The sequence below is a fragment of the Pseudomaricurvus sp. genome, from assembly GCF_965662505.1.
In the GTDB taxonomy this organism is placed as follows: Bacteria; Pseudomonadota; Gammaproteobacteria; order Pseudomonadales; family Cellvibrionaceae; genus Pseudomaricurvus.
Genome location: NZ_CBFIHX010000008.1, coordinates 1 through 56,773, shown reverse-complemented (window position 1 = coordinate 56,773; position 56,773 = coordinate 1). Strand labels below are relative to the sequence as shown.

Annotated in this window: 47 protein-coding genes; 32 read left to right on the top strand and 15 right to left on the bottom strand. The window is 52.8% G+C overall.

Annotated elements, in window-relative coordinates:
• Nucleotides 1-78: 78 nt before the first annotated feature.
• On the bottom strand, nt 79-960 hold the full coding sequence (locus ACTG33_RS02140; RefSeq protein WP_439133529.1) for an FHA domain-containing protein: 882 nt from the start codon (nt 958-960) through the stop codon (nt 79-81).
• A 389-nt stretch (nt 961-1,349) separates the two neighbouring features.
• On the opposite strand from ACTG33_RS02140, the gene ACTG33_RS02135 reads away from it, so the two are divergent.
• Nucleotides 1,350-3,953: an efflux RND transporter permease subunit gene (locus tag ACTG33_RS02135; protein WP_439133528.1), complete on the top strand. Its 2,604-nt coding sequence runs from the start codon at nt 1,350-1,352 to the stop codon at nt 3,951-3,953.
• Here ACTG33_RS02135 and ACTG33_RS02130 read toward each other — a convergent pair.
• On the bottom strand, nt 3,950-6,361 hold the full coding sequence (locus ACTG33_RS02130; RefSeq protein WP_439133527.1) for a TIM-barrel domain-containing protein: 2,412 nt from the start codon (nt 6,359-6,361) through the stop codon (nt 3,950-3,952). The two genes, ACTG33_RS02135 and ACTG33_RS02130, sit on opposite strands and share 4 nt — an antisense overlap.
• Nucleotides 6,288-6,683 carry a hypothetical protein gene (locus ACTG33_RS02125; protein WP_439133526.1) on the bottom strand — a complete coding sequence of 132 codons (396 nt, stop codon included), beginning with the start codon at nt 6,681-6,683 and terminating at the stop codon, nt 6,288-6,290. The genes ACTG33_RS02130 and ACTG33_RS02125 overlap by 74 nt, the downstream gene beginning before the upstream one ends.
• Here ACTG33_RS02125 and ggt point away from each other — a divergent pair.
• Entirely contained in the window at nt 6,658-8,322 is a 1,665-nt protein-coding gene (gene ggt, locus ACTG33_RS02120; protein ID WP_439133525.1) for a gamma-glutamyltransferase, read from the top strand. The two genes, ACTG33_RS02125 and ggt, sit on opposite strands and share 26 nt — an antisense overlap.
• Nucleotides 8,323-8,391: 69 nt before the next feature.
• Here the strand turns inward: ggt and argF are convergent, their stop codons facing one another.
• Nucleotides 8,392-9,303, bottom strand: coding sequence for an ornithine carbamoyltransferase (gene argF, locus ACTG33_RS02115; RefSeq protein ID WP_439133524.1), 912 nt, complete (start codon nt 9,301-9,303; stop codon nt 8,392-8,394).
• A gap of 29 nt (nt 9,304-9,332) precedes the next feature.
• A complete protein-coding gene (locus ACTG33_RS02110; protein ID WP_439133523.1) occupies nt 9,333-10,502 on the bottom strand; it encodes an aspartate aminotransferase family protein in 1,170 nt (389 codons plus the stop codon).
• Nucleotides 10,503-10,895: 393 nt separating this feature from the next.
• Between ACTG33_RS02110 and grxD the strand changes: the two genes are divergently transcribed.
• The 17 genes from grxD (at nt 10,896) to lipA (ending at nt 28,471) form a co-directional block, all read left to right on the top strand.
• Nucleotides 10,896-11,219 carry a Grx4 family monothiol glutaredoxin gene (gene grxD / locus ACTG33_RS02105; RefSeq protein WP_439133522.1) on the top strand — a complete coding sequence of 108 codons (324 nt, stop codon included), beginning with the start codon at nt 10,896-10,898 and terminating at the stop codon, nt 11,217-11,219.
• 274 nt (nt 11,220-11,493) lie between these two features.
• Nucleotides 11,494-12,711: a porin gene (locus ACTG33_RS02100; RefSeq protein WP_439133521.1), complete on the top strand. Its 1,218-nt coding sequence runs from the start codon at nt 11,494-11,496 to the stop codon at nt 12,709-12,711.
• Nucleotides 12,712-12,782: 71 nt separating this feature from the next.
• On the top strand, nt 12,783-13,385 hold the full coding sequence (locus ACTG33_RS02095; RefSeq protein ID WP_439133520.1) for an FMN-binding protein: 603 nt from the start codon (nt 12,783-12,785) through the stop codon (nt 13,383-13,385).
• Entirely contained in the window at nt 13,351-14,136 is a 786-nt protein-coding gene (locus ACTG33_RS02090; RefSeq protein WP_439133519.1) for a PepSY-associated TM helix domain-containing protein, read from the top strand. Before ACTG33_RS02095 ends, ACTG33_RS02090 begins: the two co-directional genes overlap by 35 nt.
• Before the next feature lie 159 nt (nt 14,137-14,295).
• The gene (locus ACTG33_RS02085) at nt 14,296-16,452 is read left to right on the top strand and encodes a serine/threonine-protein kinase (protein WP_439133518.1); all 2,157 of its coding nucleotides are present in this window, start codon (nt 14,296-14,298) and stop codon (nt 16,450-16,452) included.
• A 169-nt stretch (nt 16,453-16,621) separates the two neighbouring features.
• Nucleotides 16,622-17,875, top strand: coding sequence for a glutamate-5-semialdehyde dehydrogenase (locus ACTG33_RS02080; RefSeq protein WP_439133517.1), 1,254 nt, complete (start codon nt 16,622-16,624; stop codon nt 17,873-17,875).
• A 2-nt stretch (nt 17,876-17,877) separates the two neighbouring features.
• Nucleotides 17,878-18,534, top strand: coding sequence for a nicotinate-nucleotide adenylyltransferase (gene nadD, locus ACTG33_RS02075; protein WP_439133516.1), 657 nt, complete (start codon nt 17,878-17,880; stop codon nt 18,532-18,534).
• An 86-nt stretch (nt 18,535-18,620) separates the two neighbouring features.
• Nucleotides 18,621-18,968: a ribosome silencing factor gene (gene rsfS, locus ACTG33_RS02070; protein WP_439133515.1), complete on the top strand. Its 348-nt coding sequence runs from the start codon at nt 18,621-18,623 to the stop codon at nt 18,966-18,968.
• 26 nt (nt 18,969-18,994) lie between these two features.
• On the top strand, nt 18,995-19,465 hold the full coding sequence (gene rlmH, locus ACTG33_RS02065) for a 23S rRNA (pseudouridine(1915)-N(3))-methyltransferase RlmH (RefSeq protein WP_439133514.1): 471 nt from the start codon (nt 18,995-18,997) through the stop codon (nt 19,463-19,465).
• Between the two features lie 157 nt (nt 19,466-19,622).
• Nucleotides 19,623-21,527 (top strand): penicillin-binding protein 2, encoded by a 1,905-nt coding sequence (gene mrdA, locus ACTG33_RS02060; protein WP_439133513.1) that lies wholly within the window; start codon nt 19,623-19,625, stop codon nt 21,525-21,527.
• A 6-nt stretch (nt 21,528-21,533) separates the two neighbouring features.
• Nucleotides 21,534-22,685: a rod shape-determining protein RodA gene (rodA, locus tag ACTG33_RS02055; RefSeq protein ID WP_439133512.1), complete on the top strand. Its 1,152-nt coding sequence runs from the start codon at nt 21,534-21,536 to the stop codon at nt 22,683-22,685.
• Between the two features lie 142 nt (nt 22,686-22,827).
• Nucleotides 22,828-23,787: a lytic murein transglycosylase B gene (gene mltB / locus ACTG33_RS02050; RefSeq protein ID WP_439133530.1), complete on the top strand. Its 960-nt coding sequence runs from the start codon at nt 22,828-22,830 to the stop codon at nt 23,785-23,787.
• Nucleotides 23,788-23,961: 174 nt separating this feature from the next.
• Nucleotides 23,962-24,924, top strand: a complete 963-nt coding sequence (locus tag ACTG33_RS02045; protein ID WP_439133511.1) for a septal ring lytic transglycosylase RlpA family protein — start codon at nt 23,962-23,964, stop codon at nt 24,922-24,924.
• A gap of 232 nt (nt 24,925-25,156) precedes the next feature.
• Nucleotides 25,157-26,326 (top strand): D-alanyl-D-alanine carboxypeptidase family protein, encoded by a 1,170-nt coding sequence (locus tag ACTG33_RS02040; RefSeq protein ID WP_439133510.1) that lies wholly within the window; start codon nt 25,157-25,159, stop codon nt 26,324-26,326.
• Between the two features lie 173 nt (nt 26,327-26,499).
• A complete protein-coding gene (locus ACTG33_RS02035) occupies nt 26,500-26,790 on the top strand; it encodes a YbeD family protein (protein ID WP_439133509.1) in 291 nt (96 codons plus the stop codon).
• Complete coding sequence (gene lipB, locus ACTG33_RS02030; protein ID WP_439133508.1) at nt 26,790-27,491, top strand: lipoyl(octanoyl) transferase LipB; 702 nt, start codon at nt 26,790-26,792, stop codon at nt 27,489-27,491. The genes ACTG33_RS02035 and lipB overlap by 1 nt, the downstream gene beginning before the upstream one ends.
• A 14-nt stretch (nt 27,492-27,505) precedes the next feature.
• The gene (lipA, locus tag ACTG33_RS02025) at nt 27,506-28,471 is read left to right on the top strand and encodes a lipoyl synthase (protein WP_439133507.1); all 966 of its coding nucleotides are present in this window, start codon (nt 27,506-27,508) and stop codon (nt 28,469-28,471) included.
• Nucleotides 28,472-28,546: 75 nt separating this feature from the next.
• On the opposite strand, the gene ACTG33_RS02020 is transcribed toward lipA, so the two are convergent.
• The gene (locus ACTG33_RS02020) at nt 28,547-29,239 is read right to left on the bottom strand and encodes an SDR family oxidoreductase (RefSeq protein WP_439133506.1); all 693 of its coding nucleotides are present in this window, start codon (nt 29,237-29,239) and stop codon (nt 28,547-28,549) included.
• A 224-nt stretch (nt 29,240-29,463) separates the two neighbouring features.
• On the opposite strand from ACTG33_RS02020, the gene ACTG33_RS02015 reads away from it, so the two are divergent.
• Nucleotides 29,464-31,512 (top strand): thioredoxin domain-containing protein, encoded by a 2,049-nt coding sequence (locus ACTG33_RS02015; RefSeq protein ID WP_439133505.1) that lies wholly within the window; start codon nt 29,464-29,466, stop codon nt 31,510-31,512.
• Nucleotides 31,513-31,528: 16 nt separating this feature from the next.
• On the opposite strand, the gene ACTG33_RS02010 is transcribed toward ACTG33_RS02015, so the two are convergent.
• Both ACTG33_RS02010 and ACTG33_RS02005 read right to left on the bottom strand, forming a co-directional pair.
• Complete coding sequence (locus ACTG33_RS02010) at nt 31,529-32,254, bottom strand: glycerophosphodiester phosphodiesterase (RefSeq protein ID WP_439133504.1); 726 nt, start codon at nt 32,252-32,254, stop codon at nt 31,529-31,531.
• Nucleotides 32,255-32,313: 59 nt separating this feature from the next.
• Nucleotides 32,314-33,243, bottom strand: coding sequence for a fructosamine kinase family protein (locus ACTG33_RS02005; protein WP_439133503.1), 930 nt, complete (start codon nt 33,241-33,243; stop codon nt 32,314-32,316).
• 236 nt (nt 33,244-33,479) lie between these two features.
• Here ACTG33_RS02005 and can point away from each other — a divergent pair, with 236 nt between their 5' ends.
• Nucleotides 33,480-34,088 (top strand): carbonate dehydratase, encoded by a 609-nt coding sequence (can, locus tag ACTG33_RS02000; RefSeq protein WP_439133502.1) that lies wholly within the window; start codon nt 33,480-33,482, stop codon nt 34,086-34,088.
• A 43-nt stretch (nt 34,089-34,131) separates the two neighbouring features.
• Here can and ACTG33_RS01995 read toward each other — a convergent pair whose 3' ends face one another.
• Nucleotides 34,132-34,836 (bottom strand): TetR/AcrR family transcriptional regulator, encoded by a 705-nt coding sequence (locus ACTG33_RS01995; RefSeq protein ID WP_439133501.1) that lies wholly within the window; start codon nt 34,834-34,836, stop codon nt 34,132-34,134.
• A gap of 108 nt (nt 34,837-34,944) precedes the next feature.
• On the opposite strand from ACTG33_RS01995, the gene ACTG33_RS01990 reads away from it, so the two are divergent.
• The 5 genes from ACTG33_RS01990 to rhlB all read left to right on the top strand — a co-directional run bounded on the left by ACTG33_RS01990 (nt 34,945) and on the right by rhlB (nt 42,479).
• The gene (locus ACTG33_RS01990) at nt 34,945-36,462 is read left to right on the top strand and encodes a sodium:solute symporter family transporter (protein WP_439133500.1); all 1,518 of its coding nucleotides are present in this window, start codon (nt 34,945-34,947) and stop codon (nt 36,460-36,462) included.
• A gap of 124 nt (nt 36,463-36,586) precedes the next feature.
• Nucleotides 36,587-38,830 carry a TonB-dependent receptor gene (locus tag ACTG33_RS01985; RefSeq protein WP_439133499.1) on the top strand — a complete coding sequence of 748 codons (2,244 nt, stop codon included), beginning with the start codon at nt 36,587-36,589 and terminating at the stop codon, nt 38,828-38,830.
• Between the two features lie 85 nt (nt 38,831-38,915).
• Entirely contained in the window at nt 38,916-39,797 is an 882-nt protein-coding gene (locus ACTG33_RS01980; RefSeq protein ID WP_439133498.1) for an alpha/beta fold hydrolase, read from the top strand.
• An 83-nt stretch (nt 39,798-39,880) separates the two neighbouring features.
• Entirely contained in the window at nt 39,881-40,663 is a 783-nt protein-coding gene (locus tag ACTG33_RS01975; protein WP_439133497.1) for a 3-hydroxybutyrate dehydrogenase, read from the top strand.
• Nucleotides 40,664-40,820: 157 nt separating this feature from the next.
• Nucleotides 40,821-42,479 carry an ATP-dependent RNA helicase RhlB gene (gene rhlB / locus ACTG33_RS01970; RefSeq protein WP_439133496.1) on the top strand — a complete coding sequence of 553 codons (1,659 nt, stop codon included), beginning with the start codon at nt 40,821-40,823 and terminating at the stop codon, nt 42,477-42,479.
• Nucleotides 42,480-42,578: 99 nt separating this feature from the next.
• Here rhlB and ACTG33_RS01965 read toward each other — a convergent pair whose 3' ends face one another.
• The gene (locus tag ACTG33_RS01965; RefSeq protein ID WP_439133495.1) at nt 42,579-44,516 is read right to left on the bottom strand and encodes an acyl-CoA synthetase; all 1,938 of its coding nucleotides are present in this window, start codon (nt 44,514-44,516) and stop codon (nt 42,579-42,581) included.
• Between the two features lie 392 nt (nt 44,517-44,908).
• Between ACTG33_RS01965 and ACTG33_RS01960 the strand changes: the two genes are divergently transcribed.
• The 6 genes from ACTG33_RS01960 (at nt 44,909) to ACTG33_RS01935 (ending at nt 52,861) form a co-directional block, all read left to right on the top strand.
• The gene (locus ACTG33_RS01960) at nt 44,909-46,909 is read left to right on the top strand and encodes a methyl-accepting chemotaxis protein (RefSeq protein WP_439133494.1); all 2,001 of its coding nucleotides are present in this window, start codon (nt 44,909-44,911) and stop codon (nt 46,907-46,909) included.
• Between the two features lie 149 nt (nt 46,910-47,058).
• Nucleotides 47,059-48,324 carry an ABC transporter substrate-binding protein gene (locus tag ACTG33_RS01955; RefSeq protein ID WP_439133493.1) on the top strand — a complete coding sequence of 422 codons (1,266 nt, stop codon included), beginning with the start codon at nt 47,059-47,061 and terminating at the stop codon, nt 48,322-48,324.
• The gene (locus ACTG33_RS01950; protein WP_439133492.1) at nt 48,308-49,246 is read left to right on the top strand and encodes a carbohydrate ABC transporter permease; all 939 of its coding nucleotides are present in this window, start codon (nt 48,308-48,310) and stop codon (nt 49,244-49,246) included. Before ACTG33_RS01955 ends, ACTG33_RS01950 begins: the two co-directional genes overlap by 17 nt.
• Nucleotide 49,247: 1 nt before the next feature.
• A complete protein-coding gene (locus ACTG33_RS01945) occupies nt 49,248-50,090 on the top strand; it encodes a carbohydrate ABC transporter permease (RefSeq protein WP_439133491.1) in 843 nt (280 codons plus the stop codon).
• Between the two features lie 45 nt (nt 50,091-50,135).
• A complete protein-coding gene (locus tag ACTG33_RS01940) occupies nt 50,136-51,215 on the top strand; it encodes an ABC transporter ATP-binding protein (protein WP_439133490.1) in 1,080 nt (359 codons plus the stop codon).
• 176 nt (nt 51,216-51,391) lie between these two features.
• Nucleotides 51,392-52,861: a carbon starvation CstA family protein gene (locus ACTG33_RS01935; protein WP_439133489.1), complete on the top strand. Its 1,470-nt coding sequence runs from the start codon at nt 51,392-51,394 to the stop codon at nt 52,859-52,861.
• Between the two features lie 24 nt (nt 52,862-52,885).
• Here the strand turns inward: ACTG33_RS01935 and ACTG33_RS01930 are convergent, their stop codons facing one another.
• The 5 genes from ACTG33_RS01930 to ACTG33_RS01910 form a co-directional block, all read right to left on the bottom strand.
• Nucleotides 52,886-53,959, bottom strand: coding sequence for a zinc-binding metallopeptidase family protein (locus ACTG33_RS01930; RefSeq protein ID WP_439133488.1), 1,074 nt, complete (start codon nt 53,957-53,959; stop codon nt 52,886-52,888).
• Between the two features lie 34 nt (nt 53,960-53,993).
• A complete protein-coding gene (locus tag ACTG33_RS01925) occupies nt 53,994-55,022 on the bottom strand; it encodes an AI-2E family transporter (RefSeq protein WP_439133487.1) in 1,029 nt (342 codons plus the stop codon).
• Nucleotides 55,023-55,144: 122 nt separating this feature from the next.
• A complete protein-coding gene (locus ACTG33_RS01920; protein ID WP_439133486.1) occupies nt 55,145-55,414 on the bottom strand; it encodes a hypothetical protein in 270 nt (89 codons plus the stop codon).
• Nucleotides 55,389-55,880 (bottom strand): hypothetical protein, encoded by a 492-nt coding sequence (locus ACTG33_RS01915; RefSeq protein ID WP_439133485.1) that lies wholly within the window; start codon nt 55,878-55,880, stop codon nt 55,389-55,391. The genes ACTG33_RS01920 and ACTG33_RS01915 overlap by 26 nt, the downstream gene beginning before the upstream one ends.
• A gap of 86 nt (nt 55,881-55,966) precedes the next feature.
• Nucleotides 55,967-56,251, bottom strand: coding sequence for a hypothetical protein (locus tag ACTG33_RS01910; protein ID WP_439133484.1), 285 nt, complete (start codon nt 56,249-56,251; stop codon nt 55,967-55,969).
• Nucleotides 56,252-56,773 lie beyond the last annotated feature (522 nt).

Here is a 56,773-nt window from a genome sequence, read left to right as displayed (position 1 = left end):
TTGAACGAGTAGCCGACACGTTCGTTGGCCGGTTTACGCTGGTCGAATTGCAGTGCTCGACTTACATTGCTCAACGTACTAGGCGGTAAATGAGCGAAGCAGGTAAATGAGCATGCCGGCGAGTGCGCCGCACAGCAGCAGAGTCAACAGCCAAGGGACCGGATTACGCCCACGGGATTCAGGTTCAATACGGTTGCCAGGTGAGGTGGGTTTGGTTATCCATTGTTTGGCACTGGTATCAATGGGCTTTTTTTCAACCCGTTGCGGAGAGGGAGGTGTTCGGCGTTTTCTTTCTCCGGTGTCCGGACCGATTGCCTGAAAACGGTACACATCCAGCCGGATCTTGTCGCCCGACTGAATGATTCCTTCCTGGACGCGTTCATCGTTGAGATAGACTCCGCTGCTGGAACCCAGATCACGAATCCACAACTGATTTTCCTGAAGAGTGAACTCGGCGTGCTGGCGTGCGAGCTGGGACGCGGGGATGCTAATGTCACAATCACTACCGCGACCTATCGTACAGCTCTGAGACCTGATCGGGAATTCCTGTCCAAAGAGCGTGCCGCTATCGGCAATCAATAGCCAGCGCCGGTCTTCGGAGGCACTTTGATCAGGGTCGTTGTGATATGGGGCTTTGTGATCAGAATCGCTGTCAGAGGTGTAGGAATGGCTGCCTTCGTGAGGGTCAAGAATGTCGAATTCAACATTGCCCAGACGAATAGTATCTCCGGGCAGGAGTTCTTTCTCTGTGATGCGTTGTCCGTTGACGTAACAGCCTTGATGACTGTTGTTGTCTTTTAGGTAGAGGCTGTTCTTGACGGTCAATAAGCGCGCGTGGAGTGCATCGAGGCTGTCATCATCGACACAGAGATGGTTGTCCCCGGCAGTACCAATGGTATAGCGCTTTTCGATGACCCAGATAGGCGGTTGCCGCTGGTCTTTAAAATGAATTTTCAGCATAGCAAGTCTACGAGCGCCTAAATGAAGTAAGGCAGAAACGAACAGGTTGAATGGCCGTGAGCCAAGCCTGTGTCGTTCATGTGTCGTCCATGTGACATTGAATTCCAGCGCCAGAAATGGCCGCCAATCGGTTCATTATACAAACAAACTGACTTCCCTCACCAGTTTGGCTCAAGACCGCAGGCTGAGAGGGGTTTCTTGCGAGAGGTGGTGCTGTACAAAAACTGAACGGACTTGGGCCAATTAGCTCAAATCGACAGAAATTGTTTCAGCAACTCAAGTATTTGAAGGTCTTCACGGTTTCCCTTTTGCGAGGGATTTACTCATAATACGCAGGTTTTATGCGGGGCTGTCAGGATGACGGCTCAAGATCGATTCAAGGCGAAAATATGTTTCAGAAACTGGTCAGTTTGTACCGCTCAATCGTCATTGAGCGCCCCAAGTTAGCGTTGTTGTTGGTTTGTTTGCTGACTGTCGGTATGGCATGCGGGTTACCGAATTTTAAACTGGATGCTTCATCCGATTCTCTGACGTTGGAGCATGACGCGGATCTGGATTACTTTCGGAAAATGAATCAGCGCTACCAGAGCGGTGATTTTCTGATCGTCACATTTCGTCCTCAGCAAGACCTGTTTTCTGACTCATCTATACAGTTAATGCAGGAGCTATCTGCAGAGCTGTCCCAGGTGCCGGGTGTTGTCAGCACCCTGTCTATGCTGGATGCGCCCTTGCTGTACAGCCCCAAGGTGTCTCTGGGAGATATCAGCGAGCCTCGCACGCTGTTAACACCCGGTGTCGACAAGCAAGCTGCCAAGCAAGAGTATCTGACCAGCCCGATATACAAGGACATGCTACTCGGCCCGGATGGTCAAACGACCGCCATTATGCTGAGTCTGGCCGTTAACAACCGTTATATTGAAATGGTTCGTCATCGCGACACCCTGCGCCTCAAACGCGATCGTGAGGGTTTGAGTCCAGCGGAAGAAGCTGAACTGGAACAGGTGACTCAGGAGTTTCGCGAATACCGTACTCAGGTAACGGCAGAAGATCATCAGCGTGTAGAGCAAGTGCGCCAGATTGTTGCAGGCTATCAAGATCGAGCCGAGATCTTTGTGGGCGGTGCCACGATGATTACCGCCGATATGATCGACTTCATCCGCAGTGACCTGAAAACCTTTGGGGTGGGCGTGTTGTTGCTGATGATCGTGGTGATGGCGGTCATTTTCCGTCAAAAGCGGTTTGTGATTTTGCCCTTGTTGAGTGCTGCAGCCGCGGTCGTGATGATGTTGGGCTTTCTCAGTTGGATTGACTGGCGCTTGACGGTCATCTCATCAAACTTCGTCGCATTGCAATTGATTATCTCTCTGGCGATTACCATCCACCTGCTGGTGCGTTATCGCGAATACCACGCCGAAGAACCGGATACTCCCCAGGCAGAGCTGGTGATGGAAACGGTTGTTTTTATGGCCCGCCCCTGTCTTTACGCAACACTGACCACCATGGTGGCGTTCATCTCGCTGGTGGTGAGCAACATTCGTCCGGTGATCGATTTCGGCTGGATGATGACGGTGGGGCTGGCGGTCTCGCTCATCTTGTCGTTTGTGGTCATCCCGGCGGGGTTGATGATCCTGCCGAAAGGCGAACCCAAGGGAAAAGCCAGAGACGCCGCGCGGGGAAAAGGCGCTTTTACCCTGGTTTTTTCCCGATTTACCGAGCGCTACAGTGGCACTGTTTTATGGTTGAGCGTGGTGCTGGCAGTGGTCAGTGGTTACGGAGTTAGTCGCCTGGAAGTGGAAAACCGGTTTATCGATTACTTCCACAAGAGCACAGAAATCTACAAGGGTATGTCCGTTATCGATAAAAACCTGGGCGGTACCATTACCCTGGATGTCGTACTGGATGCGCCGAAAGCAGATGAGACTTCTCTGAGTTTTGGTGGCGAAGATGATCCATTTGCCGAGGTCGGGTCTGAAAATTCCGATCCTTTTGCCATGCCTGAAAGCGATGATCCGTTTGCCGAAGTGGATCCTTTTTCAGAGCAAAACGAGGCGTCCGCCAGAGCGAACAATCACTGGTTTACGGTTGCCGGGCTGGAAGAAATCAAGAGTGTTCACGACTACCTGGAGTCTCTGCCGGAGGTGGGGAAAGTTCAGTCTCTGGCTACGGCCTATCAGGTTGCCAATGATGTTAATGGTTCGGCCCTGAATGATTTTGAGCTGGCTTTACTGCAGCAATCATTACCACAGGATATCAGTGATATTCTGATCGAACCCTATCTGGCAGAAGATATCAATCAGACCCGCATTACGCTTCGAGTGATGGAAACTTATCCTGAGCTGAGCCGCAGCGAGCTGCTGAAAAAAGTGCGTCATCATATTACCCATGAACTGGGTTTTGCTCCAGAAAACGTGCACTTATCCGGCTTGATGGTGCTCTATAACAACATGCTGCAAAGCCTCTACAGTTCGCAGATTGTGACGCTGGGTGCGGTGTTTGTCGGCATTATGCTGATGTTTATGGTGTTGTTCCGTTCATTGTTGTTGGCAACACTGGCGATTATTCCGAACTTGTTGGCGGCTTCTGTTGTATTGGGCGGGATGGGGCTTGCGGGTATTCCACTGGACATGATGACCATTACCGTGGCGGCGATTACCGTGGGGATCGGTGTGGACGATACCATTCATTACATCCACCGGTTTAAAGAAGAATTTGCGATCGATGGCGATTACGTGGCGGCTATGCACCGGTCACACGCGTCTATCGGTCGGGCGATGTTCTACACCTCGGTGATTATTGTGACAGGCTTTTCGGTGATGGGATTGTCCAATTTTATCCCCACGATCTATTTTGGCTTATTGACCAGCTTTGCCATGCTGGCCGCTATTCTGGCGGCACTGACCCTGTTGCCGCGCCTGATTCTGTTGGTGAAGCCGTTGGGTGCGCCGCGTGACAATCAGCAGTCAGCGCCCGTTAGTGAGTCGTCCGCTGGCTAGCTCCCTGGTTCTTCATTTGGTGACTGTTGTGTCGTAGCTGTCGCAGTCGCGGGAGCAAATCCCGCTTGCTGCAAGGCGGGAAGAATCAGCTCGCGGCTGCGCTCATTGTTGCGAAGATAGGCAATAGCCTGATTGGCGGGCGGGTTCCGATGCAGCATTTTACCTTTCTTGCCGGCGACAATCGTCTTTCCGGTACTGACTTCAATCCATTCTCCCTTGGGTAAAAACACCTGACGCCGTTGTCTCTGTTGAACCGGGGTCAGCATGGGAGCGACCATCAGGCTATCGCCCAGCATAAACTGAAGATCCGTGTTGGGCATGTTGGCGAAATAGTGCTCATTGGGGAAGTGCAGAAGTGGGTGGCGTACCAGCGGCCAGCCTTGTTCGGCGGCTTCTTCCATGAGTACCTGACGGTAGGCCGCCAGCGCCTGAAACAGTCGGCTGTTGTGAGCGAAGTGTTCGCGCATTTCAGGGGTATCGTAGACTTGAGCGTTGATGGCCGGGGTTAAGCCTTCATCTGTTCTCAGCAATCCGGTAAATGCACTGAGTTCTACCCAGCGCTGCAGCAGTTCGGGGGCGCGGTGCAGGGCAAAGCTGGAGCTGTTTGGGGTGTCGGCGCCACCTTCTGTGAGGGTGAGATCTTTCGGCAGCAACCAGTGTGACAGGTTGGGAATTGCTTGCTGTAATGACGTCGCTCCGCCGGTGTCCGTATGATTGATGGAGTGTCCGCTGATGCCGCCGTTCAGCAGCGCCATAACGGCACTTTGCAATCCATCGTGGGCGTCCCAGCTGGTGTTTTGTTCTCCGGCAGAAAAGGCGGTAACCAGAGCAGGGCTGTGGGTAAAGCCTGAGTCCATCCACAACAGCGCCTCATCATCCATGTTCAGCTCACGGATCACCTCGTGATTCAGGCGTGCCCATTCCTGCGCATACACGTTGTGGAAAGCCATGGGGGAGTGGTTGTCATAAAGCGCAATATCCACTGGCAGCGGCTGGCTGATGTCGGCATGCCAGCCGGACAGTTGATGAGCCTTAACCTGCTTCTTGATGATTTTTTTTAGCCAGTTGAACGCGTCTGGATTGGTGAGATCCACCAGCCCGAAGGTTGTTTGGGGGGTTGCTGCCGCAGCCGAAAAGGGCGCAGGTTGCAGAGGATAAGTCTCACCGTTAGCTCGTTTGACCAGATACCCTTTGTTGAGTGCTTCCTGATACATCGGACTGGCGGTTTCCAGTGTTGCTTGTGCAGTTTGAGTGGGGGTGGCTGGTTTGGAGGTAGCTAGGTTAGGAGTGGCTAGAGTAGGGCTGGCCAAAGTAGGAGCAACAGTGCCCAGCAATCGCACATCGTCTTTTTTCAGGACCTTGTGCAGATTTTTCCAATCCGGGTAGTGTGCATCACCCTCTGCATTCACTTGCTGCCAGTCTTTTAGCCACACGGCGGCAACGGGAACTTGATGGCCTTTCAGTTGTTGATAGCGAGCCATGACGTCCTCGTCGCCACCTTGAAGACTGACGATCGCGCCCTGCTGTGTCCAGTCCGGCAAGGGCGTCATGCGGCCACTGAACCTCGTGTAGTGATTGATGCATTCCAGCAGCTGCTCGCAGCTGGTCAGGCGGACTTTGAGCAGGTTGCTGTAGCCGTGAATGTATGTGCTGTGGCGCTGACGAAAATCAAAACGGCTGTAGTCGGTATTGTCTAAAAAAACGCTGTAATGTGCGCTGCTGAGGAAATAGGGCAGTATCAATTCACTGGAAAGAGCGGTGCCGGCTGCGCCGTGAGCTTGTTCGTTGATCAGGGTTGAGATCGGTTGCTCGCCGCGTCCGATTCCCTGCTGGCGGGCCCAGACGGGCACGTCCTGACCTTTGAAATCCAGCAGGCTGGCTTGAGAGCCAAACCCCAGAATGCTCTCTTGCAAAGGCGCGTCGAACCCCAGTGTTAAGTGGTTGTAGTTTTCGTCGGTGGTGGCCATGGTCACCACGACCTGATCTTCTTCGAGTACAAAGTTGAGGCTGAAACGGGCTGAGCATTCAGGGGAGGTAAAGTGCCCTGCCATCAGCAAAAACTGGCGAGTGGGTTCGATTTTGTCCACCACGGCCTGGGTGCAGCTGTGGCGTGTTTCTGTCAGAGGCAAATTGTCCAGCTGATCTTTGTCCACCGAGGTTTCATCCGGAGCGCTCAAGTCGGTCTGATGGGCGCTGATCAATGAGCTGACGGGGGATGAAAATATGGTCTCTTGCAGCTGATGGTCGAACACACTAATGCGCTGTTGCTGCAGTCGTACCTGATAGCGCGCGCCGTCGTAGACCGCTTCCAGTCCGCTTTTTTCTGGGGGTGGCTCACAGGCGGTCAGCAGAAGGGAAAGCACGGGCAGGGTAAGGTGGCGTATCGACCGGCTGAGTGGTCTGGGCAAGAACAAGATTCTGGACAAAAACGAGATTCTGGACAAAGTGGTGACCTGTAAACTGTGGTGAATCACAGGTTATCATAGCTGTTTGCGGATCGTCAGTGACCCCCTTGTCGTGTGTTGCTGTCGAGTAGTGATAATGTGCACTCGGCACAGCGTCTACACTAATCCTTTCACAAAGCCAGATAAGAGTCTTGTCTATGTTGCTTTCCATGCGGTCGAGGTTGGCCAGTTTTTGTTTCATCACCACGCTGCGAGCATGTTGTATTGCCGCCCTGAGTTTTACGGTGTCGTTATCGACCATGGCGGCCGAAGTGGAGCCGATCATTCGCTATAACAGTATTCATCACCCGGTGATTGGTGAGCGCGGTATGGTGGCGACACAGCACAAACTTGCCAGTCAGGTTGGAGCCGAGATCATTGCTGCCGGAGGCAATGCCATTGACGCGGCTGTCGCGGTGGGTTTTTCGCTGGCGGTGGTGCTACCACGAGCGGGCAATCTGGGGGGCGGTGGATTTATGATGATCTATCTGGCGGAGCAGAAGAAAACCATTGCGCTGGATTATCGAGAGATGGCGCCCTCGGGAGCAACCCGGGATATGTTTCTGGATGCTGATGGCGAGGTGGATCCGAAGAAATCCCGCTTCAGTCTGCTCTCGGCGGGGGTCCCCGGAACGGTCGCGGGTCTGATCCATGCTCAGGCTGAATACGGGCGCCTGTCGCTCAAACAGGTACTCACTCCCGCTATTCGTCAGGCGGAGCAGGGATTTGTGGTAACGCACGATCTGGCGGAAAAGCTGGCGGGCTCTTCGCATTTACAGCGCAACCCAGCGTCTTTAAAGGCGTATTACAAGCCGGATGGTTCAGGCTATAAGGCCGGGGAAGTGCTGCGTCAGCCGGATTTGGCCTGGTCCCTCAAGCAGATTTTGTTGCACGGTGCCGACGCTTTTTACACAGGCAAAATTGCAGACAAGATTGTTGCCGAAATGTCCGCTAACGGAGGCCTGATTTCTCATCAGGATCTGGAAAATTATCGTGTGGTTGAGCGTGAACCGGTCACAGGCAGCTACCGCGGTTATCAGATTGCCTCCATGCCGCCGCCCAGCTCCGGCGGTGTGCATGTGGTGCAGATGCTGAATATCCTGGAAAATTTCCCCATGGCGGATTACGGCGCCGGCAGTGCGGCGGCTATCCATCATATGACTGAATCCATGAAGTACGCCTATGCCGATCGCAGTAAATATCTGGGGGACCCGGACTATGTCACGGTGCCGGTCGCGAAGCTGACGGACAAGGACTACGCTCGCAAGCTGGCGGATCAGATTGCGCCTGACCAGGTGCGACCTTCCAGTGACATCCTGCCGGGGGCGGCGTTGGCGAGTGAAAGCCATAACACCACCCACTATTCCATCATGGACGCCGACGGCAATGCGGTGGCGAACACCTATACGCTGAATTTCTCTTTTGGTTCAGGTATTACCGTGCCGGGCACCGGTATTTTGCTGAACAATGAGATGGATGACTTTTCGGCAAAGCCGGGAGTGCCCAACGCCTACGGCTTGATCGGTGCGGAGGCCAATAAAATTGAGCCGGGCAAGCGTCCGCTCAGCTCCATGACCCCAACACTGGTCTTTAAAGACGGGCAACCGTATCTGGTGACGGGCAGTCCGGGGGGCAGTCGTATTATTACCACGGTTCTGGAAACCATCATCAACATGATCGATTTCGAGATGAATGTGGCCGAAGCGGTGAGCGCACCGAGATTTCACCACCAGTGGCAGCCGGACATGTTGTTTATGGAGCCAGGCTTCAGTCCGGATACCAAGGCCATCTTGAAACAGCAGGGATACAAGGTTCGCCAGGTGTCGACCATGGGCAGCGCTCAGTCTGTGGTTTCACGGCGGGGTGTGTTCCTGGGCGCAGCGGATCCGCGTAAGCCCGATGCGGGTGCGATCCCAGTACCCTGAAACCAAAAACGCCCCATGGAAAGAACTTTCCACGGGGCGTTTTTTTGTTGCGAAGTGACTCGCCAGGGATCAGCAGCTTTGCAGCAGAAATTCCATCAGGGCTTTCTGAGCGTGCAAGCGGTTTTCTGCCTCGTCCCAGACCACCGAAACGGCTTCGTCTTCGAGCAGCTCGGCGCTGACTTCTTCGCCGCGATGGGCCGGCAGGCAGTGCATAAAGATCGCGTCGTCGTGCGCCAGCGCCATCATTTCATGGTTGACTTGATAGCCGGCAAATTGCGCTTCGCGTTCTTTTTGTTCTTCCTCTTGGCCCATTGAGGCCCACACATCTGTTGCCACCCAGTCGGCGTCTTTGACGGCCTCTTTGGGATCGCGGGTGATCATGATGCGGTCGGCGTGTTCTGCCACCAGTTTCGGGTCGGGGTCAAAACCTTCCGGACAGGCGATGTTCAGTTTGAAATCGCACATGGCCGCCGCGTTGATGTAAGAGTGACACATGTTGTTGCCGTCGCCGACCCAGGCCACGGTTTTGCCTTGCGGGTTGCCGCGCTGCTCAACGTAGGTCTGAATGTCTGCCAGCAGTTGGCAGGGGTGATAATCATCGGTCAGGGCGTTGATCACCGGCACCCGTGAGTATTGTGCGAAACGCTCAATTTTGTCGTGCTCGAAAGTGCGGATCATGACCATATCCACCATGCGTGACAGCACGCGAGCGGAATCTTCAATGGGTTCGCCACGGCCCAGCTGGGTATCGCGAGGCGATAGAAACAGGGCAGAGCCACCCAATTGCGCCATGCCTGCTTCAAACGACACGCGGGTGCGGGTGGATGATTTTTCGAAAATCATGGCCAGCACTTTGTTTTTAAATGGCTCGCCGGTGCCGCCCTGGGTGTGCAGGGCTTTCATTTCGATGGCCCGGTGGATGATTTGCATCAGCTCTTCGGGGGTTAGGTCGCGCAATGTCAAAAAATGTCTGACTGACATGCTGGATCCCTCTTAAATTAAAAAATGTATCAATCGTTAAGATTGCGTATCAGTTGGCTGACGATCGAGATGATTTGATCGGCCTCGGCCTCAGTCGTGATCAGTGGTGGCAGCAGACGTATGGTGTTGCCCGCTGTGACGTTGAGCAGCAATCCGGCCTCGGCCGCAGCGCCCACCAGATCAGCGCAGGGCTGTGTCAACTCAATGCCAATCATCAGGCCTTTGCCGCGAATGTTCTGCACTTTGGCTTCACCTTCCAGTTCGCGGTTAAAACCGTCCAGCAAATAGGTGCCGATGGTTTTGGCGTTGGCGATCAGCTTGTCGTCCAGCAGGGTGCGGATGACGGTATAGGCACCCTGACACACCAGCGGGTTGCCGCCGTAAGTTGAACCGTGATTGCCCGGTTGCAGGACTTGCGCGGCTTTACCGTGTGCCATACAGGCGCCGATGGGCAGACCATTGCCCAGTCCTTTGGCGGTGGTAATGACGTCCGGCATGATGCTTGTGTGCTGAAAAGCATACAGCTCACCGGTACGGCCATTGCCGGTCTGGATTTCGTCGAGCATCAGTAACCAGCCGCGTTGATCACAGACTTCGCGCAGCTGGGTCAGGTAATCGTCCGCCGGAACCTTAACGCCGCCTTCGCCTTGAACCGGTTCAACCAGAATAGCGACCACGTCGGGGTTATCGATCGCCCGGAGGGCATCCATGTTGTCGTAATCCACATGAATAAAACCATCCAGCAGCGGAGTGAAGCCTTCCTTTACCTTAGGGTTGCCGGTTGCGCTCAATGTGGCCATGGTGCGGCCGTGAAAACTGCTGTTCATGGTAATGATCGTCGGGTTTTGGATGCCCTGATCATTACCGAACTTGCGGGCAATTTTGATGGCGGCTTCATTGGCTTCGGCGCCGGAATTGGAGAAAAACATATTCTCCATGCCTGTCTCGGCGCGCAGCAAGTCTGCCAAACGCTGTGACGGCTCGTTGTTGTACAGGTTGGATACGTGCATCAGCGTGCCGGCCTGCTCACTGATGGCGGCGGTGACACCCGGATGACTGTGACCCAGTCCGCAAACGGCAATGCCGCTCAACGCGTCGAGGTAGCGTCGGCCCTGATCATCCCACAGATAGACTCCGTCTCCTTTCACCAGGGTGAGCTTGCGCTCGCCGTAGGTATTCATCAGGGCTGTGGTGGCCATGGTACTACTCCTCAATGCCTGTAATGGGCTCAACATAGGCTGTGATTCGGGACCCTGTGAAATGTTTGTGATCCCGAAATAAAAACAGGCAGCGTTGGCTGCCTGAGGTAAGAGGGAAATACTATAAGCAATCACCGGGGTTGGCAATGCCTGAGCGGCCGCTATGGATGGGCTTTGGGGGTGGGCCTGGAGGATGGGCTTTAGGCGGGATGGATGACGGTCAGGGGGAGAGTGCGGTAGAATAGCGCAATACTTGAGTGCGACACTGGGTTTTAGGTGTCGGCTTAATCGAAGAGGCCCTCCAAGGGTGGCCGATTTAGACCCTATACGACAGTTTTAGAACTGCAGACAACATTTTTTGAACCACATACGACAGCCGAGGTAGTACTTTCTATGGATATCATGGATACCATCAAGCAACAAATCGAAGAAAACGACGTGATCCTTTATATGAAAGGCTCCCCCAATGCGCCGCAGTGTGGTTTTTCCATGCGCACTTCTCAGGCAGTGATGGAATGTGGTCAGCGTTTTGCCTACGTGGATGTATTGTCTAACCCGGATATCCGCACCAATCTGCCAAAATACGCAAACTGGCCGACCTTCCCGCAATTGTGGGTCAAAGGCGAGCTGGTTGGCGGCTGTGACATCATCACCGAAATGCACGAAAGCGGTGAGCTGAAAACGTTGATCGACGCAGCCTCTCCCGCAGCGGAGTAAGCCGCCCACTTTTAGAGAGCTTTTTTCGAGCACGAAAACCCGCCAGTGGCGGGTTTTTTTATGCCTGAGCAAAAGTTACTAATAGGTATCTTTCGCTTATGTAATTGATAATTTTTATCAGTTCGTTTAAGGTTCGCGTCGCTTTTCACAGTCTCACCTGTTGGGAGGTGAGTGAAAAGCGGGTTCAAACGATACAAAACACACAGCACCGTGAATTAAAACGCTGTGTATAAAGGCACTGTGAATAAAAACAAAGAGTAAGGAGAAGAGGGGAATGCTGAAACGATCGTTATTGGCGACAGCCATTAGTTTGGTGGCTGTAGGTGCCCAGGCGGCAGAAAAGACACCGTCTCTGGAAGAAATGTGGCAAATCATCCAGGAGCAACAGGCAGAAATTAAAAACCTGAAGTCTCAGTTAAATCAGACCGACACCAAGCTGCAGCAGACGGAAGTCAAAGTGGCGGCTACCGCCGATGCCGTTGAGCAAGGTGTTGTGACGAATGAAACCATCAATACAGTTGCCGGTTGGGTAGAAAAAACCAAGATCGGCGGCTACGGTGAGCACCACTTCAATCATTTTGAAGATGGCGATGACAAGGTGGATGCACACCGTTTTGTGTTGTTCATGGGGCATCAATTTACCGACAATGTACGCCTTTTCTCCGAGCTGGAAATTGAACACGGGCTGTCAGGTGACGACAAGCCAGGTGAAGTGGAGCTGGAACAGGCCTACATCGAGTGGGACTACGCCGCCAATCACAGTGCCCAGATCGGTCAGTTCCTGATCCCTGTGGGTATCCTGAACGAAACCCACGAGCCGGATACCTTCTATGGTACTGAGCGCAATCTGGTTGAGAAAAACATCATTCCGACCACCTGGTGGGAAACCGGTGTTCAATCCAAGGGTGAATTGCTGCCCGGTCTGAGCTATAACCTGGCGTTGCACAGCGGTCTGAAGACCGACGACGGTGGCAAAATTCGCGATGGTCGTCAGAAATCGGCTAAAGCCACTGCTGAAGATCTGGCCTATACCGGTCGTGTTAAGTACACCGGTGTACCGGGGCTGGAATTGGCGGCTACGGTTCAGTATCAGCAAGATATTACACAGGGGCTCGCCAGCGAAGCGTCTGCGTGGTTGACCGAGGCTCACGCTATTTATAACACTGGACCTTTCGGCGTACGCGCTCTGTGGGCTCAGTGGGATGTTGACGGTGACGGCTTTGAGCTGACCGGACGTGACAAACAGGATGGCTGGTTCATTGAGCCGTCGTTCAAAGCCACCGATAAGCTGGGCTTCTTTGTTCGTTACAGTGAGTACAATAACGAGGCTGGCCTGAGCAGCTCCGACGATACCGAGCTTTGGGAATACGGTCTGAACTATTGGCTGACGCCGACGGTCGTACTGAAAGCTGACTATACCGACTTTGTCAGCGAGAGTAGCGGTACCGATGGCGACGCTCTCAACCTGGGTGTGGGCTGGTCTTTTTATTGATCGGAACACCTGAGGACACAGGGGCGCATCGGCGCCCCTGCTTCGTTTAAGATCTTGTGAATGAGTAAGCCATGAAAATTCGACAACTTGTGACTTTCTGGGCGGGATGTTTATCGTTGCTGGGGTGTTTTTGGGTGATGGATGCTCACGCTCAAAAAGGACGCTATGTTTCTCTGGATGAGTTACGGCAGCAGGCTTTCCCCGATCAGGCTGTAGAGTGGCAAACTCTCTGGGTCACCCAGCCACAGCGCGAGGTCATGGAGGATATTCTGGGGCGCAGTTTTCGGTCGCTCAGGGTGCGCTACTGGGGGCATGAACAGCGCACTGTCTGGATTTTTGAGGAAGTGGGTAAGGAAATGCCCATCACCTTTGGGGTGATTGTCGACGGCGAGCAGATCGATGATGTGGTGGTGATGGAATACCGTGAAAGCCGGGGCGGAGAAGTTCGCCACCCGTTCTTTACCCGTCAATTTCAGCAATTGGAATTGACCGATGAACAGCCTCCCAGCCTGGATGGCCACATTGATGGCATCACTGGTGCGACTCTGTCCGTGCGGGCCATGACGAAAATCGCTACACTGGCGCTTTTCTGTCACCAGTTGACGCCTTTTTCAGCGGGGCCAGGCCCATCAACCGTTCATGAAGACATCAAACAACAGGCCTCGGCGCCCTAAATCCCGACTGCTGTCCTGGCGTCCCTTCTTTTGGCGCTGGCATCGACGCCTTGGCGTTGTGGCGGCGCTGATTGTTGTCGTGGTCTCAATAACCGGTTTTTTCTTAAACCACACCAGTGACCTGGGTTTGGGCAGTCTCCCTGTCCGACAGGCCTGGCTGTTACAGCATTACGGTGTGAAAGCGCCGGAACTTTCCAGTTATTCTATCGGCGATCACTGGCTCAGCGGTGATGAGCAGGGTTACGTCTACCTCGATGATCAACAAGTCACCCAGTGTCGAGAGCGGTTGGTTGGCGGTGTGATGACAGATCGCTGGCTGGTGGCGGCGTGTTCCCACGAGTTGCTGTTGTTGTCGGCTGAAGGTGATGTGTTGGAACGGTTGGGCGAAACCTACGAATTGCCGGTGCCAGTAACGGCTATTGGTGAATGCGCCAGTAACGTCTGTTTAAACCGTGGTGAGGTCCTGTTGGCGGATCTTGAGCAGGTGCGTTGGCTGCCACAGAAAGAAGACAGGCCAGTTCGTTGGAGTCGTTCAGAGCCGTTACCGAAGGGCTTGCGAGATCAGTTGCTGAGTGAGCAGCTGGGCGTTCAGTTGTCCTGGGAGCGGGTCATCCTGGATCTGCACAGTGGACGTATTGGTGGGCGTGCTGGTGTTTGGTTGGTCGACTTGGCCGCCATTGTCCTGCTCTTTCTGGCATTTAGTGGTTTTTGGCTCTGGTACCAGCAGTGGCGTCGTACGCATCGCTGGTAGAGGCTGTACAAGCTTAAGCGGTTGACTCCGCAGCCGGTTCGCGGCATAACGTTCTATGCTGTAAGTCACGGATGAGTGCACATTAGATCAGAGTTTTTCGGAAACAGTGAGTTTCGTTTCAACGCAGAACGTTGATGGTATGTTCGTGATTGTGCTCCTATGATTAAGATACCCGGATATTCAATCGTCAGGCCCCTGGGGAAAGGGGGGATGGCAGAAGTTTATCTGGCGATTCAGCAGAGCTTTGAGCGGGAAGTGGCGCTTAAAGTTCTCGCGTCCGACTTGGCGGAAGATTCCGCCTTCACAGAGCGCTTTATCAGCGAGGCGCGCATTGTCAGCCGTTTGGTGCACCCCAACATCGTCACGGTTTACGACGTCGGTGTTGAAGACCAGCACCACTATCTCTCGATGGAATACATTCCCGGTCTCGACCTGAAGCAGGCGCGATATAACCTGCCTTTGTCGCGACGTCTTGCCGTGATTAAAGACATTGCCCGAGCCCTGCATTTTGCCGGCCGCAAAGGCTATGTGCATCGCGACGTCAAACCCGACAACATTATGCTGCACGCCGAGGATGGGCGCGCCGTGCTGATGGATTTTGGCATTGCCCGCCCCTCCGGTGGTCTGGCTGGTATGACGCAAACCGGTACGACGCTGGGAACGCCTCACTATATGAGTCCGGAGCAGGCACGTGGCTGGGGCGTTGATCCACGATCAGACCTCTACAGCCTGGGGGTGGTTCTGTATCTGCTGTTGGTGGGGCGGGTGCCGTTTGATGCGGATTCCGCGGTGGCGGTGGGGGTGCAGCACGTGTCTGAGCCGGCACCCAAGTTACCGGCGGAGCTGGCAGTATTCCAGTCGGTGCTCGATTGTGTGTTGGCGAAAAACCCGGAACATCGTTATCAGAACGGTGGCGAGCTGGTGGATGCGCTGGATGCGCTGCCCAAGTCTGAACTGGAGCGTCTGGAGTTCAGTTTGTTTAAGGATGGCGGGTCATCAAAAGCCAGCGATGTGTGCAGCGACAGCGCGCCGACGATAGCGGTGACAGTGCCCACAGTGAAGCGTCTGGTCATTGCTGAAGACGATCAGTCGGAGCCTGTTTATCAGCCAAATCAGGCACATTTCAATCGGCGTTACGATGATCACCTGCCCTCGGGAGAGGAAAACCCCCGCAACAGCGTCTGGCCCTGGTGGGTGGGTGTGGGCTTGGCGGCGTCTATTGGTTATGCCGTGTATTTTCAGCAGCAATTACCGGTAGAAGAGCGACTGCAGCCCATCGTGGCATTGGAGCAGAAGTTTCCCGCGCTGGCGCAAGCAATGCTGGCTGATGAGGTGGAGGGTGAGGAGGAGTCTACAGTTGATTATGCATTGGCGGATATTCTTCCTGCTGTTGAAGAGTCAGAGCCTGTTTTTGATCCCTCCGGCCTGACATTTGATGCGGATGTGGAGCGAGTCGTGGCAGCTCTTCAGACGGAAGAAATGGCCGAGGAGGTCACCGAAGAAGGCGAGGCCGAAGAGGTGCTGGCGGAAAGCGAGGTCGAAGAGTCCGCTACCAAAGGGCTTTCGGTCGCCGAAGCGCTTGATGCATCCCCAGTGGTTGAAGCCGGATCGGGCAGTGTCGATACAAAGGACGTCGAAGGGGAGGCAGAGGCTCGCCCCCTGCAGGTGGCGCAACTGTTGGCGAAAGCCCGTCATCAGCGCCAGTTAGGCGATATTCTGACGCCGTTTCAGGCTAATGAACTGTTTTCCCTGCGCCAGGTGCTGGATCTGGACGCGGGCAATGTGGAGGCCAGGCTGGGTGTTCGTCGAATTGAGGATGAGCTGATCGATAGAGTTGAGTTGCGTATTCGCCAGCAAGACTTGTACAACGCCCGCGCCGAAATTGCTCAGGGGCTGATGTACTTCCCTGCAAGCCAGCGCCTGCACGTGCTGAAAGCCCAAAATGAAGAGGCGGTGTTGGCGGCCTCTCGGCCCAAAATTGAGCGGGTTCTGGTGAGCCACAAGTCCCTGATGGGGGTGGATCAGCCACAAGAGCACTTTTTGCCAGCCGAGGATGAACTTCACGTCGGCTTTGTTTACGAAAACTTTGTCCCGGGTGCCGGGGTGGTCCGGGCGCATTTGTTTGAGGCCGATCGGCAGGTGGAACTGGCGCAGGTCGATGTGGCGATCAATCGGCCGCGTGGTGAGCAATTCCTGAGTTTTGAGCGATCATCGCGGCAGGCCTTTACCGATGGTGTCTATCGGGTAGATCTCACCTTTAAAGGGCGGTTGCTGGGGTCGTCGGTGTTCGAAATCAGCCATTCTCCCGAGCTCTAGCAGGGCTGTTTGTGATGAGGCTCTTGGCCCGCCGGGATAGCCTTGTTCCGCAAGTTCGGTTTAGACGTGATTGTGCCTCACATCCCGCCTCAGCTTTCTGTATAATGATCCCACTATGTGCCCTGTGATGGGGCAACCTTTCTTATTGTTTAGACCCTTTTGGAAGCCCATGAACGTTAAAGCCTATATGGCGGAGGTTGGTCGCAAAGCTCGTGAAGCATCCCGAGCCATTGCTGCGGCCACCACCGGAGACAAAAATCGTGCCTTGTTGGCCACGGCGGAGGCCTTGCAGGCGTCGAAAGCCGAGCTGATGGCAGCCAATGCGGAAGATTTGCAGGCTGGTCGGGAAAACGGCCTCGACGATGCTCTGCTGGATCGTCTGGAAATTACCCCCGCGGGGTTCGAAGGCATGATTGAAGGCTTGCGTCAGGTGGCTTCACTGCCGGATCCCTGTGGCGAAATTACCGACATGAGCTTCCGTCCCAGTGGCATTCAACTGGGCAAGATGCGCGTGCCTCTGGGCGTTGTGGGGATTATTTACGAATCGCGTCCCAATGTGACCATCGATGCAGCCAGCCTGTGCCTGAAATCCGGCAATGCCACCATTCTGCGCGGCGGCAGTGAGGCGTTTCGCTCCAATCAGGCCATTGCTCGCTGTATTGCACAGGGGCTGGCTGAAGCAGGGTTGCCGGAATCGGCGGTGCAAATTATCGAAACCACCGATCGCGCAGCGGTTGGCGAGCTGATCACCATGCCCGAATTTGTGGATGTGATTGTGCCTCGCGGCGGTAAAGGTCTGATCGAACGTATCAGCAACGATGCCCGTGTGCCGGTGATCAAGCACCTGGACGGCATCTGTCACGTTTATATTGACGACAAAGCGGATCTGGAAAAAGCGTTTAACATCGCTCTGAACGCCAAGACCCATCGCTACGGTGTGTGCAATGCCATGGAAACGCTGCTGGTGAACGCTGCTGTCGCTCCCGAGATACTCCCCCGTCTGGCGAAAGCCTACGGCGACAAAGGAGTCGAGTTGCGCGGTTGTGAGCGCACCCGGGCGATCATCGAGGCCGAAGTGGCTACCGAAGAGGATTGGGCGACAGAATATTTGGCACCGGTGTTGTCGATTCGCGTTGTGGATGACATGGCACAGGCCATGGATCACATTGCGCAGTACAGCTCTGGCCACACCGAAGCCATAGTTACCGAAGATTACACCCGTGCCCGTCAGTTCCTGGCTCAGGTGGATTCCAGTTCAGTCATGGTCAATGCCTCCACTCGATTTGCCGACGGCTTTGAGTACGGACTGGGCGCTGAAATTGGCATCTCTACGGATAAAATCCACGCCCGCGGTCCAGTGGGGCTGGAAGGTCTGACGTCGCAGAAGTACGTTGTCTTCGGCGATGGCCATATCCGTAACTGACAGTGCAGCTGCCGACCCATAAGCTCAAGGCCATTGGCCTGTTTGGCGGGACCTTTGATCCGGTCCATTATGGTCATCTGCGCATGGCGCTGGAATTTAAGCAGCGTCTGGCCCTCGACGAAATGCACTTGCTGCCTTGCCATCTGCCGCCACACCGCGAGCTGCCGGGGCGTAGCAGTGCGGATCGGGCGGCCATGGTGCGACTGGCTGTGGCGGATTGCCCTGACCTGTCGGTGGACGAGCGGGAGCTGACTCGCGAGGAGCCTTCTTATACCGTCGACACGCTGGCGGAACTGCGCCGGGAGCTGGGTGCCGATGTCTCCCTGTGTTGGTGTGTGGGCATGGACTCTCTGGTGAGCCTGAATCGCTGGCACCGCTGGCGCGAGCTGCTCGATTTTGCTCACCTTGTGGTGGCGGCTCGTCCGGGTTGGGAGCTGCCAGAAACCGGTGAGGTGGCTGAGTGGTATCAGCAGCACCGGGTGTCGGTTGAGGCTCTTCGTAGCCGTCCACAAGGCGGTGTTGCGGTGGTGGAACAGAGCTTGCTGGATATATCGGCCACAACCATTCGTGAGTTGATTGCGACAGACCAATCGCCAGAATTTCTGCTGCCTGACACCGTCAGGCGCTATATTGAAGATAACCGCCTGTATCTTGTATGAGTTACAGGGGGTATTGAACCAAATTTTATTGAACCTAACTTTATTGATCCGTAGTGAAAATTAGTGGCAAAGGAAACCCTGAACTGATGTCCCAAGAATTAAATGAAATAATCCTCAACGCCCTCGATGATCTGAAGGGCAAAGACATTGTCAGTCTTGATGTCAGTGAGTTAACCGATGTAATGGACACCCTCGTCATTGCCAGCGGTACGTCTAACCGACACGTAAAGTCTCTGGCTTCCAACGTGGTGCAGGAAGCCAAAGACCGGGGCATTGCAGCCATCGGTGTAGAGGGGCTCGATTCCGGCGAGTGGGTGTTGGCTGATTTCGGCGATACTGTCTTGCATGTGATGATGCCGTCGACCCGCGATTTCTACGACCTGGAAAAGCTCTGGAGCATGGAGCCCGGTACCCGTAATCAGGATAGCGAGTAAGTTACCGGCTTTAGGGTAGGGACGTCATGCGCTTTAAAATCATAGCGGTCGGTACCCGCATGCCCGGTTGGGTGGAAGAAGGCTATACGGATTATGCCAAACGCCTGCCCCGGGATTTCTCCGTGGAAATGGTTGAGCTGCCGCTGGGGCCGAGAGGAAAGAATGCTTCGGTGGAGAAGGCCATCGCCAAAGAAGGTCAGCAGATGATGGCTGCCATTCCAAAAGGCGATAAAGTGATTGCCCTGGACGTGTTGGGTAAGCCGTGGAGCACGGAAAAACTGGCTGACAATCTCGCCGGCTGGTCCATGGAATGCAGCAATTACAGCTTGTTGATTGGTGGTCCGGATGGCTTGTCTGCGGAATGCCTTGCCCGAGCCGATGCCAAATGGTCGCTCTCAGCGCTGACGCTTCCGCATCCGCTGGTGCGTATTGTTCTGATTGAACAGTTGTATCGGGCCTGGTCCATCCTCAATCACCATCCGTACCACAAGTCCTGATCCCACCATGATAAAAACAACAGGATTATCGCAAGGTTGGTAGCCGCTCTCTTAAAGGCTTAGCTCTCATAAAACAAGGCGTTGAACTTCCAACTCCAGCGCAATGTCCATACAATCACCGATTAACTTTGACCCCCAGGCTTCAGACTGAGCTTTCATGCCGGAACCGCAACATCTCAAAGATCATTATCAGGAAGCCCGGCTGTTTAAGCGTCGGCTGATCTTGGCCGGCCTGATTATTGTGTTGCTGCTCGGTGTGTTGGTGGCCCGGCTGTATAATCTGCAGGTGGTCAATTACGAACTCTACGTGACCCAATCTGATCGCAACCGGGTTCAGGTGCAACCGCTGCCGCCGACACGGGGTCTTATCTTTGATCGCAATGGCACCTTGCTGGCGGATAACCGTCCCACTTACACGCTGACGCTCATTAAAGAACAGGTCAAGGATCTGCAGGCCACATTGGAATTGATTGGCCAGCTGGTTGATTTGCGCGATGGTGATATTGAGGAATTTGAAAAACGCCTCAAGCAGCGCCGGCGTCCCTACGAAGCGGTTCCTTTGAGCTACCGTCTTACCGAAAAAGAAATTGCCCGTTTGGCGGTGAACGAATATCGCCTGCCTGGTGTGAAGGTGGCGGCTGAACTGGTTCGTGATTACCCGTTCAAAGAGATGCTGGCGCACTCGGTAGGTTATGTGGGGCGAATCAATGATCGCGAACTGTCATCGTTTGATGAAGAACAATATCGTCGTTACAGCGGCACCCACACCGTCGGTAAAATCGGACTGGAGCGGCAGTACGAAGCCGAATTACTGGGTGAAGTGGGTTACCAATACGTCGAGACCAATGCTCGGGGACGAGTGTTAAGGGTTCTCGAGAGCATTGCCCCGGAACCGGGAAAGAATCTGAAGCTGTATCTGGATGCGGATTTGCAGCGTGAAGCCATTGAGGCGATGGGAGATTATCGCGGAGCAGTGGTGGCATTGGATGTACACACAGGTGGCGTCCTGTCGATGGTCAGTACACCCAGTTACAATCCCAACCTGTTTGTGACCGGGATCAGTTATAAAGATTACAACGCGCTGAATAATTCCCTCGACCTGCCTTTGTTTAATCGCACGATTCAGGCTCAGTACCCTCCGGGTTCAACGGTCAAGCCGATGTTAGGGTTGGCCGGCTTGCACAACCGTGTAGTAACGCCAGGCTACTCAGTGCGTGACCCTGGGTTCTATCGATTGGAAGGGGATAAACGACTCTACCGGGACTGGAAACGACAGGGGCATGGTAGGCGTGTTGATCTGCTTCAGGCCATTACGGAATCCTGTGATACCTATTTCTACGATTTGGCTTTCAATATGGGCATCGACAAGATCCATGAATTCGGTATCCAGTTTGCCCTCGGATCCCGCACCGGTATCGATATTCCCAGTGAGCGCAAAGGCATTTGGCCATCCCGTGAATGGAAACGCGCTGTTCGCGGTTTGCCATGGTTTCCTGGGGACAGTCTCAATGTGGGCATTGGCCAGGGGGATGTGCTGACCACGCCGTTACAACTGGCAGTGATGACGGCAACCCTGGCCAATCGCGGTCATTATATTCAGCCGCATCTTGTGCAAACAGTTGGAGGTGAGCCGATTGAAATGAAAGAGCATGCGATTACGGATATCTCTGAAAAGAACTGGGATTTTATTTTCAGCACTATGGAAAATGTGGTGCATGACCGCCACGGCACCGCACATAACAGTATTGGCCGCGACTTGAGCTACCGCATGGCTGGCAAAACCGGTACCGCTCAGGTGGTGGGGATTGCGCAAGGGGAAAAATACGATTCTGAGGCTCTGGCAGAGCGTCAGCGAGATCACGCTCTGTTCGTCGCCTTTGCGCCAGCGGATGATCCTAAAATTGCAGTTGCAGTGATTGTGGAAAACGGTGAAAAAAGCTCCAAGGCTGCCGGCGTAACACGCCGGGTGATTGATCGTTATCTGCAGCTGGAGGCCGAACGGGAGCAGATGATCCCCCAGTCGCCGGAACGTGATTCGGTCGCATCCAGAGTTAAGAGGTAGTTGGTCGTGAGCAGAGTCAGTGATTTTCAGCGTCGCATGCCGGAGGCCAGTCGAGATCTGCGACGTCCTATTGGTTTGTGGCAGCGTTTGCATATCGATTTGCCGCTACTGCTGGGGTTGTTGGCTCTGACCGTATTTGGTCTTATCGTGCTGTACAGTGCCAGTGGTGAAGATATTCATTATGTGCAGCGGCAGAGTGTCTTTATGGTGCTTGCTTACGGTGTGATGTTTACGACGGCGCAATTCAGAACCCATACCATGGAGTTTTGGTCCCCCTGGATTTACGGGTTCGGGATCATACTTCTGATTCTGGTTTTGGTCATGGGGGTGGGCGCAAAAGGTGCTCAACGATGGTTGAGTCTGGGCGTCATCCGTTTTCAACCTTCCGAAGTCCTCAAGCTGGGCATGCCGCTGGTTCTGTCCGCGTATTTATCTCACCGTATCCTGCCGCCAGGCTTTAAGCATGTTTTCTTTACGCTGCTGCTGATTGGCATCCCTGCCTTGTTGATTATGAAACAGCCGGATTTGGGTACCTCCATTCTGATCGCTGCGTCGGGTTTGTTTGTTCTGTTCTTCGCGGGGCTGCGCTGGACATACATTATGTCGGCGGTGGGTATTGTGGTTGCCAGTGCCTGGCCTATATGGATGTTTGTGTTACACGGTTATCAGAAGCAGCGCATCCTCACCATGCTGAATCCGGAAGCCGATAAATTGGGGGCGGGCTGGAATATTATTCAGTCCAAAACCGCAATTGGTTCCGGCGGTTTGTATGGCAAGGGATGGTTGAACGGCACCCAGTCACAACTGGACTTTCTGCCCGAAAGCCATACCGATTTTATCATTGCGGTACTGGCTGAAGAGTTCGGGTTGGCAGGCGTGTTGTTGCTGTTGGCGCTTTACACCTGGATTATTGGTTGCGGTCTGCGTATCGCCATGAGTGCTCAAAATACCTTTGGGCGATTGTTGGCCGGGAGCATTACCTTCACCTTTTTTGTCTATGTCTTTGTAAATATAGGTATGGTTTCGGGTTTATTGCCGGTTGTTGGGGTACCGTTACCGCTGGTGAGTCACGGGGGCACGTCGATTGTGACCTTGATGATGGGATTTGGCATCCTGATGGCGATCAGCACTGAGCGCCGCCGGGTTGGATTCGGATAAGAATACAGAGCCGAAGGTGAAGCGCCTTCGGCCACAGGAGAGGGTTGTGGAGAATTCTTTGGCTGGTTTAACTCGTGTGAAAAACACAGCGCTGCAGCGCTTGTGTGCCTGGACTGGACGAGGATTGAAAGGTGCTGCCGTGATGGCTGCCTGTTTGAGTGCCGGCGTGGTGTCGGCCGCTAATTATGCGGATGATTCCGGAGCCACGGCTTTCATTGATCAGATGGTGAAAGACTATGGGTTTAGCGAGGACGAGCTGAAAGGCTGGTTGTCACAGGCTGAGAAAAAGCAGTCTATTCTGGATGCTATTTCCCGTCCGGCGGAAAAGACCAAGACCTGGGCTGAGTATCGCAAAATCTTTGTGACGTCCTCGCGCGTCAGCAAAGGTGTCGATTTTTGGCAAGAAAACAGCGAAGCACTGACGAAAGCCGAAACAACCTACGGTGTTCCCGCCGAAATCATTGTCGCCATCATCGGTGTTGAAACCCGTTATGGTCAGTACATGGGAAGTTATCGGGTGATAGACGCGCTCTCGACACTGGCGTTTGACTATCCGCCCCGCAGTCCGTTCTTTACCAAAGAGCTGCGTGAATTTCTTATCCTGACGCGCGAGCAAAACCGTGATCCTCTGAGCTTGAAAGGTTCCTACGCCGGAGCGATGGGTTTTGGTCAGTTTATGCCTTCCAGTTACCGCGCTTATGCCGCAGATTTTGACGATGATGGTTTTATTGATATTTGGGAAAACCGCAAAGACGCCATCGGCAGTGTAGCCAACTATTTTGTGCGCCACGGCTGGAAAAAAGACGAGCCAGTGGTGGTGCGTGCGCGGACTCGGGCCGGCTACGACAAGTCCGTTCTCAATGATTCACTAAAACCATTGCACACCGTTGCCAGTCTTGAGGAAAAAGGTTTTACCCCAGTGACATCCTTACCGGGGAAGGACAAGGCCACGGCCATCGAGCTGGAGGGAGAGCACGGCACGGAGTTCTGGATGGGGCTGAATAATTTCTACGTCATTACCCGCTATAACCACAGCCGTTTGTACGCCATGGCGGTGTATCAGTTAAGCCAGGAAATTCTTCAGGCAAAAGGCGATCGGTAGGCCCTGGTGGGCATTTTGCACGATTACCTGTCGCCCAAAGCATCAAGACGATCAAAAAACGTCATAAATGCGAGCTAAAGAGTGGATCAGGCTTCCCGCTTCGTATAACTTTGTCGAGTCTTTTTACCTTGTCGTCAGATGTCTTTAATTATGCAAATTCAGAGTAGATACGGGATGGGGTCATTGGTGGATCAGGCATCAGTGACACCGGCTTCTCAACCACAATACCGGGCTGTCTTATTGTTCATGGCTCTGGGCATGTTGTTTCTTTCAGCCTGTTCTACACAAAAACCTGTGGTCCAGAAGCCCCGCAGCGACAGTAGCCAGATTATTGTCAATGTGCCAACCGATGTGAAAGACAGTGGGCCAGCCCAAGACGTGGATGTTTCGCACATCCCTGATGCGGTGCCTCGTAAAGAAGTTCGCACCAGGGCGGGTAACAAATCGCCTTATAAAGTACTGGGTAAAACCTACCGTGTCCTGCCAACCGATAAAGATTTCGTGCAGGTAGGGCGAGCCTCGTGGTACGGCAACAAGTTTCATGGCAAGCGTACCGCCAACGGTGAACTGTACAGCATGTACGGGATGACGGCTGCGCATAAGACGCTGCCAATACCTTCTTACGTTAAGGTAACTAATCTGGCCAATGGTCGAGAGGTGATTGTTCGGATCAACGATCGGGGTCCTTTTCATAAAGGGCGGGTGATTGATCTGTCCTACGCCGCCGCCAGTAAGCTGGGGTATTTGAAGCAGGGCACCGCTGAAGTCCGGGTAGAGGCGATTCAGCCATTGGATAAGGTGGCAGTGAGTCATCCAGCGGCTCCACAGCTGCCGGTGGCGAAGGGGGCAGCTCGGACTGATTTGCCAAAAGCGCCTGCGCCACAGAACTCTGCAGGGTTTGCATTGCCTGATAATACCTTTCTTCAGGCCGGTGCCTTTTCGACACCTGCCGCAGCGGAAAATTTACGCAATCAGCTGGGAGAATTAACCACCCTGCCGGTGAAAGTGATCCCCCCTTCGGAAGATGCGCTTTACCGAGTGCAAGTGGGGCCTATCGGAGACAATCTGGTCTTGATGGACTTGCGCAGTCTGTTGGAGAAAAACCGCCTGCCTTCACCACATCTGGTCTACGATTAATTCGAGGGCCTCAAAACTGTGCACTTCCTCGTTTGACTGAGTAAGGTCGACTGTTAAACTAGCCAGCAATGACTCTGGCCGGGGCCTTCTCAATCAATCCTCGGGGAAATAGCCTCTAACAAGGAATTTTTTGGCGTCCTGAGAGTCCATAAGGCCAACCCGTATTAATCATTATCCCACAAGCATTTCTGACGAAGGGATTTCGTTCCACACCAGCAACCAGTTGAGATCCATGAGAACACAATTCGTTTTTAAATCTTTTGTTACCCTGTTTATTTCTTCCATCCTGTTGATGTCGAGTCTGGCGCAGGCGCGTCCTGACATCATTCCTGCCCCACCTCAGTTGGCTGCTACGGGGTATATCCTGATGGATGCCAAGACCGGCAAGGTTTTGGTTGAGAAGAACTCCGATGAGCGTTTGCCTCCTGCCAGCCTGACCAAGTTGATGACCAGCTACATCGTTTCTTCAGAAGTGGAAGGTGGCAACATCGACGAAAACGAAGAAGTGAACATCAGTGTTAAAGCCTGGAAGATGGGCGGATCCAAGATGTTTGTCCGCGAGGGCACCAAAGTGCCGCTGCATGACCTGCTGCTGGGCATGATCGTGCAGTCTGGTAATGATGCCACTGTCGCTCTGGCTGAGTATGTGTCTGGCAGTGAAGGGGCATTTGTCGATGTGATGAACCAGCAGGCCGCTTTGCTGGGTATGACGGGCACTCACTACAAGAATTCGACGGGCTGGCCTGCCGAAGGTCATCTGACCACGGCCAGAGATCAGGCCATTCTGGCGAGAGCCCTAATTAACGACTTTCCGCGCCACTACGCACTCTATGCAGAAAAATATTTTAAGTACAACGGCATCAATCAGCCCAACCGCAACCGTTTGTTGTTCCGCGATGACAGTGTGGATGGTCTGAAAACCGGCCACACCGAAGAGGCGGGTTACTGTCTGGTGGCGTCGGCTCAGAAAAATGGTATGCGTCTGATTTCCGTGGTGATGGGAACTCGTTCTGACGAGGCGCGTGCCGCGGAGTCACAAAAGCTGCTGTCCTACGGTTTCCGCTACTTTCAGACACACAAGCTCTACAGTGGTGGTGAATCGCTGCAGCAAAGCCGCGTTTGGGGCGGTAAGAGCAAAGAGGTGTCTCTGGGCCTGGCCGACGATCTTTATCTCACCATCCCGCGCGGCGCGGATGACGATCTGGATGCCAAAATCTTTATTGATGATGTGATAAAAGCGCCAATCAGCGAGGGTCAGGAGCTGGGTAATCTGACCGTGGTACTCAACGACGAGACTCTTGTGGATCAGCCGCTGGTGGCATTGACGGCGGTAGAACAGGCCGGTTTCTTTGCTCGCCTGTGGGACAGTATCAAGCTGTTTTTCCTCGGACTATTCTCCTAACGATTTGTTTTTCATGGGAATCTTTGCTGTTCTCGGCAAATAACCCTGGATTTTGGCGGGAGAAGTGACGCTTTTCCCGCCGGTTCCTTTCCTCGAGAGCCAATAGTGGCTACCTCGCACCGGGGTTCTTCTCAAGGTATAATGACAGCTTTTCAACCCCTGAAAGTGCTGTTATGAGTGACCCTAAAGCCAGTTCTGGTCAAGAACCACCGAAAATTGAATTTCCCTGTGCCGATTACCCGGTGAAAGTGATGGGTGATTCGGGACCGGAATACCATGCCTACGCTGTCGAAGTGATGGAGCGTCACGCCCCGGGGCTGGATCGCACCCGGATTACGGTGCGCGAGAGCGGCAAGGGGACCTTTCAGTCGATTACGTTTTTTATTACTGCGACCGGTGTAGATCAGTTGCAGGCGCTGCATGAAGAGCTGAAAAGCCACCCCAAAACCAAGATGGTGCTGTGATGGCGGACCGAGAGACACTGCGCATTCGCTATCTGGGGCTGCAGGATTACCGGCCCGTATGGCGAGCCATGTCCAATTTTACCGATCAGCGTGATGAATCCACACCCGATGAGCTTTGGCTGGTAGAACACCCGCCGGTCTTTACTCAGGGGCAGGCGGGCAAAGAAGAACATTTGCTGATGCCTGGCGATATTCCTGTGGTTCAGGTGGATCGCGGCGGCCAGGTCACCTATCACTGCCCCGGGCAGCTGGTGGCTTATCCGCTGGTGGATATCCGTCGACGAGGTGTGGGGGTGCGCGATCTGGTCACCAATACCGAGAAAACCTTGGTGGATACGCTGGCCGAGCTTGATATTGAAGCTTATCCCAAAGCCGATGCCCCCGGTGTTTATGTCAACGATGACAAGGTGGCTTCGCTGGGCTTCCGGATTCGTAAAGGTTGCAGCTACCACGGCTTGAGCCTGAATGTGAATATGGACCTGAGTGGCTTCGCGCGCATTAATCCCTGTGGCTATCAGGGGTTGAAGATGGTTCGCACGGTGGATTTGTCCAGCGATGAGCGAGCCGCTTCTGTGGCTGCGCTGGAGCCGTTGATTGTGGAGCACTTTGTAAAACACCTGGGCTACACCAACACAGAAATAGCCGACGATGCACCACAGGTGCTGATTGATTTCTCCGATCCCGAGACAGAAGCATTATGACCACTGATACGAGTATGGAACCAGTAAAGCGCACACGTCGCCTGAAACAGGGTGAAAAGTTGCGTGATGCAGACAAAGTGGAACGGATTCCTGTCAAAGTGATTGCTACCGACGAATTGAAGCGCAAGCCGGACTGGATTCGGGTTCGTGTAGGTAATTCGCCGGAAGTAGACCGCATCAAGAAAATTCTGCGGAAAAACAAACTGGCAACAGTTTGCGAAGAGGCCAACTGCCCAAACCTGAGCGAGTGCTTCAGTGGCGGCACAGCCACCTTTATGATTATGGGTGAAATCTGTACCCGTCGCTGTCCCTTCTGCGATGTGGGCCATGGTAAGCCCAATCCACTGGATGACAACGAGCCTGTGCATCTGGCCAAAGCCATTGCCGATATGAGCCTTAAATACGTTGTGATTACTTCAGTGGATCGCGATGACCTGCGCGATGGCGGTGCTCAACATTTTGCCGATTGTATCCGCGAATCCCGCGAACGCTCGCCCAATCTTGAAGTGGAAATCCTGACGCCGGACTTTCGCGGTCGTATGGACGTGGCTCTCGATATTCTCGAAAAAGAAGCTCCGGATGTGTTTAACCACAATCTGGAAACGGTACCTCGTCTGTATCGCACATCTCGCCCCGGTGCTAACTATAAGTGGTCACTCAAACTGCTGCAGGAATTCAAGAAGCGCCGTCCTGATGTCATGACCAAATCTGGACTGATGGTGGGGCTGGGTGAAACCAAGGAGGAAATCTTTGAAGTGATGCGCGATATGCGTGAGCACGACATCGATATGATCACCATTGGCCAATATCTGCAGCCATCCCGGGATCACTTGCCGGTTGACCGCTACGTCCACCCGGATGAATTTGACGAGTACACGGCGATGGCAACCGAGTTGGGCTTTAAGCGCGCCGCCTGTGGCCCGTTGGTTCGCTCTTCCTACCACGCCGATAAGCAGGCACACGGGGAAGAAGTTAAGTAATTAAAAGCATCGAGAGGCGGGGATCCTGCCTCTCGTGCTTCTCCCTTCATGTCAGCCTGTTCCGGGGCTTTCTTTCTACCAGGGCAGTTCCTCTCCGTTGGAATGCCAGAAGCGCCCGCTGTTATCCAATGTCAGTTCTTCAATTCTCGTTGACAGTCGTTGTGCGGCTTCGTCAGGCGTAATGTCGCCGTACCCACCGATCATATCCGTACTGACCAGTCCCGGATGTAAAATTGCCACAGCGATCTTGCGGGGTTTCATTTCTTCCGCAATGGATTTTGCCGCAACGTTCAGAGCGGCTTTAGACATGCGATAGCCGTAATAGCCGCCACTGGAGTTGTCCGCGATGGAGCTCATGCGGCTGGTGATAAAGGCGATCTTGCTGCCTGCTGACAGCTTGTCGGCAAGCGCTTCGGTGAGCAGTATGGGAGCCAGCGCATTGGTTTCAAATTGCTCCCGAATGGTCTCGCTGTGCAATTGTCCAAAAGACTCTTCCCGCAGAATACCCGCATTGTTGATCAGCAGATCTACGGTAACACCGGTCAGGGCCTGGCGTAATTGCTCAATTCCGTCGCTGTTGGTAATGTCGATGCCCGGAAGGATGTTGATGTTCAGCGCTTCCAGTTCTTGGGAAGTTTGTCGGCAGGCTGCGTAGACAGTAGCGCCCTGTTTGGCGTACAGACGAGCAAAAGACAGCCCGATGCCGCGGTTGGCTCCGGTAATGACTACAACCTCATCTACAACCTCAACTACAACCTTAGATTGCATGGTTTAAACTCCGATCATTAGGGGTGGTACACTCACAGGTGTGGTATGGACCTCATACTAACACTGAATCAACAGACCTTTGATGATTGGGGGTTGGTGTGGTGTTCATTTTGGTATTAAATATGCCCGTTGAATTACGTGCTATCGGTTTTACACAGAGCTGATCACGCACCTGACTTGCGCGCATCCAATTGCATGCATCTAACCTGTGAGACCCTGGATTAATGTCTGATCTCATCAATCGCCTGTCGGGCGAAACCAGCCCTTACCTCCAGGCTCACAGTCAGCAACCTGTGCACTGGCAGACCTGGACGGCGGAAACGCTCAGGCTGGCCCAGAGCCAGAAAAAGCCGATATTGCTGTCTATTGGCTATTCAGCGTGCCACTGGTGCCATGGCATGGCACGGGAGTCGTTTAGCGATCCGGCGACGGCGGCGTTGATGAACGAATACTTCATCAATATCAAAGTCGACCGTGAAGAGCGTCCGGATCTGGATGATGTGTATCAGACCGCTCATCAGATGCTGACTGGGCGCCCTGGCGGCTGGCCGTTGACGATGTTTTTGTGTCCCGAAACTCAACTGCCGTTTCTGGCAGGAACCTATTTCGCCAAAAATGCCCATGAAGGCCAGCTGGGGTTTGATGATCTGCTGGAACGGGTAAACAGTTACTTTGTTCATCAGCAGCAAGACTTCAAAATGCTGCGCAATCAGGTTGAAGCCAGTTTTCAGCAGTTGATGCAGCCTGTGTTAAGTGGCTCTGATCAGGCCAGTGTGACGTTGTTGCCAGCGGCGCTGCGGAGTTTACGGGCTAATCAGGACGAGGCGGAAGGCGGGTTTGGTGCGCCGCCGAAATTTCCGCTGCCGGTGAATCTTTCACTGTTATTGCAGGTGGAGTCCAGCCATCAATTGTCGGAATACGACAAAGCCCATTTACACTTGTCGTTAAGTCAAATGGCTCAACGCGGCATTAACGATCGTATTGGGGGCGGGTTCTTTCGTTACAGTACTGATGCGGGCTGGAACATTCCTCACTTTGAGAAAATGCTGTACGACAATGGCTTGCTGCTGGATGTCTACGCTCGCGCCTGGATACAAACCGATAACCCGTTGTACAAGAGTGCAGCGCTAGGCATCGTACGCTGGTTGCGACAGCATATGTTGACTCTTCACGGTACGTTTTTCTCTGCGATGGATGCAGAAACCAACGGCAAAGAAGGTGCTTATTACACTTTGGCGCTGGATGAAATTCGTTCCAGTTTAACGCCGGAAGAATTCACCCTGTTTCAGCAAATGTTTGGTTTGCGAGGAGAGGCCAACTTTTTTGGTCGCTGGCATCTGTCGCAGCAGGAAGACCTGAATACGGCGGCTAAACAGCTGATGCTGACTCGCGAGACAGCGCTCGAACTGTATCGCGGCGGGCGAGAAAAAATTGAAAATCTTCGCGCTTACAATCCACTGCCTCTCATTGATCACAAGGTTCTGACCGGCTGGAATGCCCTGGTGATTAAAGGATTGTTGGTACTGGCTCGTAAAGATAATGAGCTGCGGGAGTTGTCGCTGGCTCATGGCGCGATAGATTTTATCCGCGAAAACATGTGGGTGAATCAGCGTTTATTTGCCGGTTGGCAGGGCGAAAAGCCCGTCCGCCATGCGTATTTGGATGACTTTGTGTTCCTGATGGATGCCTTGCTGGAAAGTCTGCAGACGCAATGGCGAGATGAAGACTACCAGTTTGTGATCGCACTGGCAGAGTCTCTGCTGCGGTTGCATGAAGACAAAGAGTTTGGCGGTTTCTTCTATACCGCTCACGATGCGGAATCGTTAATTTACCGCAGCAAGCCCTTTATGGATACCGCTGTACCGTCAGCTAACGGCATTGCTGCCAAGGTGCTGTTGCGATTGGGGCACTTAACCGCCGAGCCACGTTATTTGCAGGCCGCACAAAAGCTGTTCTCTGCGGCACTGCCAGTGATGCAGCAATCTCCCGAGACGCATTTGACGTTAGTTCAGGTGCATCAGGAATCACTGCAGCCCTTGCCGCAGGTGATGATAATGGACAACGGCTTTATGGATGTCTGGGAGCGGGATATCCGACAAACGTTTCCCGGGCAGGTGTTGTGTTACCGATTGCCATCAGCGGCTGTGCTTCATCCCACAGAAGCGATGAGTATGGATCCGGGGGAGGCGTTGGTTTGCACAGCAGACCGATGTCTCGCGGTGCAGAAAAGCTGCAATGGCATTATGCATCAACTGACAGAGCTTTTATCCTGAAGTGCTTTGATAGAGCTCAGCAGCATTGGGCGTTGAGCGTCATTAAACGCTTGGGGTAATCCGTAAAGATACCGTCCACACCGAGTTCAGACATCAGTTGCATGTCATCCTCCTCATTGACCGTATACACCCAAACTTTGTAGCCACGTCTGTGGGCATCGTTAACCAGCTCGGCGTTGATAAAATTGATGCTGGGATGGAAAGTGTAAGCGTCCAGCTCGTCAAAACCCGCGGCGTAATGGAGCGGGATGCCCTCAACCAGAATGCCGCGCTTAACTTGTGGCAGGCGCTGCTTAAATCGATACAGTTGAGGATGGTCAAAACTGGATACCACGTACTGATCAAAACCCAGTCCGGAGTCGCGCACAAAGCTCTCCAATGTCGCCGCCACCAGCTCGGCACAATCCGGACTTTTTAATTCGATGTTGAGTGTGGCTCGGTCGCCAATCAATTGCAGTGCTTCTGTGAGTGAGGCGATGCGATTACCACAGGCTAAAATCAGCTCTTTAAGCTGATGCGGTTGCTGATCAATCAGACGTCCCCCACCGGGCAGTGTTTTACCAAGACGCCGATCATGAGCGATCAACAGCTCGCCTCCCAGGTTCCAGACATCCAGCTCAATGGCATCGACGCCGATATTCAGACTCTCTTCAAAGGCGGCCAGTGTATTTTCTGAAAACTGTTGACTGCCGCCGCGGTGAGCGATGCAGAGTAACGGTTTGGCAAGGGTGGTGTGCGTCATTGAAAAAGCTCTTTAGGTTTCGATAAGTCGTTCAATGGCTGTCATGCATTTGTGGTTAATCAGGACAGCGTTTGTAGCTGGAGTTCGGCCTGTTGTCTATAGCTGCCGCCAAACAGATTGGCGTGATTCAGCAGGTGATAGAGTTGGTACAGCGGCCGCCGCACAGAATAATCCTTGTCTATGGGGCGAACATTGCTATAGCCCCGATAGAAGTCCTCGGGAAAGCGACCGAAGAATTCACTCATGGCCAGATCCGTTTCGGGGTCACCGTAGTAGCATGCGGGATCAAAGATAACCGGAATACTGTCACCTTGCTGTTGACGGTGAAAGCCTATGTTGCCGCGCCACAGATCTCCGTGTACCAGCGCGGGCCGTGGCTGCCGGTTGTGCAGTTGCTCTTCAACCGTTTGCACAATGCGCTGGATAGGTGAGCTGTCCAGAGGTGACTTCCACAGTAAAGTCAGCTGATGGCCGATTCGGTGTCTGGCAAAAAACTGTGACCAGTTTTCTTCCCAGGTATTGGGCTGATAGCTATTGCCACAGTAACTGGGACATTCAAAACCAAAACGATTGCCAGCCGGAGCCTGGTGGAGTCTTGCCAGTTGTTGTCCGGCCAGAAACCAGTCGCCCTCTGCTTGTAAGTCCAGCGCTTCCAGCAGTAAATAGCTGAATGCCTGAAAGTGACCGCTGTGCAGAACCCGGCAGCTCGCAATACAGCCGGCAAACTGCTGATGATGGTGGCAGATCGCCTGCAATCCCTCACTTTCAGCAGTAAATAACGGTTGCCGTGCAAGCTGGTTCAATTTCAGAAAGTATCGGGCTCCTGGTTTGTTGTTCGCTGTGCTTTGAAGGAGATAGCATTCGTGAGTGTCGCCGCCGCTCACCGGGGAGGCGGTGGTGATCGGCCAGATTTGAGAGGGGCCCGCAGGCGCCTTGCTGAGGGCATGCTCAACCAGGTGGTTGATGTCGTCGAGCGTCGGTTGCAGCATTGGGCAGACTCGCGGTCGGTGTCAGCGGACACATGTAAACAGGCAGTGTTATAAGTAGTGTTAATAGACACTGGGGTGTTACTGCGATGATAGTCAGTGTGCGTGGTTTGGCAAGTACCGCAACACTGGTGAACAGGTGTGCTTTGCGGTATAAATGTTTCCAGTATTGAGCCTGTTTTCCGGGGCTTTCCCGGCTGTTTAGCCTAAATAATTCCCGAATCCACCCTGGAGCCGTTATGAGTGACCCGAAAGACCTTCTTGAAAATAACCGGTTATGGGCCGAAGGCGTCAATCACGCTGATCCGGAATATTTCAATAATCTGTCCCGGCAGCAAACCCCTGAATACCTTTGGATTGGCTGTTCGGACAGCCGTATTGCAGCAAACCAGATTGTCGCCATGGAGCCGGGGAGCGTTTTCGTTCACCGCAATATTGCCAACGTGGTGGTGCATACTGACCTGAACTGTCTGTCGGTCATTCAATACGCGGTGGATGTGTTAAAAGTGAAGCATATTGTGGTGGTTGGTCACTATGGCTGTGGTGGGGTTCAGGCGGCACTCGGTCCGGCGAACAATGGCCTGATTGATAACTGGCTGGAACATATCCGCGATGTGTATCACGATCATCAGGCGGCCGTCGACAGTGCGCCTACCGAGAAAGAGCGGGTGAATCGTCTTTGTGAGCTGAATGTGATTGCCCAGGTGGGGAATGTGGCGCAGACCACTATCGTCCGTAACGCCTGGCGTGCGGGCCAGGATCTGACTCTACACGGTTGGGTCTACAGTCTGGAAGATGGATTGGTGCGGGATTTGAAAGTGACCAAGGACGCCTCGTCTTTGAAGTAAAGGCAGTTGCTGACGTAAAGGCAATCGTTGAAAGAAAAACAGTTTACTCCTGATTACCGCACACTTGCCGGAATCCCGCCGCGACAAAGGGGATCATTCGGTCATAAGCCGCCCGGAAATCGTCTGAGCGGCACAGCCCCCGCGACATCTTGTCGATACGCCCGGTATTGGCAAAGGTCAGCGACATCGCCCCCGACATGTAGTGATAACACCAGTAGAGGTCGGCATCGTCCGATTGGGGCAGGGCATCGCGCAGAGCATCCACAAACACATCCACCAGATCGTTGTAGTGCTTGCTCATGAGGACAGGTCCCCAGACAGCGGAATTGTTCACATAAGCCAGTAGCGCGCAGTAATTTTTCCAGCCTTCGTCATTACTTTCCTGTGCGACTTCTAATGGGCGAAGAAATGCCTCAATAATCTTTTCCACTGAAATCACACCCGGTGCAGCATCCTGTTGTGCACTCTGCAGAGCGGTTAAGCGCTGCTCGTTGAGAATTTGTGCGCGGCGCTTGAAGACAGTATCGAACAGTTGTTGCTTTGGGCCAAAGTAATAATTGATCAACGCCACGTCTACACCAGCGGTATTGGCCAGTGTTCTCAGTGTCACACCGTCGTAACCGTGCAGGGCAAACAGCTCTTCGGCGGCATTCAGAATGCGATCTCCGCGTTCTGACTTGTCTTTGTCAGAGCTGCGCGGGCGTCCAACTTTGGCTGGGGCTTTGGGTGCTGTTTTGGGGGCGGGCATGAGTGGTTTTCCGGTGGTTTGAGACATGGATTCTACGCAAGGGTTGACAATTCAACAAGCGATGAATTTAAATGAAGGCATACTAACGACAATAATAGAGAGTAATTTATGTCTGCCGAGCTGTTTAAGGTTGTGTGCGTGGGCTTCTATGTGTTGCTGACGCTGTGGCTGTCCTGGGTGGGGATGCGTAAAACCCGGGACATCAAGGGCTTCTCCATCGGCAACAAGGATATGAGCCCCTGGGTGATCGGTATTACCATGGCGGCATCGGTATCCTCTACCGCGACTTTCGTCATTAACCCCGGATTTGTGTATGTGCATGGCGTCTCTGCGTTTGTGCATTACGCGGTGGCCGGCAGCGCCGGGATCATGTGCGCTTTCCTGTTGTTGACTCGGCGATTTCGCCAACTGGGTGACGATAGCGGCGCAATCACCATTCCAGACTGGATTTATCAACGCTACCAAAGCCGTTCACTCAGTACCTTTTTTGCCCTGATCAATTTATTGTCGGTGGCCTTTGTGGTGTTGATTCTGGTGGGCTGCAGCTTGTTGTTGAGCCAGTTGTTTCCCATTTCCCAGACCTGGTCGCTGACCCTGATTCTGTTGTTCGTGTTTTCCTATGTCTTAATGGGTGGCAGCTACGCTCACGCTTACACCAACACCTTTCAGGGCGTGATGATGATTGGTGTTGCGCTGTTTATCTTTGTGCAGGGTTTCCATTATTTTCAGGGGGATGTGGTGGCCAGCCTGCGCTCGGTAGGCGGACATTATGCGAGCATCTTTAACCCGGACAGCAACCTCTACTACGACTTTTTCTCGGTGTTTTTCAGCGGGTTTGTGGTGACTTTCGCGTTGATGATGCAGCCGCACATCCTCACCAAAATGCTGTATTTGAAAAACGATCGCGATGTGAAACGGTTTTTGTGGTCCACCTTCTTGTCCGGAACCTGCTTCATGTTAATGCTGGCAGTGGGTTTTTACGCGCGCTTAAAAGGGATGGAGGTTCCACAGCAGGACGGTGTTGTGGTGAGTTACATCACCTCGGAATTCTCCGGGGTAAGCTGGGGACCATACGCTCTGGTGTTCATCTCCATCACTCTGTTGGCGGCGGGGATGAGCACGCTGGACGGCATTCTGGTGTCGGTATCCGCGATGGTGGTGAAGGACTTGTACCTGCCATTCAGCGGTAAAGGCCAGTTTGAACCGGGGCGTGGATTGTTGCTTTCCAGAGTCGTGTTGGTGGGGGTTGGATTGCTGGCTTATGCGGTCGCGCTCAACCCTCCGGCGCTGGTGGGGCTGTTTGCGCAGAAAGGTGTGTATGGCCTGGCGGCCGCCTCGATGGTGCCGATTGTCTTGGGCACTCTGTTGCGTAAGCCGCCGCCGGTGTTGGTTGCCTGGGCGGCCGCGGCCACGGGGCTGTTGGTACATCTGTTGTGCACTTTTGCGCTGGGCGTGGCCAATCCGGCTGTTTCCGCCACCTATGCCATCGTTTTATCGGCTCTGGTCGCCGGTATTTTGATGCTTGTTATTTCGTTTAAAAATAAAAAGTCTGAAGTTGATTCTGAAATATATTCAACACCTGTTGAAAATACCGTTGACAATTCATCGGGTGTTGAATTTAAATAGATTGCACGAGTTAATCACACTCAGGGTGCAGAGGTACAGAGGTGTATGTGTGGCGCAGTCAGCGTTTCATGTCACTGCTGATACCGATGCCAATAATAAAAATTAAACACAGCAGGTTCAGAGCATGAAGACAAAATCCCTTAGCAAGAATCCCCTAGCCGGTGTCATCGCTGTCGCAGTTGCCTTGTCCGGTTCCAGTACAGTCTTTGCCGCCGATCAAAAAATTGCCCTCGAAGAAGTGATTGTTACAGCACAAAAACGTGAGCAGAACATGCAGGACGTTCCTGTTGCGGTCACCGCTTTTTCGGCAGAGGATTTAAACAATGCCGGTGTGCAGGATGTCACTGAAATTCAGAAGACCGCACCCAACGTCACCATGCAAGTCAGCCGTGGTACCAATACCACGTTGACGGCCTATGTGCGTGGCATTGGCCAGGCTGATCCCTTGTGGGGCTTTGAGCCCGGTGTGGGTTTGTATGTGGATGATGTCTATCTGGCGCGCCCTCAGGGCGGCGTATTGGATGTTTACGATGTGGAGCGTATCGAAGTGCTGCGTGGGCCACAGGGTACTTTGTACGGCAAAAACACCATCGGTGGTGCCGTGAAATACGTGACCAAGCGTTTAACCGGCGAGCCTGAATTGAGCATCAGTGGCGCTCTGGGTTCCTATAACCAGCGGGACATTAAGATTGCCGGGCAGTTGCCTTTGATCGAAGACAAGTTGTTGTTTGGTGCATCGGTGGCGCAATTTAAGCGTGACGGTTTTGGTGAGTTTTTGGTGAGTGGCGATGACAACTACAACAAGGATGTCACCGCCGCGCGTGTCAGTCTGGAGTTTTTGCCGACGGATAATCTGTCGTTCCTGTTCAGTGCCGACAAAACCGATGACGATTCCAATGCGAAAGGCGGTCATCGGATGACTCCCAGCGTGTATCTGCCTTCAGAACCGATTCCTTCCAGTGTCTACGATACTTATGCGGACATGGATACCTATAACAGCGTCGAAAGCTCCGGTGCTTCACTGACGGTGAGCTGGGATATTAACGATGCCGTCAGACTGAAATCCATCACGGCGTATCGGGAAGGGGATACCTACACCAATATCGATTTTGATAACACGTCTCTGCCCTCGGCTCATGTGCCGGCCGTGTATAACGACGATCAAACCACACAGGAATTCCAGCTTAGCTACACCGGTGAAAAACTGGAAATGGTGGGTGGTTTGTATTACTACGAGGGGACGGCTTCCGGGGCATTTGATGTCATCTTGGGCGCTTTTAATGCCGCTGGTCCTTTTGATCCTTCACTGGGATCTTTTGATGCGCTGTCTGCCGGCTCTGTTGATACCACCAGTTATGCAGCGTATATGCATGCGACCTACACCTTTAACGACACCTGGGCATTGACTCTGGGTGGTCGTTACACCATGGATGAAAAGTCAGCGGATGTTTACAAAGAACAGCTGTTCGTTGACGGCACTTCGTCAGCGGTGGGCGGGCAGGATTTGTTATCTCTCGCGGTGTTGACGGATTATCAAAACGACAACGAGTGGAAAAAGTTCTCGCCTCGGATCAGTGTTGATTACACGTTGAATGACGACACCTTGATTTACGCGTCCTACAGTGAAGGCTTCAAAAGTGGCGGCTTTGATATGCGCGGTGATGCAAGCAAAAATCCGGGCACTGTGGATGGTTTTGATCCTGAAACTGTCGAAACCTATGAGTTGGGTGTGAAAGCGGAATTGTTTGATGGTCGTGTCCGCATGAATGCCGCGGCTTTTTACTCTGATTACACGGATATGCAAGTCACCGTACAGGAAAGTACTGATGGTGGATCCAACTATGTCAGCTCTGTTTTAAATGCAGGTGAATCAAAAATTAAGGGCTTTGAATTAGAGGTGGTTGGACAGATCACCGAGAGCTTGTCAGCGGCGTTGATGACCGGGTTTATTGATGCCGAGTATTTGTCAGTAGAAACGCAAACGCCTGCGGGCACCGTTGACCTTGCTGACGATTGGTCTTTCGCCAACACTCCGGAAAAAGTTGCCAGCCTGAAACTGAATTACGCCAGATCGCTGGGTAACTGGGGGGATATTGCTCTGTCTGCCGGTGCTTCGTATCGCAGCGAAACACAAATCTTCCAGGTGGAGTCTGCCATTGACGAAGACAGTTACACATTGTGGGACGCCAGTGCCGTGTGGTACTCCGCCGATGAGCACTGGACTGTTGGGTTGCACGCCAAGAACATTACCGATGAAGAGTATCGGGTAGGTGGCTATAACTTTGCCAACCTGGGCGGTGAAGAAGTGGTTGTGGGATATTACGGCAACCCCAGAACCGTTAGCCTGAACTTTGGTTACCAGTTCTGATTGAAGGGTTGACTGTAATGGGCCTCACACTGCTGCACTGTTTTGTGAGGCCCCTTTTTAACAGCGATGTTTTTCAGGAACGGCCATGACGAAATACAAAGACATCTTTTATCCGGTTGACGATGGCTTGCAGTTGTACGCGCGGGATTATCACCCCGACGGTAATTCTGATGGCAACCGCAACAGCGAAAGTGTGCCGGTATTATGTTTGCACGGTTTGTCTCGTAACTCTGCGGACTTTGAACCTCTGGCCACAGCGCTGGATGGTAAACACCGTTTGGTGGTGGCTGAACAGCGCGGTCGGGGTCGATCAGAGTGGGATACGGAATACCAACGCTACCATTTACTGACCTATGTGCAGGATATGTGGCAGTTGCTGGATCATCTGAAGATGGACAAGGTAATCATCATTGGCACTTCAATGGGGGGCTTGATGGGTATGCTAATGGCCAATCAGTGTCCGGAGCGTATCGCCGGGATGGTGATCAACGATGTCGGGCCGGAAGTGGATCCCAGGGGTATCGGTCGCATTATGGGATACCTTGGGAAAAAAGGCCCAGTCAATAATTGGGTGGATGCGGTAGAGCAAACCCGCGAGATGAATGCGGTGTGTTATCCCTCTTACACTGAGGAACAGTGGCTGGCGATGACCCGGCGTTTGTTTCGGGAAAACGCTCAGGGGGTTCCCGTGTTGGATTATGATCCCATGATCTCGGCACCATTAACCGAAGATCAAAAAGCAGCGTCACCCAGCGACCCCTGGGCATTGTTTAAGAATTTAACAGGCCTTCCTCTGCTGGTGTTGCGGGGTGAGTTGTCTGATTTGTTATCGGAGGCCTGCTTTTTGCGGATGCAATCAGAACAACCCGAGTTGACGGCGGTTGAAGTGCCGGGTGTGGGGCATGCGCCTGCACTGGATGAAGAGGCGGCAGTGTCTGCTATTCGGCACTTTTTGACGCAGTTTTGATAGCAGCCGCTTCACTGGAGTGAGGCTGCAGGTGTGGATGATGGCATGTGCCGGTTAACAAGTCCGGTTGACAGGATAGAGTTATGTTAAAGAACAAAGTTGCTTTAGTGACAGGATCGACCAGTGGTATTGGATTGGCTATTGCAGAGTCTCTCGCTCAGGCTGGCTGCCACATAATGCTCAATGGTTTCGGTGAGCCGAGTGAAGTCGAGTCCTTACGCGAGGGCTTGTCGGCCAGGTACGGCGTAAACGTCTTCCATTGTCCGGCCGACGTGTCTCAGGCGTCAGAAGTGTCCATGATGGTAAAGACTGCTGAAGAGCTGTTGGGGGGAGTGGATATTTTAGTGAACAACGCCGGTATCCAACATGTGGCACCGGTAGAAAGTTTTCCCGCAGAGCGTTGGGACAGCATCATCGCGGTTAACTTGAGCAGTGTGTTCCACGGTATTCAGAATGTGTTGCCCGGTATGAAATCCCGAGGTTGGGGGCGCATCATCAATGTCGCCTCTATTCACGGACAGGTGGCGTCACCGTACAAAAGCGCTTACGTAGCGGCCAAGCACGGCGTGATCGGCTTGACCAAAACGGTGGCGCTGGAGACGGCCAAAAGCGGTATCACCTGCAATGCCATCTGCCCGGGTTATGTGCTGACGCCTCTGGTTGAGAACCAGATTGCCGATACCGCCAAAGCGCGTGGATTGAGCGAACAGCAGGTAATGGACGAGGTGCTGCTGGGTGCTCAACCCACGGGACGCTTTACCGATGTGGAAGATCTTGGCGCCATGGCGGTATTTCTCTGTGGTTCGGCGAGCCGAAATATCACGGGCAGTGTGCAGGTCATGGATGGGGGGTATACGGCTCAATAGGCTCTCACACACCCAAAAAGCACGGAATGGTCGTGAATTTGGCTGGATTGAGGTGCCAAAATGCCCTGTTGGCCTTGCCAGCTCTGGGGCGGAGCGACATTCAGGCTGGATGGGTGTTATACTGGCGCCGTTTTGAACAGCCAGAATGAGACCTACTTTGATCGGTAAACTATTCCGTAAAATCACCGGCGGGAACTCCGGTGCCAATTCTGGAGCCAGAAACGGCTCCGAAAAATCCGCAGCCAAGGCGAGCAACCGTCAGAAAACGGATGCGCCCAAAGGTGGCGGCAAGTCACCCGCCGGAGCCAAGCCTAATACTGGAGGTAAATCCTCCAACCGCGGGCAGAATGCTGCTAAAAAGTCGGGCGGCAAGTCTCAGCATCCGCACGGCGGCAAGCGCCACCATCAGCGCCAGAAAGAATCTCCCAAGGTTGAGCAGGCTCCGTGGACCCTGGATGAATTTAAAGTACCGCCTGTGGAAGGCAAAACCCGCTTTCACGATCTGGATCTGCCGCTGGAGTTGATGCACGGTATTGCTGATCTGGGTTTCGAGTACTGTTCCCCGATTCAGGCGCAATCCCTGCCTCTGACTCTCAATGGTCACGACATGGTGGGCAAGGCGCAAACCGGCACCGGTAAAACCGCTGCGTTTCTGGTTTCCACCATTGATGATCTGCTGAAGCACCCGGTTGAAGGCGAACGCTACGCGGGTGAGGCTCGTGCATTAATTATCGCACCGACTCGCGAGCTGGTAATCCAGATTGCTGACGATGCCAAGCTGCTGACCAAATACACCGATCTGAAAGTTCACACGCTGGTGGGTGGTATGGATTACGGCAAGCAGCAGCGTCACCTGCAGGAAGATCTGGTGGATATTCTGGTTGCCACTCCTGGTCGTCTGCTCGACTTCTGCGGCAATCAGGATGTGTATCTGGATCAGGTGGAAGTGCTGATCATTGATGAAGCCGACCGCATGCTGGACATGGGCTTTATTCCGCAAGTGAAACGTATTATTCGCCAGACGCCGAAAAAGACTCATCGTCAGACGCTGCTGTTCTCTGCGACGTTTACCGACGACGTACTCACTCTGGCGGATCAGTGGACAGAAGAACCCAAGCGCATCGAAATCGAACCCGAGAGCGTTGCCACGGATACCGTTACCCAGCATATCTTCCTTTCTTCCACGGAAGAGAAATACACGCTGTTGTACAACATTCTGAATCAGGATGATGTGGACAGCCTGATTGTGTTTGCCAACCGCCGTGATGAATGCCGGAAGTTGCATGAGAAACTGGAGCGTCACGGTTTCGCTGCGGGCTTGTTGTCTGGTGAGATTGCTCAAAATCGTCGTGTGAAAACGCTGGACGGTTTCAAATCAGGGAAGCTGAAAGTACTGGTGGCAACGGATGTGGCCGGTCGTGGTATTCATATCGATGGTATCAGCCACGTGGTGAACTTTACCCTGCCAGAAGAGCCGGAAGATTACATTCACCGTATTGGCCGTACCGGCCGTGCGGGTAAAACCGGTACCTCTATCAGCTTTGCCTGCGAAGATGATGCGTTCCGTTTGATGCCGATTCAGGAATTGGTGGGTGATCATTTAAAGTGCGAGCAGCCCCCTGAAGAGCTGTTGGCGGAAACTCCGGCCATGGCGCCGAGAAAGAAATCCGCTGAAGGCGATCGCGATGGCCGCTCGCGCAGCGGAGGCCAACATCGCAGTGGTGGTCGTAGTGGTGGTGGCGGTCAAAGCGGTGGTGGCGGTCGAAGCGGCGGCCGCAGTGGTGATGGTCGTCGACATTCTTCACCCCGCCGATAATCAGCCCTTTGTGAATAAAAAAAGCCGATGAGAACATCGGCTTTTTTTATGACTGTTTGTTATGCCTGTATTTTACAGGCATGGCTTGGTGGTCAGCGATCAGGTGTTTACGGTGGTTTTAAACGCATACCGACCCAGCGAGTCTTTAACCTTTTCAGCCCTGTCGCCGGACGACAGAGTTACCGTGACCCACTGGCCAAACTTTTTATCGGTTTGAACGTTCAATTCAGCGTTTTCGATGTTCAGCTGGGCCAGCTCTGCGCGAACCAGTTTTTCCACCACGTTATTGCGCAACTCCGGTTTAAAGACTTTGCCCACAGCGGTGCAGGGTAGAGTTTCAATAATAAAAATCTCCTTGGGGATAGCGGCCCGTTCGTGAATATGTTCCTGACCAAAGGCGAGTAGCTCTTCCTCTGTCGCAGTACAACCTTTTTTCAACTGGATGAAAGCCACGGGAAGCTCGCCGACGCGGGCGTCGGGTTTGCCAATGGCAGCGACATCAGCCACCGCTTCGTGTTTGAAGAAAGCTTCTTCAATCATTTGCGGATCAATGTTGTGACCGCCGCGAATGATGACATCTTTGCTGCGGCCGGTAAGCCAGAGGAAACCGTCTTCGTCCAGGCGTCCAAGGTCGCCGGTGTTAAACCAGCCGTCTTCTACCCACTGACCTTTGTTGTGTTCCGGCTGTTTGTAGCCGGAAAACACATTGGGGCCACTGATGGCGACGACGCCCGCTTCGTTGACGTCGCAGTCGCGTATAAATGCTCCGGTTTTTTCATCCACTTCGACGATCCGCAATCCCATATAGGGAAGACGACAGCCCACTGAACCGATACGGTGTTTATTAAAGCGCGGACTGACTGTCGTGACACAGGTGCCCTCGGTCTGGCCGTAGCCTTCAAACAGAGTGAGTCCGGTCTTGCGTTCAAATTGGTGGGCGAGTTCTGTTGCCAGAGGCGCGGCGCCGCAGATGGCGTATTTCAGAGACGATAAGTCATAGCCCTCGGTGGGGAAATTGAGCAGTCCGGTGAGAATGGTGGGCACGGCGCTGAAGGAGGTGACCTGATACTTTTCCACCAGCGCCCAGAAGTTCTCCATCAGTTGGGGATTGCGATAGCCCTGAGGGGTTCCCAGCAGGATGCCGGCACCGCCAATCCAGGCCGCCAGACTGGTAAATACCGCATTGACGTGAAACATCGGCAGACCAATCAGGGTGACATTGCCCGTTTCGATATGCAGTGAGGTATTCACCTGGAAAGCACAGGCGACTTCATTGGCGTGAGTGTGGGGCGCCAGCTTGGGCGTGCCGGTGGTGCCGCCCGTGTGAAAGTAGGAGGCGATGTCCCCGGCAGCGATTTGACGGCCACTGTCCAGTGAGCTGCCATCGTGTGAGGCTATCAATGCGTCAAAATCCCGAACTTCCACTGTTGAACCGTCGAGGCGTTGCAGGGGCTGCAGGTAGTCAGGGCGCTGTGAGCGTACGGCCGCTTGGGCTTCGGCTGGCAGTATCGGCGCCATATCCACGGTAATCACGGTGCGGAGGCTAGGCACGGTATCGATCACTGCCTGGGCCTTCTGCCACAGGTCGTTACCGGGCAGGGGCGCCAGTGTCACCAGTACCGAACAGTGGGTCTCATTGAGCAATGCCGCAATGTGTTCAGTTTCCAGCAGGGGATTGATGGGGTTGGCAATGCCCGCGGCTTCGCTTCCCCAGATGGTGAAGACCGTTTGAGGCAGGTTTGGCAGCATCATAGAGACGGTATCAGTGGATCCAATACCCAGTCCGTGCAGCGCGTTAGCGGTTTGGGTGACCTTTTCCAGCAGCTCTTCAAAGTTGTAGGTCTGGCTCTCTTCTTCTGGCGTGCCCTGTGCCAGAAACCGCAGTGCTGTCTGCTCACCAAAATACTCAGCAGCATTCTTTAACAGCGCGTAAGTGCTTTCTGGCAATGAGTAGTCGCTCCAGGGCGTGGTTTCCAGTTCTTGCAGAGCGTTCATGCCGGTCATTTCAAAGCGGGTCGGGAGATAGGGATTGCTCATGGTCTCTCTCTGGGTCATTTTCGTTGTTGATTGATGATGAGGTAGAGCGATTCCGGGAGCAAGGTGCATCTGGGCTAATCTATAGGAAAAAAGAACACTTCAATGACACGGTGATCGTTTAGGTCGGCCAAGTTAAGGGCTATTACTTCTCACTGTTCTGGCTAGAAAATCGGCTATACGGGGTGATTTCTTCGCCCTGTTTTGGTGATTTTTCCATCGCTATGCACCGGCGTGAAGCGTTTTCGATATAAAGATACAATCGGTTTACAAGCACTCTAATTTTCTCTAAAGACCGCCCACCTAACGCCGATAATTTGCCTGTTCTCAAATTAAATACGTTTATGCGGAGTGCCCCCGGCGGAGTACTCAGCGGTTGAATCGGGTGCGATCAGATGCGGTTGACGATCAAGAAAAAATTACTGGCAGTGTTGTTTATTCCCCTTGTGGCGGTGTGTCACTACTCTGTTATGAACGCGGTGGAAACTCTTCAGGTAGAAAAGGCTGCTGAAAGGACTTTGAAAGATGTGGCTTTGATCGGGGCGCTCAGGGAAGTATTAACCCACACTCAGGTCGAGCGTGGCTTATCGTCGGCAGTGCTAGCCGGTGCACCTTTGCAGGCCAAATTAAAAGCCCGGCGAACACTTCTCGATAATGCCCTTCAAGAGCTAAACCGTGTTGTTGGTGTTGAGACGAAAGTTGAGGCGAAAACGCAGGGGGGCAGTCATGAGTTGAATAGTATTAACCGTGTGTTGCAAGGTTATACGCTCTTGCCTTCCCTGAGAAAACCAGTGGACCAGGGTGTCTTTACCTCGGCTCAGGCGGTTATTCAATACACTCAACTGGCTCAGGAGGCGATTAATCATATTCGCTTGCTGTCCATGCGTGGTCATCAATCTGAAATGCAGACTCGACTGCTGTATCTGACGGCCATCATTGAGGCGCAAGAGGCATCCGGTATTGAGCGGGCGGTACTGTCAGAAGCGTTTGCGTCTGCTCAATATGGATTCAGCATTATATCCCGGCATGTGCCTTTAGTTTCTGAGCAGCAGCGAGCCCTGAACAGCGTTCAGCAAATGGACTACCCGCAGGGTGAATCAGTTGTCAGGGCGTTTGAAAGTTCAGAAGTAAACAAGGCGGTCACTCAAATTCAGTCGGCGTTGTTGCAGGATCGTGCCGATGTCAATTCGCTGGGACTCTCCGCGAATCAGTGGTTTGAATTGTCCACCAAGCGCATTAATTCTTTGGTTGATCTGGCGGCTTCGGCCTCAGAAGACGTGGCCGTGCTGGCACAGCAATTGGTGGAAGAGGCTCGATGGAACAAGACGTTGCAACTTCTATTGGCTGTATTGGTGGTTTTGGGAACTGCCGGTCTAGGCCTGCAGATTATCTGGCGGATCAATCGGCAGGTGGATAGCTTGGTGACCACGATTTCTTCAGTCGGCAACGATTTGAATCTGAGCTTGAGGGCAGAGCTGTATTCAAAGGATGAATTGGGTGAAATGGCGATAGCCTTAAACCAAACGTTGGACAAATTCTCGCAAGTGATCGATCAGGTGTCGCAAGTCAGTTTTCAGGTCTCGTCGTCCTCAGAAGAAACGTCGGTGATCAGCGCAAAAGCCTGCACCACGATTGAGGGACAACTGGCAGAGTCCGAACAGCTGGCGGCGGCTATACATGAAATGACGCAGACCATTCAGGAAATTGCCGGCAACACCAATGAGGCTCGTGAGTGTGCCAGTAATGCACAAACCAATGCTGATCAGGGGCAAGAAATCGTACAAAGTGTCATGGCAGTGATTGCAGAACTGGAGACGTCGGTGGATCACTCCGTGAAGGCCATTCATACGCTGGCTGAAGATACGGTGGGGATTACGTCGGTCATGGAAGTGATTCGTTCGGTGGCGGAACAAACAAACTTGTTAGCTCTCAATGCCGCTATTGAGGCTGCCAGGGCGGGAGAGCACGGTCGAGGCTTTGCGGTCGTCGCTGACGAAGTTCGCCATCTGGCTAAACAAACGCAGACCAGCACCGAAGAAATTAACCAGATTGTAGAAAGAGTGCAGTACGGAGCTGAGCAGGTCGTTGTGCGGATTCAGGAGAGCCAGACGCAGGCGCAAGATGCTGTCTCTCAGGTGAAGGTGGCGGGCGCGGCGCTTGAAACCATTGGGCATTCCAATCAGAGAGTGATGGACATGAACATTCAGGTGGCGACTGCTATCGAGCAGCAGAGCTGTGCGGCGGAGGAAATTAATCGCAATGTTTCCAATATGAATCAGTCTTTCCATGATGTGCGCGAAGGCTCTGAACAGGTGGCGCAAGCCAGCGTGGAGTTGGCAGAAATTTCTGGCCGGTTGAAATTATTGGTGGATGAGTTTTCGTTACAGGCTTCGTAGGAGCATTGTTTCAAGCACGCATCACTTCACAGATACTTTATAAAGACGCTGAATTTTCAGTCTGGCCTGTTGCTTGCTTGTGTTGTTAATCGTAACTATAAAGATACAAGAGAATAAATAACGATTAATAACATAAGGAGCAAAATACCATGAGGCGCATGGCGCTGACCTTGCTGCTGGTGTGGTTCTGCGGCAGCGTTGTCGCAGAGAGTGAACGTCTTGCCATCTCTTGTGGTGCACTGGGTGTAGAGCTTCAGTTATGTCAGCAGGGGGTCGACAGCTGGTCGAGCGAAACAGGTGTTCCGGTGAAGATCATTTCAACACCGAATTCGGCCTCCGAACGTTTTGCGCTGTATCAGCAAATTTTGGCTTCCCGTTCGTCGGATATCGACATTCTTCAAATCGATGTGGTCTGGCCGGGTACGCTGGCTCCACATTTAATCGACCTCTCCCGCTATATTGGCGAAAACACCACCCGCCAGTATTTCACAACGCTGATTACCAATAACACCATCGATGGCAGGTTGGTTGCGATGCCGTGGTTTACGGTGGCGGGTGTGCTCTATTACCGTAAAGACCTGTTAGAGCAATACGCCTATACGCCGCCGACCACTTGGCAACAGCTCACCCGCATTGCACGGCATATCCAAAACGCCGAGCGAGAGGCAGGACACTCTCGCATGCAGGGTTTTGTCTTTCAGGCCAAAGGGTATGAAGGCCTGACATGTGATGCTTTGGAGTGGGTCGACAGTTTTGGTGGTGGCACTCTGGTGAATCATCAGGGTGAAGTCACGATTGATAATCCGCAGGCTATTGCGGCGCTGGAGCTGGCTTCCAGCTGGATAGGTGACATTGCCCCCCAGGGAGTTTTGAATTACGACGAAGAGCAGAGTCGGGGAGTTTTTCAGTCCGGTAATGCCGTGTTTATGCGTAACTGGCCATACGCCTGGGCGTTGGGCAACGCCAAAGACAGTCCGGTCCGCGGTAAGATCGGCGTGATTGCATTGCCGCGCGGTGGAAAACTGGGGCATCACAGCGGTGTGTTGGGTGGTTGGCAGTTGGCGGTTTCTAAATACTCTAAATACCCGCAGCTTGCCGCTGACCTGGTGCAATATCTGACCAGCTACGCTGAGCAAAAACGTCGTGCCACTGCAGGCTCTTACAATCCGACCATCCCCGTACTGTATCAGGATGCGGATGTGCTGGCGGCAACCCCTTTTTTTGGCACGCTCTACGAATCTTTTGAGAATGCCGTGGCTCGTCCGTCTCGCATTACCGGTGATCAGTACGCACGTGTCAGTGCAGAATTCTACTATGCCGTTCACGATGTGCTCGCGGGAAAAAAGTCCGCCGCGGTAGCCTTGCCTCAATTACAGCGCAAGCTGGAAAGGCTTTCCCGTGACGGTCAATGGTGACGAAGTTAAGATGGCGATAAGCAAACAGGAGAAAAGTCCAACATCGAGACTGACCCGTCAGCGGGTTCGCTGGGCATGGATATTTTTAGCGCCCATGTTGATAGTGCTGGCGCTGGTGGCGGGGTGGCCGCTGGTCAAAACCATCGCCTTGGGTTTTACCGATGCCAGTCTGATTGATCCCGACTCTGCGAAGTTTATAGGGTTTGATAATTTCACCTATCTGTTACAGGACGCCTACTGGTGGTCGTCGGTCTGGAATACTATTGTCTTCGCCGTTGTGTCGGTCTCTTTGGAGACGGTGCTGGGATTGATTATCGCGCTAGCTCTACATGCGAACTTCCCGGGGCGAGGCGGATTCCGTGCTGCCATTTTAATTCCCTGGGCCATACCCACGGTGGTATCCGCGCAAATGTGGAACTGGATGTATAACGATGTCTTTGGGGTGATCAATCATCTGTTGTTGTTTCTGGGGCTGATTGAGCAACCGGTGGCCTGGACGGCTTCGCCGGAAACGGCGCTGTTGTCGATTATTTTGGTGGATGTGTGGAAGACCACACCGTTTATGGCCTTGTTGCTTTTGGCCGCGCTGCAGATGCTGCCTCAGGAGTCTTATGAGTCTGCCCGCATTGACGGAGTTCATCCGCTAAAAGTGTTCTTTCGTATTACTCTGCCTCTGCTGAAGCCCACGTTGATGGTTGCCATCATTTTTCGGTTGCTGGACGCGCTGCGAGTTTTTGATCTGGTTTATGTAATGAGTGGCAATAACCACAACACCATGTCCATGTCGGTATACGCCCGCCAACAATTGATTGATTTTGGAGGGTTAGGTTTCGGCTCGGCGGCATCGACACTGATATTTCTGATTATTGCGATGTTTACGATCATCTATTTATCCATCGCCCGCGTCGGCAGGGAGTCCTGATATGTGGAATAAAAAGATCAGGCGCTGGTTGGGTAAAGGTGCTTTTTGTGTCTTGCTAATGGCCATTATTTTTTACACGGTGTTTCCATTTTACTGGGCTATTGTATCCTCCCTGAAGTCGGGAGCCACTTTGTTTCAGGTGGACTTTTGGCCGCGGGATCCCTACTGGGATAACTACGTAGCTGTGTTCCGAGAGCAACCTTTTGGGCGCAATATACTTAATTCATTATTTGTCTCAGTATCGACAGTGATGATTTCCCTGGCCTTGGCGTTGGCGGCAGCCTATGCGATTGGCCGCATTCAGTTTCGCGGGCGCATGCTGTTACTGTTTGTCATTCTGGGTGTGTCGATGTTTCCACAGGTGGCGGTTTTGTCCGGGATGTTTGAGCTGATTAACTCGCTGGGGCTGTATAACAACCTGTGGGCGCTGTCATTGTCTTACATGATTTTCACTTTGCCTTTCACAGTGTGGGTGTTGACCACATTTATGCGTGAACTGCCTAAAGAGCTGGAAGAGGCCGCTATTGTTGATGGTGCATCGCCGTTGGCAATTGTATGGCATGTGTTTATGCCACTGATGGGGCCTGCGCTGGTGACCACCGGTTTATTGGCTTTTATCGCAGCCTGGAATGAGTTTCTGTTCGCGTTGACCTTCACCCTTACCAGTGAAATGCGCACGGTGCCTGTAGCGATTGCTCTGATTTCGGGTGCCAGTGCTTATGAACTGCCCTGGGGGAATATTATGGCTGCGTCGGTTGTTGTTACCGTACCTCTGATCGTGTTGGTGCTGATCTTTCAGAGACGCATTGTTTCCGGACTGACCGCGGGCTCGGTAAAAGGTTAATTTTTCCGTTTTAACCTCTAAATCATCAATAGGAGTTTTTGGAAAATGGCTGCGATTTCCATGCAGGCTATTCGTAAAGATTTTGGCAAAACCGAGGTGATCCAGGGTGTCGATTTTGATATTCAGGATGGTGAATTTACGGTGTTTGTCGGTCCGTCCGGTTGTGGAAAGTCCACGCTGTTGCGATTGATTTCCGGGTTGGAAGAGGTTTCATCCGGTTGTATTTATTTTGATGATATCGACGTAACGGATCTGGCTCCCGCCGAACGTGCTGTTGCAATGGTGTTTCAGTCCTATGCGTTATACCCGCATATGAACGTTTACGACAATATGGCGTTTGGCTTGAAACTGGCAAAGGCGGATAAACGTACCATTTCAGAGCGTGTCCGTGCGGCTGCAGCTACTCTGCAAATAGATCATCTTCTGGAGCGTAAACCCAAAGAGCTTTCCGGAGGTCAGCGTCAGCGTGTTGCTATTGGCCGCGCGATTGTACGCCAGCCCAAAGTGTTTCTGTTTGATGAGCCACTGTCCAATCTGGATGCTGCGCTGCGGGTTCAGACGCGGCTCGAACTTAAACGACTGCACCATGAACTGGGGACAACCATGATCTATGTGACGCATGATCAGGTTGAAGCAATGACCCTGGCCGATCGAATTGTTGTTTTGAATGGTGGAAAGATGGAGCAGGTAGGCTCACCGCTGGAGTTGTATCAGACGCCTTGCAATGAATTCGTCGCCGGTTTTATCGGTTCGCCGAAGATGAATTTTCTGAAAGCTACAGTGCTTGAAACAAACGGTAAGCGGCTTGTTCTCAATGTGGGCCATAAGCAGGTTGTTGAGGCTGAGGTGTCCGACTCAGCGTCTGTGGACGTTAACGATTGTGTCACCCTGGGCTTGCGGCCGGAGCACATTACCGTGGCAGTTAATGAGGGGCAAATGAAGGGTGAGGTGTTCGCGGTTGAACATCTGGGGTCAGAGGCCTATGTGTATATTCGCCATGAAGCCTTTGGGTCGTTGGTGTTTAAAGCAGAAGGGGATACCACTTTGGATGTAGGGCAGAGTGTTTCCGTGGCGGTATTGCCGGAAATGTGCTATTTATTTGATCAGGCCGGTAGGGCTTTGTGAGCACACATAATGGCATCAACATGAAGGCTTTAAGCGTCATTTTATGCAGAGTTTTCCAAAGTACAATTTATAAGAAAACAACCCGACCTTGGTCTAATGCCTCATAGCTTGATGTGAACTAATAAGTTCTCGAAACTGCACGACCTTCTCTCGCCGGAATAATAATGGTGGTCAGCATGTTGGTTTTCTTTGTCTGCATTGGCTTGTTAATACTGGCTTACAAATTTTACAGTCCCTTTGTCGAGCGTCAGGCAGGCATCGATCCTGAAGCTTTAACACCTCAGCAGAAATTCGAAGACGGTGTTGACTACGTTCCTGTTCACCCAGTTAAAGCGTTTTTAATTCAATTTTTGAATATTGCGGGTGTGGGTCCGATTTTCGGTCCGATACTCGGTGCGCTTTATGGTCCCGTTGCTCTGGTGTGGATTGTTCTGGGTAATGTAATTGGTGGATCTGTTCACGATTATTTTTCCGGTGTGCTAAGCGTTAAGGAAGACGGCAAGAGCATGCCTGAAATTGCCGGACATTATTTTAATATCTATTTCAAAGGCATCATGCTGTTGTTTACCGCCATGCTGCTGTTCTTCGTCGGTGTTGTGTTCACCATGAGTCCTGCAGGGTTGTTGAGCAATCTGGATCTCTTCGAGGGCACAGTGTTAAGTGAGAACGCCTTTTGGGTCTGGGTTATTTTAGGCTATTACTTTCTGGCCACTCTGCTGCCCGTGGATAAAATCATTACCAAACTGTACCCGTTGTTCGGTTTGTTGATGGTTGTGATGACGGTTTCTATTGGTACCGCGTTGTTATTACATGCACCGCAGATGCCGGAAATGGCAAACATCTTTTCCTATTTTGATCACAGTCATCTTCATCATGAATTACTGAAGCCCAATCCGGATGGTCTGCCAATATGGCCATTGCTGTTTGTGACGATCACCTGTGGCGCGATCAGCGGTTTCCACTCAACTCAGGCGCCAATCATGGCGCGCTGTCTGACCAGTGAGAAATACATTCGCCCGGTCTATTACGGCGCGATGATTTCAGAGGGATTGGTTGCCTGCGTATGGGCAACGGCAGGTATCACGGCATTTCCCGGAGGCTACGTCGAATTAAAAGCGCTGCTGGATCAGGGTGGGCCCGGCTTGGTGGTTAATCAGGTGGCTTCGACGTATTTGGGCGTTGCCGGCGGGATTATGGCGGTGATTGCGGTAGCGATTTTCCCCATCACTTCGGGTGATACGGCCTTCCGGTCTTTGCGCCTCACGATAATAGATGCGTTCAATATTCACCAAAGTGTGCGCAACAGACTGCTGGTGGCATTCCCGATTCTGGTGATCGCGTACTTTATGACAAAGATCGACTTCTCATTGATCTGGCGATACTTCGCGTTCTCCAACATGTTGCTGTCTACGAGTGTTCTTTGGTTGGCGACCAAGTATTTGTTCGATCGTGGGGCTTTTCACTGGATTGTCAGTCTGCCCGCCATTGTCGGTACCTGTGTCACGGTTTCCTATATTGTAACCGCAGGTATTGGACTCGGATTTCCTCAGTCTTATGCTGACCCTGTGGGCGTTGTGGTGGGCATGCTTGCGCTGGTTGGTTTGATCGTCGTGCACAAGAGGGTACAGCTTGCCGCCAGGATTTAGGCGGCAGGGTTTAGAAGACCGGGTTTAGGAGGCCGGGTGCAGCAGCCGATGGATGTAGCCGATTTTTTCTTTGACGGTGTCTGTCAGAATAAAGGGATACAGATCTTGCAGCCCCATGCTGCGGTTGAGGCTGTTCAGGGCGATGCTAAGAGTGGCTGTCGTTTGCAGCAATGCGTTGATGTCGGTTTCTAGGTAGGGGTCGGTGCTAATCTGACAGGTCAGAAACGGCTGATGTGCAGGGGTTGGTGGCGCAGTGCTCAGCCCCACACTGTAAGCGGTTTCCAGCATGTCCATGATGTGCAGATAATGCGCCCAGGTTTCGGCCCAATCCTCCCAGGGGTGTGATGTGGCGTAGGCGCTGATGTAGTGCTGGCGCCAGTTCGGAGGTGAACCCTGATTGTAGTGGTTGTTCAGTGCCTCGCTGTAGTTAAGCTGCTCATCGCCAAACAGTGTGCGAAAGCTCTGCAGCTGTTGTTGATCCGGCGCGATCAGCAGATCCCAGTAGTAATGCCCTATCTCATGTCTCAGGTGGCCCAGCAGTCTTCGGTAGCGTTCGTTCATGGCGCCCAGGTATTCTTCCCGTTTGGCCGGGTCTGCTTCGTCCAGCGTAACGGTGATCTGCCCCTGGCTGTGCCCGGTCATCTGAGCGGCACCGGCCGGTATGGCTTTTTCTGTGTCGATAAAATCGAATGCGATACCTTTTTTAGGGCGTGTTTGCTTGCTGTGAATAGGTAGCCCGAGCCTGAGCAAACTGTAGACGAGGCGGTGTTTGGCAAATTCCAGTTCTCGCCAACCTTCATGGTCGTCTTCATTGCCCAGATTGGGAATATAGCGGTTGAGCTCGCAGGCAAGGCACAAACCCGTTGAGGAGTCATCGTTGATCAGCCAGTTGCAGGCGTTGTGCTGGTGATTGGCGCAGTAGCGCCATGAGATCTTTGAGTCAGCTTGTTCTGAGGTAAATGATTGTTCCTGCTCAGATGCAAATGCATGCATTTTCAGTTCGTCAGGAATAAAACCGAGAGAGGCGCCGCAACTTTCACATGCGGTATTCTCGAAAAATACGATGTGATTGCAGAGGCTGCAATTGAACAGTTTCACAGGTCAAACTCCTGTTCAATTAAGTGATCCGTGATCAGGCCGGGGCTTCGATCAGTGCCACCCACGGAGAGAGAATGTTGAGCTGGTCGGCGACCAGCTTCAGACATACCAGCAATGGGACGGCCAGTAGGACTCCCACGGCGCCCCATAACCAACCCCACAGTATAAGCCATAAAATCAGCATCAATGGGTTGAGGCGCATATGTCTGCCCAATACCAGAGGAGTGATAAATTGGGCTTCCAGCAGGTTGATAGAAAAGTAAATAGCGGCCGGAAGCAGGGCGTCCCAGCCGACCCCGTACTGAACTGTACCGGCAATGCTTAGAATGCAGACGCTGATCAGTGGGCCGACATAGGGTGCAAAATTCAGCAGCCCTACCAGAGCACCCCACAGCAAGGCGTCGTCAAAATCCATAAGCCAGAGCGTCAGCGCAGTGACCATGCCGAGTCCGGTGTTGATCAGGCTTACGGTAAGAATGTATCGGGACAGCTCACGTTGAATTTTATCCACGAGGTTGGCGGCGTATTGTTTGTCTTTGACTTGAGGCAGCACTTCTGTGGCCTGATGGTAGAGGTGAGGGCCAAAGATCATGAGAAACAACGTCATGATCAGGAATGTCAGAAATTGAGCAATCACCAGAGGGGTGGCACTCAAAGCGGAAATCAGAACTTCAAGGCTGCCTTGCGTCAATCGTTGGGACAGCGGGTTGTCGTCTGACGGGGGCGGAGCTTCTTCTTCACTGCTGAAGAAACTGAAAAAGCCCTTTTCTTTGGCGGCTGGTTTCGCTTTTTGGCTTACAGAATCGTTCAGATTGTTCAGTTCCTGGGTCAACTGATTGGACAGCTCTGGCAGGCGAGAGGCCCACTTCTGTGCGGGTTCTGCCAATTCAATGCCCAATAGAGTGAATGGGCCGCCAATGGCTGCAAGTAACACAATGGCTGAAAAGGTGCGTGGCACGAAGTAGTGTTTGAGGACTCTGACCAGGGGACTGAGAAGCAGTGCAAACAAAAGTGCGACAACGAGAGGCATCAGCAGAGTTTTGGCGAAATAAAGTGTGTACATTAGCGCCAAACCGAGCAGCCAGTAGAGAGCGGTTGTCCTGGGTGTGATGGTTTTTGGTGCGCCAGAATCCGTGTTTGTTGGTCGGTCTGTGTTTATGGAACGAGGAGAATCTTCCCCTGCCGTCATTCGCTGGTTGTGCCCATCCATTGCGTGATTACCGTCTGTATCAGAGGTTGTACTTTAAACCCCATGGCGCTGATTGTGTAGGCACTGCTCAATCCCAGGCGTCCAGCGATTAACCCGGCAGCAAGGCCAGTGGCTACAAGTAGCCAGGGATTCAGGTTGTCCAAGGCTTGTAATGAGCTATCTCTGCTCTCGCGGAAGGGCGCAAGCAGGTCATTGAGTTGTTGATCCTGTTTTTGGATTTTACGTATCAGGCGTGCGCGCTTCATTGTGATCTGCTTCTCGTGTGGAAGTGTCGCCTCTAGATGCGTCGCCCATAAACGCTTGCAGGTGCTCGCGTGTCAGTGGCAGAGACAGACTGCGTTTATAACGCCGCCACAGCCCTCTCATCAGCAATAGGACGCCAAGCTGCAGTATTAGAAAGCCGAGCAGGCCCAAGGCGACAGAATTCCAGTAATCACCTATCAACCAGGCAATCAGGCAGGCGAAGCCAAACCACGCCAGAAAGAGGATCGGTAGCGCCAATATCAGCAAGAACAGCATGCGTCTGGCATCGGTCAGAGCAAGCTGAAGTTCCAGAGTAAACAATTCGGCTAACTTGGAGCCTGCCGTGGTGGCTTGCTGTATCCAATCTGACCAAGTATCAGCGGCCCCGGCGAGTCCCTGGGGGGGCTCTGTTGTCTCCTGTTCTTGCGGAGTGCTCAGCAGGTCTTCTGCATCGCGGTTCTCTGTCATTTATGACTTCTTGAATTGTCTGTATTGAACAAGGCTATAGGGCTGTATAGAGCAAGGCTGTAAGGCTATGTATGTTGAACAAGGAGTTATTTTCGCGAGAACAGCTGTGAAATGATGAAGCCAGCGGCAAATGCGATACCCAATGTGGCAAGAGGCTTTTCTCGCATATAGGCGTCGGCTTGTGTGCTCAGTTCGCCGGCCTTCTCGCGTCCTTTCGTCAGATGCTCAACGGCGTCGTGCTTCAAATCCATGCCTGCCGCTTCGGCCGCTTTACGAAAGTGACCCTTAGCTTCCATGAGCTTGTCGTAGGCCTCTATAACCGATTCCTTACTGGCAGTCAGTTCGTCGTTTTTTTTCTCCGCAGTGGGCATATTAACACTCCTGAATTGGATGTTTGCGTATTGGGTAAGTCATTTTGATAGCTTCAGCCTAGTTGATCAGGCGGTTTTTTCCAAGTGATTACATCCCCGTTCTGTTTGTGAGGCACGTTGAGTAGCGGAAAACCCTTTAGTTGCTTCACCTGAAGAAATCTGAATTGAAAATGTCGCATAAATACACATTTCTTGAAATATTGAACTTTCAGATTAATAATGAGTATCTTCGGTTTGATTGTTACTGGGGTGTGTTCAGTGGGGCCTGGCCAAAGCTTGATAGATCATGAATAAAGCGCTGTCCAGCCATCAAAACTAACAGTTTACATGTTGAGAAAATAGAAGTTTAAATAATAAGCAATTACGGGTTGTGATCGGTAGATGTTTTAAGCATCTGGTCAGCAATTCAATTAGAAGTGATCTCTGACTTCATTCTCAGCGTACATATCAATGACAGAAAAATAAATGTTACCTTCCGCCTCGTAGGTATCTTCCCCAGAAGGCTGATTGGCCCGTTGTTCT

Bases quoted from the DNA above. Each gene is read 5' to 3' on its own strand.
- ACTG33_RS02140 (WP_439133529.1), bottom strand. From the start codon at position 960: ATGCTGAAAATTCATTTTAAAGACCAGCGGCAACCGCCTATCTGGGTC.
- ACTG33_RS02135 (WP_439133528.1), top strand. From the start codon at position 1,350: ATGTTTCAGAAACTGGTCAGTTTGTACCGCTCAATCGTCATTGAGCGC.
- ggt (WP_439133525.1), top strand. From the start codon at position 6,658: ATGGCGGCCGAAGTGGAGCCGATCATTCGCTATAACAGTATTCATCAC.
- ACTG33_RS02125 (WP_439133526.1), bottom strand. From the start codon at position 6,683: ATGATCGGCTCCACTTCGGCCGCCATGGTCGATAACGACACCGTAAAA.
- argF (WP_439133524.1), bottom strand. From the start codon at position 9,303: ATGTCAGTCAGACATTTTTTGACATTGCGCGACCTAACCCCCGAAGAG.
- ACTG33_RS02110 (WP_439133523.1), bottom strand. From the start codon at position 10,502: ATGGCCACCACAGCCCTGATGAATACCTACGGCGAGCGCAAGCTCACC.
- grxD (WP_439133522.1), top strand. From the start codon at position 10,896: ATGGATATCATGGATACCATCAAGCAACAAATCGAAGAAAACGACGTG.
- ACTG33_RS02100 (WP_439133521.1), top strand. From the start codon at position 11,494: ATGCTGAAACGATCGTTATTGGCGACAGCCATTAGTTTGGTGGCTGTA.
- ACTG33_RS02095 (WP_439133520.1), top strand. From the start codon at position 12,783: ATGAAAATTCGACAACTTGTGACTTTCTGGGCGGGATGTTTATCGTTG.
- ACTG33_RS02090 (WP_439133519.1), top strand. From the start codon at position 13,351: ATGAAGACATCAAACAACAGGCCTCGGCGCCCTAAATCCCGACTGCTG.
- ACTG33_RS02085 (WP_439133518.1), top strand. From the start codon at position 14,296: ATGATTAAGATACCCGGATATTCAATCGTCAGGCCCCTGGGGAAAGGG.
- ACTG33_RS02080 (WP_439133517.1), top strand. From the start codon at position 16,622: ATGAACGTTAAAGCCTATATGGCGGAGGTTGGTCGCAAAGCTCGTGAA.
- rsfS (WP_439133515.1), top strand. From the start codon at position 18,621: ATGTCCCAAGAATTAAATGAAATAATCCTCAACGCCCTCGATGATCTG.
- rlmH (WP_439133514.1), top strand. From the start codon at position 18,995: ATGCGCTTTAAAATCATAGCGGTCGGTACCCGCATGCCCGGTTGGGTG.
- mrdA (WP_439133513.1), top strand. From the start codon at position 19,623: ATGCCGGAACCGCAACATCTCAAAGATCATTATCAGGAAGCCCGGCTG.
- mltB (WP_439133530.1), top strand. From the start codon at position 22,828: ATGGCTGCCTGTTTGAGTGCCGGCGTGGTGTCGGCCGCTAATTATGCG.
- ACTG33_RS02045 (WP_439133511.1), top strand. From the start codon at position 23,962: ATGGGGTCATTGGTGGATCAGGCATCAGTGACACCGGCTTCTCAACCA.
- ACTG33_RS02040 (WP_439133510.1), top strand. From the start codon at position 25,157: ATGAGAACACAATTCGTTTTTAAATCTTTTGTTACCCTGTTTATTTCT.
- ACTG33_RS02035 (WP_439133509.1), top strand. From the start codon at position 26,500: ATGAGTGACCCTAAAGCCAGTTCTGGTCAAGAACCACCGAAAATTGAA.
- lipB (WP_439133508.1), top strand. From the start codon at position 26,790: ATGGCGGACCGAGAGACACTGCGCATTCGCTATCTGGGGCTGCAGGAT.
- lipA (WP_439133507.1), top strand. From the start codon at position 27,506: ATGGAACCAGTAAAGCGCACACGTCGCCTGAAACAGGGTGAAAAGTTG.
- ACTG33_RS02020 (WP_439133506.1), bottom strand. From the start codon at position 29,239: ATGCAATCTAAGGTTGTAGTTGAGGTTGTAGATGAGGTTGTAGTCATT.
- ACTG33_RS02015 (WP_439133505.1), top strand. From the start codon at position 29,464: ATGTCTGATCTCATCAATCGCCTGTCGGGCGAAACCAGCCCTTACCTC.
- ACTG33_RS02010 (WP_439133504.1), bottom strand. From the start codon at position 32,254: ATGACGCACACCACCCTTGCCAAACCGTTACTCTGCATCGCTCACCGC.
- ACTG33_RS02005 (WP_439133503.1), bottom strand. From the start codon at position 33,243: ATGCTGCAACCGACGCTCGACGACATCAACCACCTGGTTGAGCATGCC.
- can (WP_439133502.1), top strand. From the start codon at position 33,480: ATGAGTGACCCGAAAGACCTTCTTGAAAATAACCGGTTATGGGCCGAA.
- ACTG33_RS01995 (WP_439133501.1), bottom strand. From the start codon at position 34,836: ATGCCCGCCCCCAAAACAGCACCCAAAGCCCCAGCCAAAGTTGGACGC.
- ACTG33_RS01990 (WP_439133500.1), top strand. From the start codon at position 34,945: ATGTCTGCCGAGCTGTTTAAGGTTGTGTGCGTGGGCTTCTATGTGTTG.
- ACTG33_RS01985 (WP_439133499.1), top strand. From the start codon at position 36,587: ATGAAGACAAAATCCCTTAGCAAGAATCCCCTAGCCGGTGTCATCGCT.
- ACTG33_RS01980 (WP_439133498.1), top strand. From the start codon at position 38,916: ATGACGAAATACAAAGACATCTTTTATCCGGTTGACGATGGCTTGCAG.
- ACTG33_RS01975 (WP_439133497.1), top strand. From the start codon at position 39,881: ATGTTAAAGAACAAAGTTGCTTTAGTGACAGGATCGACCAGTGGTATT.
- ACTG33_RS01965 (WP_439133495.1), bottom strand. From the start codon at position 44,516: ATGAGCAATCCCTATCTCCCGACCCGCTTTGAAATGACCGGCATGAAC.
- ACTG33_RS01960 (WP_439133494.1), top strand. From the start codon at position 44,909: ATGCGGTTGACGATCAAGAAAAAATTACTGGCAGTGTTGTTTATTCCC.
- ACTG33_RS01955 (WP_439133493.1), top strand. From the start codon at position 47,059: ATGAGGCGCATGGCGCTGACCTTGCTGCTGGTGTGGTTCTGCGGCAGC.
- ACTG33_RS01945 (WP_439133491.1), top strand. From the start codon at position 49,248: ATGTGGAATAAAAAGATCAGGCGCTGGTTGGGTAAAGGTGCTTTTTGT.
- ACTG33_RS01940 (WP_439133490.1), top strand. From the start codon at position 50,136: ATGGCTGCGATTTCCATGCAGGCTATTCGTAAAGATTTTGGCAAAACC.
- ACTG33_RS01935 (WP_439133489.1), top strand. From the start codon at position 51,392: ATGTTGGTTTTCTTTGTCTGCATTGGCTTGTTAATACTGGCTTACAAA.
- ACTG33_RS01925 (WP_439133487.1), bottom strand. From the start codon at position 55,022: ATGTACACACTTTATTTCGCCAAAACTCTGCTGATGCCTCTCGTTGTC.
- ACTG33_RS01920 (WP_439133486.1), bottom strand. From the start codon at position 55,414: ATGAAGCGCGCACGCCTGATACGTAAAATCCAAAAACAGGATCAACAA.
- ACTG33_RS01915 (WP_439133485.1), bottom strand. From the start codon at position 55,880: ATGACAGAGAACCGCGATGCAGAAGACCTGCTGAGCACTCCGCAAGAA.
- ACTG33_RS01910 (WP_439133484.1), bottom strand. From the start codon at position 56,251: ATGCCCACTGCGGAGAAAAAAAACGACGAACTGACTGCCAGTAAGGAA.